The organism is Arthrobacter sp. 10N43 (assembly GCF_056394525.1).
The window spans coordinates 1-56,177 of record NZ_JBFTIA010000016.1 but is presented as its reverse complement, the minus strand read 5'-3'; the positions used below and the strand labels follow the sequence as shown (position 1 = coordinate 56,177).

Sequence of the window (56,177 nt, the reverse complement as noted above, 5' to 3'; positions counted from 1 at the left end):
GCGGCCCGCACCCGCACACAGTGACCGACGCCGTCGGGCCGCCCGACGGCTAGACTGAAGGTATGCTCCGTGTAGTGGTTCCGATCGTCATACTGGTCGTGTTTGTCTATGGACTGGTCGACCTCATCCGGACTGACGCGCGGCTGACCAGAGGCATTTCCAAGACCGCCTGGATCTTCGTGCAGATCCTTCTCCCTGTGGTCGGCGCAACCCTGTGGTTCCTCCTTGGACGCCCCCGCGCTACGGACACCGCCCCGGTGGCCTACAGCCATCCAGTAGCGCCCGACGACGACCCGGAATTCCTGCGCAACCTTGAAATCCGCCGCCGCAACCAGACCGAGGCCGCCAGGCTCAAGAAGCTCAAGGACGAACTCGACGCCAAGGAGCGCAAGCCCGACGCCGGCAACGCCGAAGCCGCAGGCACAGCAGGCACCGGCGACGCCCACGAACCCGGCGACGCCGGGACGCAAGGTACCGACGAGGTTAAATAGCGCGGGGTTCAGTGGCGCGGGGTTCAGTGGCGCGGGGCTAAATAGTCCCTGTTTCCGCCACGGGGACCGCTCACTTGGCAATCCTGTTTGCGGCCAGTAGCCACAGATGGCCGGAATCCCAGCCTCGAAGCGGCCTTCTGCGGCGAACGGCCACCACTCATCCGCTCGCGCTCGTGCTGCCCACGGGGCTTACTCTTCCCCCCACCGTGCCCGCTCTGTGGATAACCTCCGAGCCCCCTCGGCACGGGCGCAGAATCCTCTTATGCGCCAGCCCAGTAAGCTTCCCCCGCAGCTTGGAAACCAGCCCTTCACCGTGGCCGAGGGGCGCGCTGCAGGCCTGAGCCGGCGACGGACCCGGGCCACGGATCTGGTCAGCCCGTGTTATGGAGTGCGCGCCCCGGCCGCCAACCCCGAAAGTTTGCTGGAACGCGTTCATGCCCTGACTGCGGTGACGGGGGCAGTCGTGAGCCACCTGTCTGCGGCCGTGCTGTGGGGCTTCCCCCTTTCTCAGGCCTTTGAGAACGCTGCTGTCGTCCACCTGACAAGTCGGCCGGGCCAGCGGGCCGTGCGCCATAAGAATGTGGTGGGCCATCAGCAGTCACTTGAACCGGACGAGATCGCGCGCGGGAGCAGGGTGAGCTGCACCTCGCCGCTGCGGACGTGGTTCGATCTCACAGGCATGCTGAGCCTCGATGAACTGGTGATTGCCGGGGACTTCCTGCTGCGGCGGCGGAATCCCTTGACCACGATCCAAAAGCTGGACGCATTCCTCGAAAGGAAACAGGGCAGGGCGGGCTACCGGCGCGCTATGCGTGCCCGCGCCCTGATCCGGACCGGCACGGACTCCCCCAAAGAAACCGAACTCCGGCTACTTTTGGTTCGGCATGGCCTGCCCGAACCCGGAATAAACGTCCCCATGTTCGACGAGACCGGCCGTTGGATCCAGGACCCTGACCTCTCCTACGAGCAAGAAAAGATCGCGATTCAGTACGACGGCGGGCATCATGCCAGTCCGGCTCAGCGCCGCAGCGACATATTCCGGGATGAGAACGCCAGGGATGCCGGGTGGCGCGTCGTCGTATTGACCCAGTGGCATTTGACCCCGGTCTCCCGTGGGGTGGAGCCGCCTGCGGTTACCCGCGTGCGTGCGGCGCTGACCGAACGGGGCTGGACTCCCGGCTCGGGTGCGAGGCCAGGCCGACGTAAAAGTGCTCGCCCCTAACCGCCCCGTCCCACACTCATCTGTCCCACACTCATCTGACACGAATGGGCGCCAAGCGGGTTAGCTTGGCGGCCATCTGCGTCAAATCGTGCACTGGGCTGGTGGTTACAGCCCCGAGTAGGAGTGCAGGCCGTTGAAGAACTGGTTCACGATGGTGAAGTTGAAGACCACGCACAGGTAGCCGACGATCGACAGCCAGGCAGCCCGGGTTCCGGTCCAGCCGCGGGTGGCGCGGGCGTGCAGGTATCCGGCGTAGACCACCCAGATCACGAACGTCCAGACTTCCTTCGTGTCCCAGCCCCAGAACCGGCCCCAGGCCTTCTCCGCCCAGATGGCGCCGAACATGAGGGTGAACGTCCAGCCGACGAACGCGATGGCGTTGATGCGGTAGGAGAGGTTCTCCAGGCTGAGGGCGTTCGGTACGAGGCGCATGAACCCGAGCTTGTCGGCACCGCCGGCGGCGATGGTCTTCTGCCGGTGCGACTGCACGAGCTGCAGCGCGGACATGGCGAATGTCAGCGTGAAGAGCGCCGAGGACATCACGGCGATGGAAACGTGGATGATCAGCCAGTAGCTCTGCAGCGCCGGCACGAGGTGGCCCACGGGCGTCCAGAAGGAGATCGAAGCCGCAACCAGCATGATGATGGCCAGGCCGATCACGAAGGTGCCCAGGAAGCGCAGGTCGCGGCGGATCAGCACCAGCAGGAAGACAGCCACGGCCACGAACGCGCCGGTGGTGAGGAATTCGTACATGTTGCCCCACGGCACCCGGCCCGCACCCAGCGCGCGGGTGATCACGCCGGCCGCATGAATGGCGGCGCCGAGGACGGTCAGTGCGACGGCCACCCGCGCGGGGGCACGCCGCTCGCCGCCGTAGCGCATGCTGCCGTCGGCGGTCTGGCCCGCACCCGCCGACGCCCCGCGGCCGGAGACGGCCGACGTCGGACGCTCCGCACGGCCGGCAGGTCCGCTGATGTGTGCATCGGAGCGGTCAGTGGCGCCTCCGGCGGCTCCTGCTCCGACGCCGACGGGGATCCGGGCCGCATCGGTCCCGGCGGCCTGCCCGGAGAGCTCCGCGGCCTTGAGCTCGACCGCGCGCAGCATTTTGCTACTCTTGGCCAGGTCCCAGGCGAAGGCGATGAACGCCACCGTGTACGTGCCGGCCGCCAGCAGCATGAAGAGCTCGCTGTACTGGCCCATGGTTTCGTTGATCGGGAACGACATTACTGATCCTTCTTCGACTCGGACGAGCCGGCTGTTGACTGGATGAAGTCTTCTGCGGGTTGTTCAGTGACGGCGTGCGTGCCGCCGGCTGCCGTGCTGCCTGTTGCCGTGCTGCTTCTTGCCGTGCCGGCGTTGTCCGCCCGGTCATTATCCGCCGTCGCGCTGGGAGCTGGCTGGGAGCCGGGCGCGGTGTCCTCGCCCAGCTGCCATTCGCCGGACAGGAGTTTGCGGATGGCGGCGGCTTCGCCGGCGAGCCGGTGGTCTTCGCCGCGGGCCAGGAGACCGTACTCCACCATGGTGCGGCCGTCCTCGTGGGTGCCCGTGCGGACCCAGACGCGGCGGCGGTTCACATAGAGCGAGGTCACCAGCCCGGCGACGGCCAGGAGCGCGAAGATCAGGGCGTACAGCTGGCCGGGGTTGTGGTGGATGTCCACGCCGATGTAGCGCTTCACGCCGTCGAAGCTGATGGAGCCCTTCCCGTTCGGCAGCGTGTAGCTGCCTCCGGGCGCCAGGACGATGCCCTTGGTGTCCAGGTTGCGGGCGTTGAGCGGCGTCAGTTTCTTGACGTCGAGTTCGAAGACGTTCTGCGGGGAGCCGGCGTCCAGGCCGAGGTCGCCGAAGTAGGAGTTCAGGGTCAGCTGCGGGTTGATCAGCTCCGGATCGCCGCTGAAGGACACGCCCTGGTCGGTGACGAACGCAGTCGGCAGGAAGAACCCGGCGAAGGCGAGCTGTTCCGGCTTGGCGTCCGGGACCTTGATGACCACGGAGGAGTAGTAGTTCTCGCCCTGCAGCTTGGCGACCACGGGACCCTGCATGGCGATATTGCCGGCGCCGTCGCGGATGGTGACCACAGGGGCGTAACCGTTGCCCGTGAGGTACACGCTGGTGCCGCCGAGGCTGAGCGGGTCGTTGACCTTGAGCACTTCCTTCTTGGCGGGCGCGTCCGGGTTTTCCTTCGTGGTCACGGCCGCCTTGAAGTCGATGGGCTGGCCGAATTTGCCCTTCGATTCACGGTCAAAGGTGATGTCGAACTTGTCCAGCTGGACCGAATACGGCTGGAGCTGGCTGCTCTGGAAGTTGGTGCCCGGGGTGAACTGGTCGTAGCCGACGAGCGTGTTGACGAACGTGTCGCCCTCCACCAGGATCCGCTGCCCGCTGTAGCCGAAGAGGCCTCCGGCGGCCACCGAGACCAGCACACCGATCAGGGCTGTGTGGAAGACGAGGTTGCCCACTTCCTTCAGGAAGCCGCGTTCGGCGCCCAGGGAGGGGCGGTCGCCGTCGCGGTCCCGGACGTCCACGCGGTAGCCGCGTTTCTTCAGCAGCTCCGCGGCGTCGGAAATCGCTTCCGACGCCGGGATCCCGGCGTCGGCCGGCAGCACCAGGGTGCCGTATTCGGGGAGCCGGGACAGCCTTGCCGGGGTGCGCGGCGGCTGGGAGCGCATCGCCTTGAAGTGCGCGATGGCGCGCGGGATCACGCAGCCGATCAGCGAGATGAACAGCAGGATGTAAATCGCGGAAAACCAGGCCGAGGAGTAGACGTCGTAGAGCTGCAGCGAGTCCAGGATCTTCCCGTAGTCCGGGTGGTCCTTGATGTACTGCGTGACGATGGCCGGGTTGGCCGGGCGCTGCGGGAACAGCGATCCGGGCACGGCCGCGACGGCCAGCAGCAGGAGCAGGAACAGGGCCGTGCGCATGCTGGTCAGCTGCGTCCACGCCCACCGGAGCATGCCCAGCGGACCCAACGAGGGCAGGACTGCCTCGGACTTCGGGGACTTCTTCTTCTTTACGTTCACGCGCTCGCTCATCAGATTGGCAATTTCACATCGGTTTGGAACCAGTACTGCAACCCGGAGACCCAGGTGCCCCACACGCCGGTGGCCATCAGGATCCCGAGGAGGACCAGGATGCCGCCGCCGGTGCGCTGGATGGCGAGCCGGTGCTTTCGGAAGAAGGACATCACGCCGATGCCGCGGCGCACGGCCAGGGCGATCAGCAGGAACGGGATTCCCAGCCCAAGGCTGTACACGAACGCCAGGAACGCCCCCTTGGCCGCGGACGAGCCGCCGGAGAGGCTGAGCAGCTGGACGGCGGAATATGTGGGACCGATGCACGGCGCCCAGCCCAGGCCGAAGGTGACGCCCAGTAGGGGCGCGCCCCACAGCCCGGCCGGCGGTTTGGCATGGATCTTGGCATCGCGCTGGAGCCAGCCGAAGCCGCCCATGAACACCACGCCCATGACGATCACCAGGACGCCTAGCAGCTGGGTGATCCACCTGTTCTGCGTTCCGGTGATGAGGCTGCCCAGCTGCCCGAAGGCCCCGCCGAGCAGCACGAAGATCACGGAGAAGCCGAGGACGAACAGCCCGATGCCGGCCAGCATGCGCCCGCGCCGTTGCTTCTGCAGGTCGACGCCGGTCAGTCCCGTGACGTAGCCCAGGTATCCGGGCACCAGGGGAAGGACGCAGGGCGAGAGGAAGGAGACGAGTCCGGCCAGCAATGCGACGGGAATGGCGAGCAGGAGCGATCCGTTGAGGATGGCTTCGGCGAAGGGGCTGTTCACTGTCCGGACCGCGCTACTCGGCCACGGCGGAGGCGATGAGGGATTTCAGGGTGCCCGGCTGGATTTCGCCCAGGACCCGGGAAGCGACGCGGCCCTGCTTGTCCAGCACGAGGGTGGTGGGCACCGCGCCGGGCGGCACGAGTCCGGAGACGGCCAGCAGCACGGCGCCGTCCTTGTCGTTGAAGCTCGGGTAGGTCAGGTTGAAGGTCTTGTCGAACGCGTCGGCAGTGGCTTTCTCGTCGCGCAGGTTGACGCCGAAGAACTGCACGCCCTTGCTCTTGAACTCCTGGTTCAGCGCCTCCAGGGAGGGCGCCTCGACCCGGCAGGGGGCGCAGGCGGCGAACCAGAAGTTCAGCACGGTGACCTTGCCGGGGAAGTCCGCCGAGGTGACGGCCGTGCCGTCGAACAGCGTCCCCTTGAGCGCCACCGGACTCTTGCGGTCCGCGACGGCGAATTCGGTCACGGAACCGTCGCCGGCCACGTAGTTCTTGTTGTCCCCGGCCTTGGCCTGCTTGGCGAGGGCGTCGTCCTGGGCGCAGCCGGACAGCCCAAACGCGGCGGCCAGGGCGGCGCCGCCGGCGGTCAGGACATGGCGGCGGGACAGTGGAGTCCCTTCGTGGCGGTTCCTGGCCATGGTCAGGCTCCCGGGGTGCTGGCGGCACCGGGCAGCAGGGCGGCAGCGGGCTCGCTGTAGTCGACCCGCACGAGGCCGCCGGCGTCGTCGAACACCAGGGAGGTCAGGGACGTCAACGTGCACTCGCGTTTGCGCGGGTCGTGCCACAACGGCCTGCCCTCGGCGCTGAGCCGCGTGGCCCAAATGGGCAGCTGGTGGCTGACAAGGATGGCCTCGGCCCCGTCGCCGCCCAGCTCGATGGCCCGGAGGCGTGCATCCTGGACTGCCGCGATCACGCGCGCGGCCTGCACCTTGTACGGCTCGCCCCAGGATGGCCGCAGCGGGTTGTACAGCTTGGCCCAGTGCTTCGGGCGGAGCAGTTCGGCCTTGGAGACGTGCATGCCCTCAAAGTAGTTGGCGGCCTCAATGATGCGGGACTCGGTGGCGATCTCGAGGCCCAGGGCATCGGCGATCGGCTGTGCCGTCTCTTGCGCGCGGGTCAGCGGCGACGCGGCGAGGTGGACAATCCGGGCCCCTTGTGCGGAACGCACGCTGAAGTGTTCCGCCAGCGTGCGGGCCATCTCCCGGCCGAGTTCGGAGAGGTGGAATTCCGGCAGCCTGCCGTACAGGACACCATCGGGATTGTGGACCTCGCCGTGGCGGAGCAAATGAACAGTGGCTTGGGGCATGTCTACCAGTTTCTCAAAGATGACGGTCGATCTGAAATCTTCTACGAGAAGTAGAACTGAGGAGTTTGGAAAAATGTTCCCCGGAGTTGGAATAAAAGATGCAAATGCATGTTTATACTGGGTGAAGCAGTTAGTTGAGAGTTCAACCAATGATGCTTCGACTAACGATCAGACGGACCAACCGCAGTAGAACCCGACTCAAGGAGAATCATCATGGCACTTCCCGCAAACGTCACCACCGGCACCTGGACCCTCGATCCGTCACACAGCGAGATCGGTTTCACCGTCCGCCACGCCGGCATCAGCAAGGTCCGCGGCCAGTTCACCGACGCCGCAGCCACCCTGGATCTCGCCGAGAACGTCACCGACTCCAAGGTCAGCGCCTCGATCAAGACCGCCAGCTTCGACTCCGGCGACGCCAACCGCGATGGTCACGTCCGCGGCGAAGACTTCTTCGACGTCGAGACGTTCCCGGAGATCTCCTTTGTCTCCAACACCATCGTCCCCAAGGGCGACGCGTACGAGCTCCAGGGCGACCTCACCATCAAGGGCATCACCCGCCCCGTGGCCCTCGAGACCGAATTCAACGGAGTGGCCGTCGATCCCTTCGGCAACACCCGCGCCGGCCTCAGCGCCGAAACCACCATCAGCCGCAAGGACTTCGGCCTGACCTGGAACGCCGTCCTCGAAGCCGGCGGCGTGCTGGTCAGCGACAAGGTTGCCATCAACCTGGAACTGGCCTTCATCGCTCCCGCAGCCTAGTCAGCAGCCCAGTAAGGACCGCTTTGGCCCGGTAAGCGCCTTCCGCGGCACCTCACTCCAGCGCCCTGTTTCCTCCCCGCGAGGAAGCAGGGCGCTGCCGTTTCCGGCGCCGCAGCTTCCGGAGTTTCTGCCAGTGATGGGGCCGCGGAGGATCCCTTGATAACGGCACCGCGACAGGCCCGGGAGTCCCCGGATAGCTTCCTAGATATCAAGGAATCGGCGGTCTACAGTGAGAGCCATGAGCAACCCGAGTGATGTACCGCCGCAGCAGCCGGGCGCGCAACCTCCCGCGTCGGGCAACGTCCCGCCAGCCGGCCCAGGGCAACCGCCGGTCAACCAGCCGCCCACGCCGGGGTATCAGGCGCCACCGCCCGGATACCAGGCACCACCGCCCGGATACCAGGCACCACCGCCCGGATACCAGGCACCACCGCCGGGGTACCAGGGCCAGCCCGCGCCTACGGGCGGATTCCGCTTCGAGATACCGGCCGACCGGCCCAGGAACTTCAGCGAGGCCCTGCCTGTAGGAGGCCTCTCCGGCATGTTCAAGGTCGCCGCGATGCCCACTGAACTGAAGGTCTCGTACTGGATCTGGCTTATCGGCGGACTCCTGGGCCTTCTGGGTGGAATCATCGGATTGTTCGGGTCTTTTGTCCTGATCGCCTTCGCGCCGCCAATCGGGCTCCTGGTGCTGCTTCTTGTCATCGTTGCCCTTGCACTGGCAACTGCCCAGATCGTCCTGGCCATGAAGATGAAGGAAGGCAGGGAGTGGGCCCGCTTTGCCCTCACCATTCTTGTCGGCGTCTCCCTGGTGCTCACGATCATCAGTGCCGGCGTCGCCGACGGGCGGGGCGGCGGAAGCCTGCCGGGCTTCCTCATCAGCCTGGTGGCCACCGTGCTCATGTGGCTGCCGAACGCACAGGCCTGGTTTGTCGCAAACCGGGGCCGAATCTAGGCCCGCCGCTCCAGGGGAATCCCGGCCAATCCTGGCGGCGCCGGCCCTTCCCTGGGGCCGTCAGGCCAGGTTCGTGCCGTGGCCGTGATGGAGTTCGAATGAGGGTTGAGAATACCTCTCCGGAATGATCCACACGGCGGCCCGCCCGCGGTACGGTTGAGCTAAACCATGCTGGGGGCAGGGCACGAGCGCTGGTCCCGGTGGCCGATTCAGTGATCGACACGCAAAGGACCGCTTCATGAGCAACCCTCCAGTCCAGCCACCGCCCCCGAACGGCTCCGAGCCGGGCGGGGAGTCCACTCCCCAGTTTGGCCAGAACGCGCCGCAGGCCCCCCAGTACGGCCAGAACGCGCCGCAGGCACCGCAGTACGGGCAGCAGACGCCGCCGCCGGCCTACGGCCAGAACGCACCGCAGGCACCGCAGTACGGTCAGAACGCACCGCAGGCACCGCAGTACGGTCAGAACGCCCCGCAGTACGGGCAGCAGACGCCGCCGCCGGCCTCCGGCCAGAACGCCCCGCAGTATGGTCAGAACGCACCGCAGTACGGGCAGCAGCCCCCGGCCTACGGCCAGTCCCCCTATGCCCAGTACCCGTCCGAACAGCCGCAGGCTCCGGGCGTAGTTCCCCAGCTGGTCAACACGTCGTTCTGGCTGATCATCGCAGCCGGAGCCGTGTGGGTCATCTCCATGCTGGTGTCCCTCGGAACCCTGGACACCCCTGCCGTCCGGGACCTGTTCGAGCAGCAGATGGCATCGAGCGGCACGAGCGTCGATTTCGAGTCCATCAGGGGCATCCTGGTCGGCACCATCGTGGTGTTCGCCGTCATCAGCGCCGGACTCTACGCCCTCGTCGCATTCAATGTCCGCAAGGGCAAGAACTGGGCCCGAATCCTGGGCACCGTGTTCGCCGCTTTGTCAGTCTTCAACATCGTCCCGCTCAGCCTTGCCACCCTGGCGGCGCTGGTCGGGATCGCGGCGATCGTCCTGCTGTACCTGCCCGCATCGTCGCCCTATTTCCAGAAGCGGCAGTCCTTCGCCAACCCCTACGGGCAGCCCGGGGCCCCCTTCGGGAAGTAGCCGCAAAAGCGAACCGTGCAGCGGGCGCGGGAACCGGAAGGCCAAGCCGAACTAGTCGGCGCCCTCCGGATCCTGCGCCCTTTGTGCGTGATAGGCCAGAATCTGCAGTTCGGTGGCCATGTCCACCTTGCGGAGGTTGACCCCCGGCGGGACCTGCAGCATCACCGGCGCGAAGCTGAGGATGCTCCGCACGCCTGCGGCAATCACCCGGTCGCAGACGTCCTGGGCCACCGCTGCGGGCAGTGCCAGGACCACCATATTGGCGCCGGTCCGTTGCAGTACCGGCTCAAGGTCGGCGGCGTCGCTGACCCGCAACCAGCCGACTTCGCTTCCCACCACCATCTGGTCGGCGTCGAATATCGCCACGATGTCAAAGCCCCGCGACTCGAATCCGCCGTACCGTGCCAAGGCTTTGCCCAGGTTGCCGGCACCGACGATCGCGACTTTCCAGTCATGGGTCAGCCCGAGGGCGGCAGCGATGTTGCGGTTAAGGTACTGGACCTCGTAACCGACACCCCGGGTTCCATAGGAGCCGACGTAGGAGAGGTCCTTGCGCAGCGTCGAGGAACTGACCCCGGAGGCCTCGGCCAGCGACTCGGAGGAGACGCGGTCCACCCCGTCGGCCAGCAGTGTGGTCAGGGCGCGCAGATAGATGGTCAACCGGGCCACGGCCGCGGGTGGTATCTGTTTGGCGGCAGTTCCGGCTCCCCCGGGCACAGCCTCGGAAAATGAATCCAGCGAAGTCACTATCTGCTCCATTGCGTCGCGTTGTGCTTCCCACTCTAGAGCCCCCGCGCATCGCGCAACAAAGCAGGCGGGCGTCAGGACGGCTGGCTGAGGACCCGCTGCAGCGTCCGCGTCAGGCGGGCCTCGTCAATCTTCCAGAAATCCCGTTGGACACCGTTAACCAGCACCACCGGAATCTCCTCGGCAAAGCGTTCGCGCAGTCCGGCGTCGTCGTCCACCGACTGCTCCGACCAGCCGATTCCGAGCGCGGCCGTGACGCGGCCGACGGCGGCGCGCGCCTCCGCGCACAGGTGACAGTCAGCTTTGGTGATCAGCACTACATCGGGGACAGACGCGGATTTGGCCATGCATCCACCGTAGCCCGGTGGCCGCTTCCGCGTCGACGCGCGGCGCAGCGCACCGGGAGGCGGGCCTTCCTGCCGCCGCGTCGCGCGCCCCGCGGGCGGCCCGGGGCCCGTCATTGACTAGACTCGTGGCATGCCCGAGGAGAAATACGTCACTGTGGCCAGCGAGCCTGCTGCATCGACGCAGCACGGCGAAGCCGCATTTTTCGACGTCGACAACACCCTCATGAAGGGCGCAAGCCTTTTCCACGTCGCCCGCAAGCTTTACCAGCGCGGCGCATTCACGCTGCCGCAGGCCGCCGGTTTCGCCTGGAAACAGTTCATGTTCGTGCTGCGCGGCGAAAACATGGATGACGTCCATGCCGTCCGCGATTCCGCCCTGACGCTCGCCGCCGGCATCACTGCCAGCGACATAGAGGCCCTGGGCGAAGAGGTCTACGACGAAATGATTGAGTCGAGGATATGGCCGGGGGCCAAGGCCCTGGCCGAGCAGCATCTCCGAGTCGGGCGCAAAGTATGGCTCGTCACGGCCACGCCGATCGAGGTGGCCACCGTCATCGCGGCCCGGCTGGGCCTCACCGGGGCGCTGGGCACGGTGGGCGAGATCCTGGACGGCTCCTACACGGGGCGGCTGGTGGGAGAGATCCTCCACGGCCCGGCCAAGGCGGTGGCGGTCCAGAAAATCGCCGAGGACCAGGGCCTGGACCTCGGCCGCTGCTGGGCCTACAGCGACTCCTACAACGACATCCCGCTGCTGAGCATGGTGGGGCACCCCGTGGCCATCAATCCGGACTCCAAGCTGCGCCGCTACGCCCGCGAGCACAACTGGCCTGTCTACGACTTCCGCTCCGGCCGGCGCGCCGCCACTCTCGGGTTCAAGGCCGCGACGGTTGGCGGGGTCATCTACGGCCTGTGGCGGGGGTTCTCCCGCTTCCGCGGCCCCAGCCGCTAGGCCCGGCGTCTTTTCCGCTGCGGTTCCGGACACGCGCGGCGCGGATCCTGGCCGCCGTCGTCCGATCCCGCAGCCCAAGTCCGTTCCCGCCGCCGCATTCGGACACCGCCGGCAGGAAGGCAAGAAAAATGCCCGCCGCCTGGAAGGCAACGGGCATTTCATGCAGTGCGAAGTATTGCTACTTCTTATTGCGACGCTGGTGGCGCGTCTTGCGAAGCAGCTTGCGGTGCTTCTTCTTGGCCATACGCTTGCGACGCTTCTTAATAACTGAACCCACGAAAGTTCCTTACCGGCTAGATGCAGTACCTGCCTGTTGGGAAGGGTCCGCGGGCTAAGCTGCAGACTGAAACAACTGACAGGTTCTTACAATGACGTAAAACGTTCCTTAACAGGGTACCGCCTCCGCGAGGCACCCCACGACCGCGGGCCCGGTGAGGGCCCAAAGCAGCCGATTGATGTTGTGAATGTTGCCGCGGACTGTTCAGCCAGTCCCGGCGTGACCGTCGTTCCGGTCGACGACGGCACCCTTGAGGTACTGTTCGACGGCGTTTTCCGGAACGCGGTAGGAGCGGCCGAACCGCACGGCCGGCATCTCCCCTGAATGTACAAGTCGGTACACGGTCATTTTTGATACCCGCATCAGTTCCGCGACTTCGGCCACGGTCAAAAAACGGGCCTTGGAGAAGTTGGCCTCCGTAGACATTTCCCTATTCCTTTGCTCCAGCGAACGGCAGCCCCACCTGTTGACATGGCGGTGTGCCGATGCTGAGCCATCAAACAACCATGTGTTAGCAACACTAGTTGCTCATGGTGCCAATGTGAAAGGCTTCCGCAGGAATCCCCACACGATTTCCGCAGGAATCTCGAAATTCCCTACCGCGCCGGCACCACCCTTTCGCGGCTCAGGAACGCGTCCGGCGCGTGCGGGCCGAGGCGGCCAACTGGCTGAGGACCGACGCCGTCACGTCCCAGTCCATGCAGGCATCGGTGACGCTCTGGCCGTAGACCAGCTCGTCCCGATCCGCGGCGGGCACGGAGACGTCCAGGTTCTGCGCCCCGCCCACCAGGAAGCTCTCCAGCATGACGCCGGCGATGGCCCCGGCAGCGGCTCCCGCACTTTCCAGCTGGGAGCCAATTTCGAGGGCCACCTCGGCCTGGCGGTGGTGGTTCTTGCCGCTGTTGGCATGGCTGGCGTCGACGATCAGGCGGGGGTTCAACTGCTTCGCGGCCAGCTTGGCGGACGCCGCTTCAACGTCGGCGGCGGAGTAGTTGGGCCCCTTGCGTCCGCCGCGGAGGATGATGTGCGTGTCCGGGTTGCCGGCAGTGGCCACGAGCGCTGCCCGCCCGTCGTCGTCAATGCCGAGGAACGCCTGGGCGGCGGCAGCGGCGCTGCACGCATCCAGCGCGACTTGGAGGTCGCCGTCGGTGCCGTTCTTGAAACCGATCGGCATCGACAGCCCGGAGGCCAGCTGGCGGTGGATCTGGCTCTCCGTGGTGCGGGCACCGATCGCGCCCCAGGCGACGAGGTCGGCGACGTACTGGGGGCTGATGGGCTCCAGGAACTCGGTGGCTGTGGGCAGGCCGAGGGCGGTGACCTGCCGCAGGAAGGCCCGGGCAGCGCGCAGGCCCGCTGCGATGTCGTGGCTGCCGTCCAGCCGGGGATCGTTGATCAGGCCCTTCCAGCCCACCGTGGTGCGCGGCTTCTCGAAGTACGTGCGCATGACGATCAGCAGGTCCTCGCGGTGCTTCTCGGCCTGGCTGACCAGCCGGCGCGCGTATTCCAGCCCGGCCTTGGGGTCATGAATGGAGCAGGGGCCAACAATGACCAGCAGCCGGTCGTCCACGCCGTCCATGATGGCCCGGACCTCGTCCCGGCCCCGCCCGACAACATCTGCCATGCGGGCTTCCAGCGGCAGTTCCGCCATGAGGTCCTGGGGGGTGGGCAGCGGGGTGAACTCGCTGACGCGCAGGTTCGAGGTGGAGTTCTGGGTGTCGGCTGCTGCTTCGATGCTCATTTTCGGGTCCTGTTCCGGATGCGGAGCGGGCCCTGATCAGAACCCGCCGGAGAAATGGCGAAGGGCAGAGAATGATCTCTGCCCTGTTGGCTCTGAAGGAAAGTTGGATGCGTGTCAGTTAGACGCGGGCCCCTCCAGAGCCAACGAAAAATACGCATACCAACGGTTAGTCATAGCCCCGACCATAGCCCGGGAGCCGCAGCCGGGGCAAACGCCCGGCGTAACATTTCACCGGCACAGGCCCGCGGCAGCCCCCGGCCACGGAGCCGCAAGCCGCCGAGAGAGCAGTTCACGGCAGTGTTTGGCGCCGACACTGCCGCGACGTGTCATCTCGGCGCAGTACCCTGCGACGGAGCCAGCAGCACGTCGACAAGCTGGGTCAGGCCGTCAGCCATGTCGACATCCTTGTCATATAGCCACTGCAGCTGCAGGCCGTCAAAGGCTGCGATCACCAGCCTGGCCAAAACGTCCGGCGCAACGTCCGTCCGGACAGTCCCGGCGTCCTGGCGGCGCACGATGTCCTGGCTCAGTTCCTCCACCAGCTGCGCATACCTGTCCTGGAAGTAGCTGTGGGAATCATGCCCGGGATCATTGGCGGTCGCCGACGCCACTGCGTACAGCGTGGTGAGGCCCGGCTCGTGCCGGTTCCGCTCGGCAACGACGGCCAGCGAAGGCAGCCCTACGTCCCCGGCCCCGCCGACTTCCCGGCTGCGGCGGTCGCGTTCGGCGAGAACCGCCGTCAAGAGTTCCTGTTTGCCGGTGAAGTAGTGGAAGAGCGTTGCCTCCTTGACCCCGACCAGTTCGGCAACGCGCTTCAGGGCAGTGCCCTCAAAGCCCTCCGTGGCGAACACGTCCGTGGCTGTCCGGACGATCTGCTCGCGGCGTTCGGCCCCTTTTGCGTAGGGTCCGCGGGTCTTCGACATTGACATTGGTCCAGCTTATTTCACTTTTTTCAGTAAAAACCTAGTCACACTCGGTTTTTGTGGCTACGATCATTCGCAGGGCCCAACGGAGGGCCACTTTTCGTCAGGAGGCAATGTGGCCGTCAGGACCATCAACCAGGATTTAGCGGCTCAGTCCGCCCGCCAGGCTCCCAGCAGCCTGGACACTTCAAGCAGCAAGGCCCCGCGCGCCTACGTGATCGGGATGCCGATCGCGAGCGCCGGCCTCTGGATGGCGGTGCTGGCGCCGGCCATCGTTGTCCTGGCCATCAAGGTTTCCGAAATCACGACGCCGGACACCCGCGCCGGGGCCCTGAGCCTCGTCGCCGGAGTCGGCGCTGTGGTCGCCCTTCTCGCCAATCCGTTCTTTGGCCGGCTGAGTGACCGCACGACGTCCCGCTTCGGGATGCGCAAGCCCTGGATCATCGGAGGCTCACTGACGGGACTCGTTGCGCTGTTCTTCCTGGGTTCGGCCACCGGCGTTCCGGGGGTTCTGGTCGCGTGGATCTTTGCCCAGCTGGGGTTCAACGCGGCCCTCGCGGCTCTCGTCGCCACCCTTCCGGACCAGGCCGCCCCGTCGGAACGCGGCCGCCTGTCCGGGCTCATCGGCATGACCCTGTCGGTCGGGCTTGTAGCCGCGGCGTTCTTCGCGCAGCTCTTCGACAACGCCCTGCAGATGGCCGTTGTACCCGGCGTCGTCGGGACCGCCCTGGCCATCGGCTTCGCCTTCACCTTCAAGGACCGTGTCCTTACCGAGAAGCCCGCGCCGCTGAACCTCAAGGAGGTCCTGGGCTCGTTCTACTTCAATCCCCGCACCTACCCTGGCCTGGGCTGGGCCTGGCTGACCAAGTTCATGGTCTACGTCGGCTACTGCGCGGCCCTGCTCTACCTGCCGTACTTCTTCACCGACCAGCTCCACGTAGCCCCGTCCCAGGTCACCACCCTGGTCTTCCAGGCGACGCTGATCAGTTCCGCAGGCACGGTGCTGACCAGTGTGGCCGGCGGTTGGCTTAGCGACAGGATCGGCAAACGAAAAGGCATGGTGATCGCCTCCGCGCTGATCATCATGGTGGGCCTGATCGTCATCGCCACCTCCAGCACCACCGACCAGGTCCTGGTGGGCCAGGCCATCGCGGGACTCGGCTTGGGCTGCTTCGGCGCCGTGGACGTGGCCCTCATCGCCGACCTCCTGCCGGGCACGCAGTCCGAAAACGCCAAGACCTTCGGCGTATTCAACATCGCCCAGGCGCTCCCGCAGTCCCTGGTGCCCGCTGTCGCCTTCCCCGTGATCGCCCTGGGCGGATACCCCGCCCTGTTCCTCGGCGGCGCTGCCGTCGGCATCGTCGGCGCCATCCTCGTCACCCGCATCAAAGGAGTCAAGTAAATGAATCCCGCCCTGTCCCCCGCCGTCCTGGCCCTCTCCCCGGATTCCCCGGACGCGGAGGCCCGGATCCGCGAGCTCGCTGCCGGGCTGAGCCTGGCTCAGCAGATCCAGCTGCTGACCGGCGCCGACGTGTGGTCCACGCACGCCATTCCCGAAATCGGCCTCACCCGCGTTGTCATGTCGGACGGCCCCGCCGGCGTCCGCGGCGAGGACTTCGATGAGCGCCACGACTCCGTCTCGCTGCCGTCCTCCTCCGCCCTGTCCGCGACGTGGAGCGTTGAGACCGCCCGCCGCTACGGCCAGGTCCTCGGGCAGGAGGCCCGGCGCAAGGGCGTGCACGCCGTCCTCGGCCCCACCATCAACCTCCACCGTTCGCCGCTGGGCGGACGGCACTTCGAATGCATGAGCGAGGATCCCCGCCTGACCGCGACGCTGGCTGCCGGGTACGTCTCCGGCGTGCAGTCCATGGGCGTCGGTGCCACCCCCAAGCACTACCTCGCCAATGAGGCCGAGACGGACCGTTTTACCTCAGATTCCGTTGTGGCCGAGCGCCCGCTGCGCGAGCTCTACCTCGCCGCCTTTGAAGATGCCATCACTGAAGCCCGCGCCTGGCTCGTGATGAGCTCGTACAACTCCATCAACGGCACCACGGCCAGCGAAAACAAACTCCTCGAGACCCCGCTCTCCACGGAATGGGGGTTCGACGGCGTTGTGGTCTCTGACTGGACCGGTGTCCGGTCCGTGGAAGCCGCCAACGCACACCAGGACCTGGAAATGCCCGGTCCCGTGGGCCACTGGGGCCCCAAGCTGCTCGAAGCGGTCCGCGACGGCCGGGTCAGCCGGGACGCCATCCTGGAAAAGGCCACCCGCATCCTGCGTCTTGCGGCCCGGGTGGGATCCCTCGAAGGTTTCACTCCCGCTGTGACAGGCCTGCCCGCTCAGCTGGATGGTGCCGCCATCGCCCGTGAAGTGGCGGTGCGCGGCGCGGTGCTGGTCCGCAACGAGGGCGGGATCCTGCCACTGGACGCCGCGAAGCTGGGCAGCGTGGCCGTGATCGGCCACAACGCCCAAGAGGCGCGGACCCAGGGCGGCGGCAGCGCCACGGTGATGCCCAAATACACCGTCTCGCCGTTGGAGGGACTCCGGAAGGCCCTGCCCGACGACGTCGACGTCACCTACGTCCGGGGCGCCAAGGTGGCCGAAGGCATCCAGGCGTTCCCGCGCACGTCGCTGCACAACCCGGTATCCGGCGTGCCCGGACTCCGCGTCACGTTCCTCGCAACGGACGGAACGGAGATCTCGGGCGAAGACCGGCTTGCCTCACACCTGATCTGGTTCGGCGTGGGCATTCCCGAAGGCACCGCAGCCATCCGGATGGAGGCCGACTGGACCCCGGAAACGGCCGGCGTCCACCACCTCGGCGTCGGGACGGTGGGCCAGATCCGGCTCGCCCTCGACGGGGACGAGGTCTTCAACGGCGAGCTTGAGGACGACACCGACGTCCTCGGCGCCGCCTTGTTCGACCCGCCCAAGACCGTCCACATCCTTGAGGCCGCGGCCGGCCAGAAGGTCCGGATCGAGGCAGAATACCAACTGCCGAAGCAGCAGGTCATCCCGTTCACGGCCATCCTGCTCGGCGAGGAAACAGTGGTCACCGATCCCCAGGCGGAAATCGACGCCGCCGTGGCAGCCGCACGGAACGCTGACGTCGCGGTCGTCGTCGTCGGCACCAACGCGGCGATCGAATCCGAGGGTTTCGACCGCAAGGACCTCGATCTGCCCGGCCGGCAGAACCAGCTGGTGGAGGCTGTTGCGGCGGCCAATCCGCGCACCGTTGTTGTGGTCAACTCCGGTTCCCCGGTGCTCATGCCGTGGCTGGAGAAGGTGGACGCGGTCCTGCTGGGCTGGTTCGGCGGCCAGGAATTCGGCACCGCGGTGGCTGACATCCTGCTGGGCGCCGAGGAGCCGGGCGGCCGGCTGCCCACGACGTGGCCCGCGGCCCTGACGGACGTCCCGGTCCTGGACACCACGCCGGTCGACGGCAAGGTGGTGTACTCCGAAGGCATCCACATCGGCTACCGCGCCTGGCTGCGGCAGCAGGCCGGCGGCGGAGCTGCACCGGCCCTGCCGTTCGGCTTCGGCCTCGGGTACACGACGTTCGAACTGGGCAGCCCGCACGCTCCGGCCTCCGTTCCCGCCAACCAGGATGTCCTCGTGCACGTCCCGGTCCGGAACACGGGGACGCGCACCGGCCGCGACGTCGTCCAGGTCTATCTGGACCGCGCCGACTCCGCCGTGGAACGGCCGGTGCGCTGGCTTGCCGGCTACGCCGGAACGCACCTCGCGCCCGGCGGCACGGAGAGCGTTGAAATCCGCATTCCGGCACGGGCGTTCGGCCACTACGACGGCGGCTGGCAGTTCGAGACCGGCACCTTCCGGTTGCTGGTGGGCCGCCACTCGGCGGACGATTTCCAGGCCCTGGACATCGAACTGCGCTAGCTTCCTGGCCGGCACCGTCGACTGAACGGGCTGTTGGCGGCAGTGTCCCTCCGCGGGCGCTGCCGCCAACTGCGTTCCGGGCGCGCACACGGGCAGGGAAAGCCGCCGAAACAATAAGGACGAAGGGGCTCGGAAAACATCCCCGCTAGAGTGTTCTGGAGCACACGCTGAAGATCCTGCAGAACCGGAGGCAGCAATGAGGCAGACCGTCCCGCCCGGCAACCCCGAGGCTCCCACCACTCCCAAAGCCACCGCGCCGGACGCTGGGGCCTCCTTATCCGGGCAAGGCACAGCCGCGACGGCCGCCGGCGGGGTCCCTGCCGCGCTGAAGCGCCGCGTGCCCAGGTACGCGGACCTTGCTCCGCTGATGCAGTTCAAGAAGCCGGGGTTCAGCCGGGCCGCCAGGCTGCGCCGGGCAAGCACCATCTGGGACCTCCGCGACATGGCTAAACGCCGCACTCCGCAGGCCCCGTTCGACTACACCGACGGCGCCGCCGAGGCCGAAATCAGCCTCCGACGCGCCCGCCAGGCCTTCCTGGACATCGAGTTCCGGCCCGGAATCCTGCGGGATGTCTCCAGCATTGACCTCAGCACCGACATCCTGGGCGGACCCTCCCGCCTGCCGGTGGGGATCGCGCCCACCGGCTTCACCCGGATGATGCAGTCCGAAGGCGAATACGCCGGTTCCCGGGCCGCCGAAGCCGCCGGCATCCCCTACACCCTCTCCACCATGGGCACCGCGTCCCTCGAGGACGTCGCCACCGCGGCACCGGCGGGCCGCAACTGGTTCCAGCTCTACCTATGGACGGACCGGGACCGTTCGCTGGAACTGATCCAGCGTGCCGCCGCCGCGGGCAACGACACCCTCATGGTCACCGTGGACACCGCCGTCGCCGGCGCCCGGCTCCGCGACGTCCGCAACGGCATGACCATCCCGCCCGCGCTGACCCTCAAAACCGTCCTGGACGCCTCCTACCGGCCCGCCTGGTGGTTCAACTTCCTCACCCACGAACCGCTGACCTTCGCCTCCCTGTCCCGGTACACCGGCACGGTCGCGGACCTCATCAACTCCATGTTCGACCCCACCCTGACCTACGCCGACCTCGACTGGCTCCGCGAGACCTGGAAGGGCAAGCTCGTGGTCAAGGGCATCCAGACAGTCGAGGACGCCCGCAAGGTCGTGGACCACGGCGCGGACGGGATCGTGCTCTCCAACCACGGCGGCCGCCAACTGGACCGCGCCCCCATCCCCTTCCACCTGCTCCCCGAGGTCTCCGCCGCCCTGAAGGCAGACCACAGCGACGCCGCGATCATCCTGGACACCGGCATCATGAGCGGCGCGGACATCATCGCCGCCCTGGCCCTCGGCGCCGACTTCACCCTGATCGGCCGCGCCTACCTCTACGGCCTCATGGCCGGCGGGCGCGCCGGAGTGGACCGCGCCCTGCAAATCCTGGAAAAAGACATGCAACGCACCATGGCCCTGCTCGGCGTCACCCGGATCGCGGACCTCACCCCGGACCACGTACGGATCCTCACAAAGTAGCCGGCCGGCACCCAACTGACTCGCAGCAAAGGCCGTTCTGAGCACCCAGAACGGCCCCTGCTGCTAGCTAGTTGGGTTACTTCTTGCGGCCGAACTTGGGCAGGTTGGCCAGGAGGTCAGCGGCCTTGGTGGCGGCGCGGCCCACGGTCCGCCCGATCTGCTGGGGCATCTTGTCCTCGCCTGCGGTACCGACCGGGATGACGACGGCGGGGCTCAGCGAGCTGCCGGCGGGGCGCCCCGCCAGTGCGGCGGCAGGCTGTGCGGCGGCGGTCTGTGCGGCCGCCTGTGCGGCGACGGCCTGCGCGGAGACGGGTTGCGGGCTGGCCGCCGCAGCCAGTCCAACGGCCAGTCCATCCGGGGCGGCGACGGGGCGGGATTCAGGCAGGCGCGCTGCGGCCGGGTCGGCTGTCGCCGCGGGGCCGACGTCGAACGCCTGCAGCCAGGTGGCGATCCCGGCAAGGGGTTTGGGGTTGAGCGTGTAGAAGCGCTTCTGGCCCTGGGCGCGCATGCTCACCAGGTCCGCTTCCCGCAGGACTTTGAGATGTTTGGAAATGGTGGGCTGGCTTGCTTCAAGCTCCTGGACCAGTTCCCCCACCGCTTTGTCCCCCTTGCGGAGGGCTATCAGAATGTCACGCCTGGTTGCCTCAGCAATGACGGCAAATACGTCGTCTGTCACCATGTCCTCCACACTAGCGACATATACGCCAGATGGCATCCACCAATTGATGCCCCCAAACAGGGTTGCAACCCCGGCCCGGAATTAGTCGAACCAGGGGTCCAGTCCGTGCAGGGGAAAGACTTCCTTGCGGGTGGCCATGATGGTGCGGTCCACCGCGTCGTTGGGGTCGAAACCCACTTCCCAGGACCGCCACCAGAGGTCGACGTCGTCGCCCATCGCTTCCGGGGGCTCCACACCGAACCGGTCCCCGTACTTGTCTTTGACGTAGCTTCGCCAGTCCTCCGGCACCGGGGTCCGCAGCGGTATAGGGCGGCCGGCGGCGATGGCGATGAGGTGGCTCCAGGACCGCGGCACCACGCTGACCACGTTGTACCCGCCGCCCCCCGTGGAAATCCACCGGTTCTCGCAATAGCGCGCGGCGAGGTTGCCGATTGCCGTGGCGGCCTCGCGCTGGCCGTCCACGCTGATGTTCAGGTGGGTGAGCGGGTCAAGCCGGTGCGAGTCGCAGCCGTGCTGGCTGACGATCACTTCCGGTTCGAACGCGCCAATGAGCTGGGGCACGACGGCGTGGAAGGCCCGCAGCCACCCGGCGTCGGCGGTGCCGGCCGGCAGTGCAACGTTCACCGCGCTGCCCTGGGCGTTCGGGCCGCCGATCTCGTTGGCAAAGCCGGTGCCCGGGAAGAGGGTCAGCCCGGACTCGTGCAGCGAAATAGTCAGCACGCGTGGGTCATCCCAGAAGATGCTTTGGGTGCCGTCGCCGTGGTGCGCGTCGATGTCGACGTAGGCCACACGCCGGACACCGCCGTCGAGCAGCCGCTGCACCGCAAGGGCAGCGTCGTTATAAATGCAGAAACCGCTCGCGCGGTCCCGGGAGGCGTGGTGCATCCCGCCGCCGAAGTTCACGGCCCGCACCGCACTGCCGTCCAGCACGGCAGCTGCCGCCAGCAGGGACCCGCCGGCCAGCCGGGCGCTGGCTTCATGCATGCCGGCAAAGGCGGGGTCATCCTCGGTGCCCAGGCCCCTGGCGTGGTCAGGAGTGTCAGGGTTTTCGCTGACCTGCCGGACGGCGGCCACAAACTCCGGACTGTGGACCGTGCACAGTTCCGCGTCGGCCGCGACGTGCGGAGCCGCGACCGTGACGTGGTCAAGATCCAGAAGTCCCAGGCTGCCGGCCAGCTTCGCGGTGAGCTCCATGCGCTCCGGCGCCATCGGGTGCGAGTGGCCGAAGTTGTAGGCGGTCATGGCAGGAGCCCACACCACCGTCGTCGGCAGCGCGGTCTGAGCGAGTCCGGGCAGGAATGTCATCAATCACAGGCTACCTGAGCGGTTCCCGGCTTCCCGCGCGTGCAAGGGTGCTTCCCCGGCCATTACCCGGCGTTTAGTGGTTTACTACTTGGGGAAGAAGTTTCAACCGAGGAAAAACATGACGCAAAGCCAGTCGAGGTCTACGAGCCCGGCCAGCTGGCAGCCAGGCATGCCGGAGCGGGAAGGCCTGTGGATCTTCACACGCCTGCGCGACTTCATTGACAGCATCGCAAACAGCTCGCCGGCCCGCCTGGCGCTTACGGCCTTCGGCGTCGTAATCCTGGTCTTCACCGTTTTGCTCTCGCTGCCCTTAGCTTCCGCGACGGGACAGGTCACACCACTGCATCAGGCGTTCTTCACCGCGGCGTCCGCTGTCTGCGTCACGGGCCTGACGGTGGTCTCCACGGCTGTGCACTGGTCCTTCTTCGGCCAGCTCGTGATCCTGGTCGGCATTTTCGTGGGCGGCTTGGGCACCTTGACCCTCGCGTCGCTGCTGGCGCTCATGGTCAGCAAGAGACTCGGTGTCCGCGGCAAGCTGATCGCCCAGGAAGCCATGAATGCCGGCCGGCTCGGCGAAGTGGGTACGCTGCTGCGGATCGTGATCGTGACATCCGTGGTGATCGAGGCCGCCCTGGCGCTGACTCTTATCCCCCGTTTCCTCATCCTCGGGGAGAGCTTCTGGCAGTCCGTCTGGCACGGCGTCTTCTACGCCATTTCGTCCTTCAACAACGCTGGATTCACGCCGCATTCGGATGGAATCGTCCCGTACGAAACAGATCTCTGGATCCTCGTCCCGCTCATGCTCGGGGTATTCCTGGGCAGCCTGGGCTTCCCCGTGGTCATGGTGCTGCACCAGAACGGGCTGCGGTGGAAGAAATGGAACCTTCACACCAAGTTGACCATCCAGGTGTCCTTGATCCTCCTGGCCGCCGGGACGGTCCTGTGGGGCTTCCTGGAGTGGGACAACCTGCGCACCATCGGGGACATGGACCTCGGCGACAAGATCACGCATGCGCTGTTTGCCTCAGTCATGCTGCGCTCCGGCGGCTTCAACCTGGTGGACCAGAACCACATGGAGTCCACCACCATGTTGCTCTCCGACGCCCTCATGTTTGCCGGCGGCGGCTCCGCATCCACGGCCGGCGGCATCAAGGTCACCACCATCGCCGTGATGTTCCTGGCGATCACCGCCGAGGCCCGCGGCGACGCTGACGTGAAGATCTATGGCCGCACCATCCCCGAGGGCACCATGCGCGTGGCCATTTCGGTGATCGTCGCCGGCGCTACCCTCGTCTCGGTCTCGGCCCTCCTGCTCCTGCACATCAGCCACGCATCCCTGGACCGGGTCCTGTTTGAAACGATTTCCGCCTTCGCCACGGTAGGCCTAAGCACCAACCTCAGCGCGGAGTTGCCGCCGTCGGGGGTTTACGTCCTCGCTTTGCTCATGTTTGCCGGGCGCGTCGGGACGGTCACCCTTGCCGCCGGCCTGGCCCTGCGCCAGCGCAGCCAGCTGTACCACTACCCGGAAGAGAGACCGATCATTGGCTAGTTCCTCAGGCGCCGTCAACCGCCCCGCCCACAACGCCCCCGTGCTGGTGATCGGGCTGGGCCGTTTTGGCGCATCCACCGCAGAGCAACTGGTCAAGCAGGGCCGGGAGGTCCTGGCCATTGAACGGGACCGCACCCTGGTCCAGAAGTGGGCGAGCGTCCTGACCCACGTCGTGGAAGCCGACGCCACCAACATCGATGCCCTCCGCCAGCTTGGCGCCCAGGAATTCAGCTCCGCGGTGGTGGGCGTGGGCACCTCGATCGAATCCTCGGTGCTGATCACGGTGAACCTCGTGGACCTCGGGATCGAACACCTCTGGGTCAAGGCGATCACGCCCTCGCACGGCAAGATCCTGACCCGGATCGGCGCCAACCACGTCATCTACCCGGAGGCCGACGCCGGCGTCCGGGCCGCGCACCTGGTCTCGGGCCGCATGCTGGACTTCATCGAGTTCGACGACGACTTCGCGATCGTGAAGATGTACCCGCCCCGCGAGACGGTGGGCTTCACCCTCGATGAGTCCAAGGTCCGCTCCAAGTACGGCGTGACGATTGTGGGCGTGAAGTCCCCGGGCGAGGACTTCACGTACGCGCGGCCCGAAACCAAGGTGTCCTCACGGGACATGCTCATTGTTTCCGGCCACGTGGACCTGCTCGAGCGGTTCGCGGCGCGCCCCTAGGGCACAACAGGAAGCGCCGTCGCCGGCGGGCAGGGCCGATCAGCGTCGTCCCGCTGCCGGCCGGGCTGGCTCAGGCGAGCTGCCGGGTGATTTCCGCTGCGCGCGCAGCGGCGGCGCGGGCGCCGTCGGCGATGATGGCCGGAAGTCCCCGCTCGTCGAAGGTGGCGATGGCCCGTTCCGTGGTCCCGTTCGGGCTCGTGACCGCCTTGCGCAGCGCGGCAGGATCCGCACCGGGCTCGGCCAGCATGAAGCCCGCCCCGGCGACCGTCTCGCGGGCCAGCAGGAGCGACAGCTCCGGGTCCAGGCCCAGTTTCGTCCCTGCATCAGCCATGGCCTCCGCGAGGTAGAAGGCGTAGGCCGGTCCCGATCCGCTGATCGCCGAGAGGGCGTCCACCTGGTCTTCGGGAATCTGCACTACCGTGCCGACGGCCGCGAGGATGTCCTTGGCGTGCTGGAGCTGCCCGGCGGAGCAATGGGTTCCGGGCGAGACGGAGACGACGCCGCGGCCCAGCTTCGCAGGAGTGTTCGGCATTGTGCGGATGACAGGCTGGCCGGCAGGGAGCGCCGCTTCCAGCTGCTCCAGGGAGACTGCGGCGGCGACGCTGATGACGATTGTTTCCGGCGACAGGGAGCCGCTGATTTCCCGGGCCAGGTCCGCGATGCCCACGGGCTTGACGCCGAGGATCACGACGCCGGAGCCGGTGGCCGCCTGCTTGTTGTTGTCGGGCTCTTCTTCGCCCGCGATGGCCGTGATCCCGTGGTGCCTCTGGGCCAGTTCGGCGGCACGCTCGGCCCTACGGACGGTAGCGACGATGTCGGCCGGGTCGACGCCGCCGTCGATCAGCCCGCCCAGAATTGCCTCGTTCATTGACCCACAGCCCAGGAATGCGATTCGGTTGCTCATGCCCCCATCATTGCAGTCTGACCTGATTCCCAGCCAGCTCACACCTTCAGCGCAGTCAGTGCACAACTTTGGACCCTAACGTAGTAGATACCTCATTGAGGGTGCGAGTGATGCAGCAGGCATGCGGATGCCTGCGCGGTACCGGCGGTCTGCAGCGGATTTTTTCCATTTTTCCCGCGGCGGACGGCCGGTGCCTTTGCCGTTTAAATGGCCAGTCCCGGCCGGCCAATCCCGGCCGGCCAGTCCCATCCGTCGAGTCGAACCGCGGCGCCGGCCGCCGCGGCGCCGGCCGCCGCCGTCAGGGACATCCGGATTGCCAGCCAATGCACAGGTAATACTCGCCGGACATCCATGATCGGCTACTACCTTGGAAAGTGCCTCAACAGGTGCGAGTGATGATAGCCGGCTCCCCAGGAGCCGGCGGTGCGCCGGGCGATGTGCAGCAGTGTTCCCCCAAGTCCTGCTCCCATCGCCCGGCGCTACTCGTTTAACCCTGTGTTGCTGAGTTCACGCTCTCTGCCCCGCCGGTCTCTGCCCGGCCAGACTCTGCCCTCCGGAGTTTCTCTTCCAGGAACCGGCGTTCCGCGGCGCTTCCAGCCAGCGCCAGGGCCCGACTGTAGGCGCCGGCGGCTTCGGCAAAGCGCTCCAGGCGCACCAGGAAATCGGCGCTGACGGCGTGGAAGAGGTAGTAGTTCTCCAGTCCCAGGTCCTCCACCGCGGCCAAAGCGGCGGCCGGCCCGTGCAGCTCTGCAAGGGCGACCGCACGGTTGAGCGCCACGACCGGTCCGGGAGCGACGGCCAGGAGCTGGTCATACAGCTGCAGGATCTGCGCCCAGTCGGTGTCCCCCGTGGTTGCGGCGTCGCTGTGGACGGCGTTAATGGCCGCCTGGAGCTGATACGGCCCCGGACGGTTCCTGCGCAGGCACCGGCGCACCAGTTCCTGGCCTTCGGCGGCCAGGGTGCTGTCCCAGCGCGTCCGGTCCTGGGTCGCCAGGAGCACCAGTGCGCCGTCGGGGGCGAACCGGGCCGCGCGCCGGGACTCAATGAGCAGCATCAGTGCCAGCAGACCCGTCGCTTCCGGCTCGTCCGGCATCAGGGACGCCAGCAGCCTGCCAAGCCGGACAGCTTCCGTACAGAGCTCCGTCCGGGCCGGACTGTCCGTGGGCCCCGCGGTGTATCCCGCGTTGAAGATGAGGTACACCACCGCCAGCACCGATTGCAGCCGTTCGGGCAGTTCGGCGCCCTGCGGGACACGGTACGGGATCCTCGCATCCCGGATTTTCGCCTTGGCCCGGACCAGCCGCTGCGCCATGGTTGCCTCCGGCACCAGGAAGGCCCGGGCGATCTCCGGCGTGGTCAATCCACCCAGGAGCCGGAGCGTGAGGGCCACTTGGGCCGACCTGGCCAGCGCCGGATGGCAGCAGGTGAACATCAGCCGCAAAATGTCATCGTCCACGTCCTCCACCCCTGACTGGTCCGCCAGGAATTGCTCCTCCGCGGCCGGCGCGGGTCCGTTCCCGGTCCGCGCCGCCGCGAGCAGGGCCGCCTGGGCCTGTTTATCCTCACGTGAGGCCTCCCGCCGCAGCCGGTCGATCGCCCGATGCCTTGCTGTGGTGATGATCCAGCCGGCCGGGCTGGGCGGGACGCCTGCGGCGGGCCAGCGCTGGACCGCCGCAGCAAAAGCATCCTGGACGGCGTCCTCGGCAATATCGATGTTGCCGAACGTGCGCGTCAGGACGGCTACGGCGCGGCCGTATTCGTGCCGGAACACCCGGGCAATGTCTGCCTCGGTCGCGGCGCTACGTACCTCCCGGTCGCCCACAGCAGCGTCCTTGGCCCGGCAGCTAGTGCTGGAAGGGACGGACTTCAACGGGAAGCGTGGTGGCGCCGGCCAGCTTCCGCCCCCAGCCAAGTGCCGCATCGAGGTCCTCGGCCTCGATGACGGTGAATCCGCCGAGGTGCTCTTTGCCCTCGGTGAAGGGTCCGTCGGTGATAAGGATCTCGTCGCCGCTGGGCCTAAGAACCGTCGCCGACTCCGCCGGGTGGAGTCCCGCGGCGAACACCCAGGCTCCCGCGTCCTGCATTTCCCGGTTCAGGACCGCCAGGTCACGCATGATCGGTTCGAGGATTTCCGGGCTTGGGGCGGGGCCGTCCGGCTGGTAAATGCTGAGCAGGTACTGCGTCATTTCGGTGCCTCCTTGTCGGATCAGCCGGCGGTGTGCCGGCCTCTCAGCATTTACACGATCGAGGACGCTACGGATCGACAACGGTCTCGACAACGCCCTCGACACCGCCGCTGCCCGTGCGGTCTCAGGAAGTCTTGTCCGGCGACAGGAGCCGCGCCGGCGGTTGCTCTGCCACATGCGGGGCGGGATCGAGCGGCCCCTCGAACACCAGCTGGTCCAGGCGGCGGAGGATGAGTCCCTCACGCAGGGCCCACGGGCAGGTCACCATGCTGTCGAACTTGAACATTTCAAGGGCCGCTTCGGCGACGAGGGCACCGGCCAGGACCTGCGGCGCGCGGGCCTCCGATACGCCGGGCAGGTGGAGCCTGTCCCCGATTTCCATGGCCGAGATCCGCTGCGCCCAGAGCCCCAGGTCCAGGGCCAGCAGCTCCCGCTTGACGTACGGCCCGGCGGCGCTGGGGGCGGCACCGGCAATCCTGGCCAGGGACCGGAAAGTTTTGGACGTACCCGCCACAAGGTTGGGCGGGCCCAGCTTCTCGAATTTGCGCACCGCAGGTTTGAGCGTGGAGCGGATGTAGCGGCGCAGCTCCTTGATGCTCTTGGCCGAGGGCAGATTCTCGGGCAGCCAGTCCCGCGTCAGCCGGCTGGCGCCGAGCGGAACGGACAGTGCCAGCTCGGGCAGCTCGTCCTGTCCGAGGGCCATCTCGAAGGAGCCGCCGCCGATATCCAGGTTCAGGATGGACCCGGCGCCCCAGCCGTACCAGCGCCGGACGGCGAAGAACGTCATGGACGCCTCTTCGCTGCCTGTGAGCTCCCGGAGGGTGACGGTGGTTTCATGCTTTACCCGGGCCAGGACATCCGCGCCGTTGGTGGCCTCACGGATGGCCGAGGTACAGAACGCGAGGAGGTCGTCGGCCTTGTGCTTGGCCGCGAATTCCCACGCCTCGAGGACGAACTCGACGAGTTCGTGCTGCCCCTCGTCGTCGATGTTGCCGTCGTCGTCGAGGTACTGCACGAGCGACAGCCGCCGCTTGTGCGAGGCATAGGGGACCGGACGGGCGCCGGGGTGGGCGTCGACCAGCAACAGATGGACAGTGTTGGATCCGATGTCGAGGACGCCTAGACGCATGTTGCCATTATTCCCCCCACGGAAGCAGCTGGCCTACAGCAACGGCGGTATTCGCGAAGAATACCGCCGTTGCGAGGGTTACGTCGGGCCTCGGGCTTAGGCCGGGCCGGTGCCCTGTGCCGGCCGATCCTCGGCAGCGTCAGCGTCAGCGTCTGCGTCAGCGGGCTCGTCCGTCGGCTTGAAGTCGCGGCGGATGTTGGCCACGCCCTCCGGATCGATTTCAAAGCCGTACGCGGCTCCCGGGTTGATCACCATGCCGAGCTCTTCGCCGAGGTTGCCGATGATCGCGGCGCCCTGCGTGCCCAGCACGTTCGGGGCGGCGGCGAGGTACTGCTCGGTGACGCGGCTCGGGTGCGAGAACACGGCCAGGACCGGCTTGCCGGAGGAGTTAGCGAGGACCAGCGGTTCCACCTGGGAGTCCGGGCCCTCCAGGGCGTCGGAGCTGACCACGTAGACCTCGTTGTTCAGGAAGGCGAGGATCACGTCCACCGGGTTGGCGTCCGGCTGCTCCCCCCGGGCAAGCTGCTCTTCGAGTTCGTTCAGCGGCTGGTTGTCCAGGTGTGCGGGCTGTTCAGTCATATTCCTACTCGATCACGTCCGCGGCCGGTCCGCAAACGCGAAATCGCCGGAAACCTGCGAATTCGCCGGTATTTTCCGGCGGGCCCGCACGTTTCCGGCGACTCCAGTGTGGCTGTCCTACTTCTTCGCCGGGGCCTTCCGCGCCGGTGCCTTGCGGGCCGTCGTCGTGCGCTTGACCGGGCCCTTGGCCCGCTTTTCCGCCAGGAGTTCGACGGCGCGTTCCCGGGTCAGCTCCTCGATCGAGGTGCTGCGCGGCACGGTGATGTTGGTGACGCCGTCGGTGATGTACGGGCCGAAGCGGCCTTCCTTCACCACGATGTTCTTCTCCGAGACGGGGTCCGGACCGAATTCGGCCAGCGGCGGCACGGCGGCACGGGCGCCACGCTGTTTGGGCTGCGAGTAGATCTCCAGCGCCTGCTCCAGCGTGATGGTGAAGATCTCCTCTTCGGAGCCGATCGAGCGGGAGTCCGTTCCCTTCTTCAGGTAGGGTCCGAACCGGCCGTTCTGCACCGTGATGGGATTGCCCTCGGCGTCCTGGCCGAGCACCCGGGGCAGGCTCATGAGCTGCAGGGCCTGGTCCAGGGTGATGGTGTCCACGCTCATGGATGCGAACAGGGAACCCGTGCGCGGCTTGGCCTTGACGGGCTTCTTGGCCGGCTTCGGCTTGCCGTTCTTGTAGTACTCAACAGGCTGGTTGGCCAGCTGTTCATCGGTCATCTCCGGGATGACCTCGGTGACGTAGGCGCCGTATCGGCCGTTCTTGGCCACCACTGTGTGCCCGGTGTGCGGGTCCGTGCCCAGGACGCGTTCCTCCGGGGCGGCCGTCTCCATGAGTTCAACGGCCTTGGCGGCGGTGAGTTCGTCCGGGGCCAGGTCCTCGGGGACGTTGGCTCGGGCCGCCTCAACGACTTCGCCGGTCTCCGGATCCACCGTCGCGACGGAGCTTTCCAGGTACGGGCCGAACTTGCCGACCCGGAGCGTGATCCCGTCCGTGATGGGGATGGAGTTGATCTCGCGCGCGTCGATCTCACCGAGGTTGTTCACGATGCTGAGCAGCCCGGGCTCGGAGTCCGCGCCGAAGTAGAAGTGCTTGAGCCAGGCGGGTCCGGCCGCCTGGCCGTTGGCGATCTTGTCCAGGTCGGCTTCCATGTCCGCCGTGAACTCGTAGTCCACGTAGTCGTGGAAGTGCTGCTCGAGGAGCCGGATGACGGAGAACGCGATCCAGCTTGGAACCAGCGCGGAACCCTGCTTCCGGACGTAGCCGCGGTCCTGGATAGTGGAGATGGTGGAGGCATAGGTCGACGGACGGCCGATGCCCTTCTTTTCCAGCTCCGCGGTCAGCGAGGCTTCCGTGAAGCGCGGCGGCGGCGAGGTCTCGTGGCCGACGGCGACGATGTCAGAAGCCTGCAGCGCGTCGCCCTTGGCCACGTTCGGCAGCCGGCGGGCTTCCTCTGAGTCGTCATCGCCGCGGCTTTCGTCCTTGCCCTCTTCGTAGGCGGCCAGGAAGCCGGGGAAGGTGATGACGGTGCCGGACGCGGAGAATTCGGTGTCGCGGCCGGCGGCCGTGCCGCCCACTGTCACGGCGCCCAGGCGGATGGTGGCGGTGGAGCCCTTGGCGTCAGCCATCTGAGAGGCGACCGTGCGCTTCCAGATCAGCTCGTAAAGCCGGAACTCGTCGCCGGAGAGCTGCTTGGCCACCTGGGCGGGCGTGCGGAAGGAGTCGCCGGCGGGGCGGATGGCCTCGTGGGCTTCCTGGGCGTTGGCGGCCTTGCTGCTGTAGACCCGCGGCGACTGGGGAACGTATTCGGTGCCGTACAGCTCGGAGGCCTGGCGCCGGGCGGCCGTGACGGCCTCGTCGCTCAGTGCGGACGAGTCCGTACGCATATAAGTGATGTAGCCGTTTTCGTAGAGCCGCTGGGCAACCTGCATGGTGCTCTTGGAGGAGAAGCGCAGTTTGCGGCCGGCCTCCTGCTGCAGCGTGGAGGTGGTGAACGGCGCCGCCGGGCGGCGGGTGTACGGCTTGGTGTCGACGGAGCGGACGCTGAAGTCGGCGCTCTGCAGGCCGGCTGCCAGGGCTGTGGCGAGTTCCTCGTTGACGTGGACGACGTTCCGGGAGGTCAGTTCACCGTTGTCGTTGAAGTCGCGGCCGCTGGCCACCTTGGCGCCGTCGACGGCGGCGAGCTTGGCTTTGAAGGATCCCGAGTCTGCCCCGAACTGGCCTGTCAGGTCCCAGTAGCAGGCGGCCTTGAAGGCCATCCGCTCACGTTCGCGGTCCACCACCATGCGGGTCACCACGGACTGCACCCGGCCGGCGGAGAGGCCGCGGGCCACCTTGCGCCAGAGCACCGGAGAGATTTCATAGCCGTAGAGGCGGTCCAGCACGCGGCGGGTTTCCTGGGCGTCCACCAGGTCCTGGTCGACGTCGCGCAGGTTGTCCATGGCGCGGTGGATGGCTTCCTTGGTGATTTCACCGAAGGTCATCCGGTAGACGGGAACCTTGGGCTTGAGCACTTCCAGCAGGTGCCACGCGATGGCCTCGCCCTCGCGGTCCCCATCGGTTGCGAGATAGAGAGCGTCGGCGTCCTTGAGCTGGGCCTTGAGTTCGGCGACCTTTTTCTTCTTGTCCGAGGAGACCACGTAATAGGGCTTGAAGTCGTTTTCAATGTCGACGGCGAACTTGCCCAGCGGGGTCTTCTTCAGTTCCGCGGGGAGCTCCGAGGGCTGGGGAAGGTCGCGGATGTGACCGATGGAGGCCTCAACAATGAAGCCCTCGCCCAGGTACTTGGCGATGGTCTTGCTCTTGGCGGGAGACTCCACGATCACGAGTTTCTTGCCGGTTTTGGCCTTGCTTGGCACGATGCTCCTACAGAAAAAGGTGGCTCGGGCAGATGCGCCCATACCCGCCTAGTTCACCATATTTTGCAGAATCCCGCGCATCCGGCCGGAAATGACGGTCCCGTGAAGGTGGCTTCCGGCCGAAATGCGACTGGGTGTCTGGCAGTCCTGATGGGCGCTCCGGCGGCGGACTTGAGCCGCTCCGCCACCGGTCTCAGGCCGTGCGGCCGGTGGGCTTCACAGAGGACTTCACGGAGGGCTTGGCGGTGGGCGCGGGTTTCGTTGCGGCCGGTCCGCGGTCGTCCGGAATCATTGACCACATCGTGGCCATGCGTTCGGCGCCCTCGGGCACGTGGTCCGGGTCCTCGAGTTCGTAGTCCTTGAGCAGATCGAAGAGCCTCTCGTTCAGCTCACCGCGCTGGGCCGGGGTCAGGTACAGCAGGTTGCTGGCCAGCACCACCGAAGATGGTCCGTCCACAGCTTCGCCGCGCTGTCGCCGCTCGTCCCGGGCCCTCGCGTAGGCGTTGACGCGCCGGCGGTAGGCATCCAGCTCAAGGTCCAGCACGGCGAATTCCGGGCTCGCCACTCCCCCGCCCGAATTGATGGTGAAGTCCGTGCCGGCGGCCTTCCAGCGCCGCTCCCGGGCGTCACCGGCGGTGGCTGCCGGAACCACGATGCCCCACTTCTGCAGGGCTCGCAGGTGGTAGCTCATGGCACTGGGAGTCAGGCCGGTCTGCGCGGCGAGTTCCGTCGCCGTCCGGCTCACTTGGGTGGAATACAGCTCGGAAATGACCTCCAGCCGCGCGGCGTGGGCCAGGGCGCGGATCGCCTTCGGGTCGGTGATTTCCACTTGCTTCTCCGGACGATGCCGGCGCTTGGTGGCCGGCGGGGCCGTGGTCTCCGCCGTCGGGGTTTCTGCATTCACTCCTCCAGTGTATCCAGCCGTGCCAAACTATGAAAGAAATGCTTGACATTAATTCCGGGACAGGACTAGCTTGCTATTTATGAAACAGACACTTCATAAATCAGTAGCCCCCGCGGCAGCGGCTCAGCCGCTCTGGCGCAACCGAGACTTCCTGATCGCCGGCACGGCACGGTTCGTTGCGACGGCGGGCCTGGGCGCCGTCGTCGTCAGCGTCATGCTGCACCTGCAGAACGCGGCCGCCGCCGGCGAAACGCCGGTCGCCGGGCCCTGGCTCGTGGCCGCGTACCTGCTGTGCTCGGCGCTGCCGCTGGTCCTGCTGGCTCCATGGGCCGGCCGGCTCGCCGACACCATGGACTCCCGGACCCTGGCGACGGCCAGCTCGGCGGTCAGCGCCGCCGCCGTCGCCGGCATGGGGCTGGGCATGCAGTACCTGGAGAATTATCTGCCCGTGCTGTTTGCGATGACTTTCCTGCTCGACGCGGCCCAGGCCGTGGCCGGCCCCACCTGGCAGGCCCTGCTGCCGCGGATCGTTGGCGAGGACCGCACCCCGCGGGCGATGGGGACCATGCAGGCAACGATCATGATTGCGGGCATGGCCGGTCCCGCCGCGGGCGGCCTGCTCAGCGGCTGGGGCGGGACCGGACTGGTGTTCGCCGTGGCCAGCGCCTGCTATGTGGCCATGGGGTTGGGCGCCCTGCTGATCCGGACCCGCCGCGGCACGGCAGCCGAACGGGCCGGCAAGGCGAAGCCCGCGCTGCTGGACGGACTGCGCGTGATCCGCCGGGACAGCCTGGTCTGGGCCCTGGTCCTGGGGGCGATGTTCTTCATCATCGTCGGCGAGGCCACCAATGTGCTGGAGGTTTTCCTGGCCCGCGAGGAACTTGGCGCCACCGAGACGCAGTACGGGCTCCTGTCCGCAGCGTTCGGCCTCGGCATGGCGGCAGGGGCGGCGATGGCCGGCAGGATCCGGACACCCCGGGTCCGGCTGCGCGTGCTGCTGGCCTCCATGACCGGAGCCTCGGCGTTCCTGGTCCTCACGGGTCTGGTCCCCAACGTGGAACTGCTCTTTGTGGCCTACACGGCGACGGGCGCGGCCTGCGGCGTCCTGAACGCCTGCTTCGGCGCGATCGCGATCCTGCGGATTCCGGAAAGCGGCCGCGGCCAGGCGATGGCGATCGTTGGCGGGATGACGCGCGCCGTCTCCATTGGCGCGCTGGCGCTGGGCGGGCTCCTGGGTGCCCTTGTGCCGGTACGCGCCAGCTTCGTGCTCACCGGGGCCGTCGGCGTCCTGGTAGCCCTCGCCCTCACCGCGTACGTCCTTCCGCGGTTCGGCCGGGAGGACGCCGGGGCGTCCGCCGCCGAGTCAGGCCGGCAGCAGGAAGCCGTCCCGGACCAGGTTCCCGACCTCCTCGAGGAGTCCGGCGCGGAACTCCGCGCTGTCGAACCCCTCGTATCCGCCCAGCAGCGCCTCGAGGGCGCCGATGATCTGCCCGACGGAGAGGTCGCCGTCGCACGCTGAGACCAGGCCAGCCAGCTCGGTACTGAGCAGGTTGGTCCGGCGCAGCCCGGCGCCCTGCCGCAGCAGGATGACGCCGGGGTGTTCCGCACCGGGGCGCTGGTGCCGCTCTTCGGTGACGTCCTCCGCGACGAGCAGGTGGGCGGCGTCGAGATCGTGGGCGGCCAGCCAGTCGGCACGCTCGACGGCGGCGCCCAGGTGCGGGCCCACGGGCTGTTCGATCGGGTACGTGATCTCCTCGAAGCGGGAAATCACCTTCCCGGCGCCGTCGGCGGGCCGCCGCAGCCAGATCATGCCGAAGCCGATGCCCGCCACATTGCGGGCGGCGAAGTCATCGAGGTAGGCCGCGTACGAGTCCTGGTAGAGCCGGCGGTCACGGTTTTCCGAGGCGTCCTGCAGCCAGGTCTCGGCATACTGCTCGGGGCCCACCTGCTCGCGCTGGATGAACCAGGCGTCGGCGTCGGGGCTGGCCCAGGTTTGCGGCCGTTCGGCCCAGCCGGAGCCCTCCGTGATCTCCCAGTTGCCCAACAGCTGGGCCGTTCCGCCCGGGGCAAGGACGGAGGGCAGCGCGCGGACCAGCGAGGACACAATCTCGTCCCCCGGCAGGCCGCCGTCGCGGTACGTGAACTGGTCCCTGGCGGACTCGCCGAGGCTGCGGGGCGTGATGACGAACGGCGGGTTAGACACCACCAGCTCGAACTCCTCGCCCGCTACCGGTTCCAGCAGGGACCCGAGCCTGAGGCTGACGCGGGCATTCAGGTTCGCCGGGTCCAGGTGCAGCTCGGCGGCGTTGAGCAGGAGGTTGAATCGGGTGAATGCCAGTGCGCGTTCGGAAATGTCCGTGGCGGTCACGTGCTCCGCGTGGTGCAGCAGGTGGAAGGTCTGGATGCCGCAGCCCGTGCCAAGGTCAAGGGCCCTGGCAACATGGCGGCGGGCGGTGACCTGGACCAGGGTGGTGGAGGCCTGCCCGATCCCGAGGACGTGGTCGTGGCGAAGGACGCCTGCGCGCTGGTGGGCCGCGAGGTCGCTGGCCACCCAGAGGTCCGCCCCGCCCTCGCCGGCGCCGTCCTCGCCCAGGATTGGGTCCCAGCCGTAGGGCCTCAAGTCCACCTTCGCCTGGAACAGGTCCTGGTCGCCGCCTTGGTCCAGGCCCGCCGGTTCCACGTCCGCCGGTTCCACGAGCCCGAGTTCCAGCAACCCCTCCGTGCGGATGCCGGGGAGGGCGGCGTCGAGGGTCTGAGCGCGCTGCGGCTCTGCCAGGAGCCAGAGGCGCACGACGGCGGCGAGCGCCGCCGTCGTCGGCTCCCCGGAGGCGCGCCCGGTGACGATCAGCGCAGGGATGAGCTGGTCCCGGCTAAGCGCCGAGTGCGCAGCCTCGCCGAGCAGTTCCGCAACCCCGTCCACCGAGTAGCCCACGGCACGCAGGTCCGTGGCCAGAGCCTCCAGGAGGCCCGGTAGGTCGCTCCGCGGAGCATCGGGGGTGCCTGCTGTGGGCATTGGGGGCGGGGTTGCGGGAGCCTGCGTTGAACGAGCCTGCGTTGAACGAAACACGGCGGGGCCTTGCGCTGAGGAAGTCACCGGACAAGTTTAGTCCCGGGTTCAGGCCGGAACTTGGTCCGGGGTTCAGGCCGGAACTTGGTCTGGGGTTCAGCCCCGGGCCGTACTGGTCCGGGCTGGACCGGACCGTGTGCGGGTCCGGCTAGAGTTCGGTTTCCGCGTAGATCCTCAGGGCGTCCCGGACGAAGGCCGCGCCGTCGGCACCGCCGTAGTTCGCGGCGAACCGGGGATCAGCCACGTACATCTCACCGAGCCCTGTCACGTACGCCTTGATGTCCGCAAGGGCGGCGTTCCCGCCTGCGGCGGGGGACGCCGGGGTGCCGGGGATGCCCTTGAGCCATTGGACGTGGCGCCGGGCCAGGTCTTGTGCCTGCGCGCTGTCGGCAGGAACGCCCGACGCTGCCGCGGCCGTCCAGTCCGCGCCGAGCTCCCGCGACCGCTCGGTCCAGGCGGCCTTCTGCCCGGCGTCCATGCCGCGCCACCAGGCGTCTGACGTGGCGTAGGCGTCCTTGCCCCACCGCTGCTCGACTTCTTCCCGGTACTGGGTGTGGTCGAAACCGTCGAACATTTCCTCTGCCATGATCTTTCCTCCTGTTTGCAATGCCTCAATGGTGTTCCGGACCGACGCAACCTGCCGCCCCAGCCTGTCCTGCTCCTGCAGCAGCCATGCCAGATGCCGGTCCAGTGCCCGTTCCGCGTCCGCCTCGTTGGCGAGCACGTCCGCGATCGCCGGCAGCCCAAGCCCCATCTCGCGCAGGAGCAGGATGCGCTGCAGGCGGACCAGCGACTCCTGGCCGTAATACCGGTAGCCGTTGTTCCCGGTGCGGCTCGGCCTGAGCAGGCCAATGTCGTCGTAGTGACGCAAAGTCCGGCCGGTGGTCCCGGCTAATTTCGCGATCTGCTGAACGGACCAGTCCATGCCTCCACCTTTCTTATGCCTCGGGCCGTGTCTTCTGCCTCGGGCCGCGTGTTCCTGTTGTTCTGCTGTCCTGCTGTCCTGCTGTTCAGCTGTTCAGCTGTCCTGCTGTCCTGCTGTTCAGCTATGGTTTCTGCTGCGCCTGTTCTCCCGGTGCTGACCGGCCGCTGCCGGCCCGTCCCTTCGACTCTAAACTTTGACGCTGCGTCAAAGTCAAGGGTCCGCGGGAGATGGCGCAAGGGAAGGCCGCGCGGCCGGACGGGGGCGTGCAAGACGGTAAGTTGGAGGCATGATTTTCCCTTCTTTCCGCGCCCCGGCCACCCTCCTGGTCCGGCGGACGCTCACGGCTGCGACCGCCGTCGGCGTCGTGCTTGCCGCAGCGGCCTGCGCCCCAGCCGGTTCTGTTGAGAACGCCGATATCCCCGCGTGGAAGGCCACTGCGCTGCCCTCGGCCCCCGGGACGGTGCTGGAGGATGCCGGCAAGATCCTGAACCGGGACCCGATCGTCCGGTCCGCCGCCGTGCCCGCCGGCACGTACACGCTGACCATGACGTGCGAGGGCGGCGGAAAAGCCTTTTTCGCCGTCAGTCTGGACGGCAGCCAGTTGGCCGAGGCAGGTGCCGCCTGCAACGGCAGCCGTGAAACTGCCCGCATCAAAGTACCGGCCGCGGGCGCGGTACGGCTCAGCACATCCAGTGTGGATGCCCCTCTGATTTACGCCTACCACCTGGTGCCGTCGGAGTAAGACCCGCCCGCAGCGCCTGCTTCACCGGCGTCCGGACCGGCGCCCTCCGACTGGCCCGTCAGACCCGGACCTTTGGCTCTAGCGTTTGATCCCGGGCAACCTTAATCTCAGAGTATGCCAACTGTGCCGGCCAGGAGGGTGCCGCGACGGCGCACCCCGGCTGCCGCCGTGGTGCTCTCAGTTGCGGTGTTTCTTGGGGCGGTCCTGTCCGGCTGCGAATATCAATACAGCGCCGACAACTGGGAAGAAACGACCGCTGTTGCCGCTCCGCCGACCACTGACGCCGCCCTGCCCCGGGACCCCCACCTCAACGAGCCCGTGTCCGGCAAGGAGCTGGACGACTGGGTTCACGACGCACTGCCCGACGCCGAGGGGCAGGTCTTCCATAGGGGTTTCGGGACACTGGAGGCTGACCAGGAGCGGACCGAGACCACAACGGTGCTGCCCACGGGTACTTACGCCCTGACGCTGGCGTGCCGCAGCGCCCTCCGGGTGTCCTTTTCCATCGAGAACGGTGACAGCGAACTCGTGGACCTGAGTCTCCGGTGCGGGACGTCCAGGGTCAACGTGGTTTATCTGCCCGCAGCTGCGGCGCTTTCAATCAAAGTGGACGCGAACGGACCGGCGAACTATGCCTACCGGGTGAACCGAATCTGAGGCTCACGGCCGGCCAAATCTCGAGACGGTGCTTCAGCGACGAGGTGCCGCAGCGAAACCTCGCCTCAGCGAACCGGTGCCTTAGACCGTGCAGCCGTCCGGGCAGCGCAGGGTCTCGGGGCTTGCCGCGCATTCGGCGCAATAGAGCGTCAAGGTCCGGCAGCTCGGATTGGAGCAGTTTTCGAACTTGCTCGTGGGTGCCGAGCAGCGCACGCACTCGCCGATCGTCTTGGCGTCCCCGCTGAATTCGAGGTGCATGCGTTTGTCGAACACGTACAGCGAGCCCTCCCACAGGCCCTTGTCCTTGAAGGTCTCGCCATAGCGGACAATTCCGCCGTCGAGCTGGTAGACCTCCTTGAAGCCGCGGTTCACCATCAGGCTGGACAGCACCTCGCAGCGGATGCCTCCGGTGCAGTAGGTGACGACCGGTTTGTCCTTGAGGGCGTCGTATTTGCCGGAGTCGAGTTCCTTGATGAAGTCGTGGGTGGTGGCGACGTCCGGGACCACCGCGTCCTTGAACTTACCGATCTGTGCCTCGAAGCCGTTGCGGCCGTCGAAGAACACGACCTCGTCCCCCTGCTGCTTCTTGGCTTCAACGAGTTCGTGGAGTTCCTCGGGTTTGAGGTGGGTCCCGCCGCCCACCACTCCGCCGGCGTCGACTTTGAGCTCGCCGGGGGCGCCGAAGGATACTATTTCGTCCCGCACCTTCACGCTGAGCCGCGGGAAGTCTGCCGCGCCGCCGTCGGACCACTTCACGTCGATGTCGTGGAATCCCTTGTACTCGCGGGTGGCCTTGACGTATTGCTTCACGGCGTTGATTTCGCCGCCAACGGTGGCGTTGATGCCGTCCTTGGAAAGGAGGATGCGGCCGGTTAGCCCGAGTTTTTCGCACAGGGCGCGCTGCCAAAGCCGGACGGCGTCCGGGTCAGCGAGGGGGGTGAATCCGTAAAAGAGCACAATCCTGTTCAAAGCCACGTATTTAAGGGTACTGGCTGGGATGGACGGCCGGGCAACAGTCACAATTGGATATGCAAGAGGCCTTCCCCGATCCGGCCCCTGTTGCTTGTGGCACTGCTGGAATACGCTCATCACATGAGTCTTGACGCCATGGTTGAAGACACCACTCACCTGCTGGAAATCTGGGTTGCCGGATGGGCAGGTTGCCGCGGATATGAGACGCGCAGGGAGGGACGGTTTCCTGCGGCCTATCGCGCGGACACCACCCACGAATGGGAATACTTCGCCTTCGACCCGTCCGATTCAGAGTTCGCGGAGCTGGCGGCGAAGACGGCCGAAGCACCGGCACGGGTCCTCACGATCCTCACCAATGACGTGGCCAAGTACACGTTCCTGGCACCGCGGCACGGCCTCCATGTCACTTCGGCTTCGCAGACCATGATGATCGTGGACATGGAGACCCAGGATTCGGAGGACCCGTGGCTTTCGGACGACGACCTCAAACTGGAGACGTCCAGGACGGACGGCGTCCACCACGCCGTGGTCCGTGGAGGCGATGAGGTCGCCGCGAGCGGACGCGTATTTGTGGTCGGACACACCGCCATCTTCGACAACATCGTGACGTCGCCGATGTACCAGCGGCGGGGGCTGGGCAGCTTCATCATGAAGGCCCTGGCGGCCCAGGCCTTCGAACACGACGTCGACTCCGGGCTGCTGCTCGCCTCCCTGGACGGGCAGAAACTCTATTCGCACCTCGGCTGGCGCATGGTGTGCCACGTCCTGATGCTGTCGACGTCGGAGGAAGGCTCGGACCTGTCCGTCGGTTGACGCTTGGCGCCTCTGCCCGTCGATGGAGGCTCAGCACTTTGTCCGTCGGTTGAGGCGCAGCGAGCGCCCGCGGCGCCTCCAGGGCGCCGGCTGATGAAAGGCCGCAGCGCACGAGGGCCCAGGCTGGGGGAAATATGCAGTTCCGCGTGCGTTCCCCGATGGGCTTCGACCGCGCCCACGCCGCAGTGTCCGCTGTGCGGGCGATTTGAGGCCGGATGAAAGAATATGTGAGTGAACCCGCATGAGTCCTTGATTCCGTTGCTGGGCCGAGGCCCGGACCCGGAACAGCTGCGTCATGTGCGGACGATCCCGGCCCGCCAGGCCGTCAACGCGCCGTGGCCGGAGTGGACCCACCCGGATCTCGTGGCCGCCTACGGTTCCCTGGGCATCCACGAGCCTTACCTGCACCAGGTCCAGGCCGCCGAGCTGGCCCATGCCGGGGAGCACGTGGTGATTGCGACCGGCACGGCGTCCGGCAAGTCCCTGGCGTATCAGCTGCCTGCCCTGGACGCGATCCACCGCTCCGAGCTCAGGGTCCTGTCCGATCCCGGCAAGATCCACGACGACGGCGCAGTGACCCTCTATCTGTCCCCCACCAAGGCGCTGGCGGCCGACCAGCTGGCCGCGATCCGGGCCCTGAAGCTCCCCACCGTCCGGGCCGAAACCTACGACGGCGACACCGACCCCGCATCCCGGCGCTGGATCCGGGACCATGCGAACTTCATCCTGGCCAACCCCGACATGCTGCACTTCGGCATCCTCCCGAACCATGCCTGGTGGGCCAGGTTCTTCCGGCGCCTCCGCTATGTGATCGTCGATGAGGCCCACAGCTACCGCGGAGTCTTTGGCTCCCACGTGGCAAACCTCATGCGCCGGCTGCGTCGGATCTGCGCCTACTACAGTCCCGGCGGCTCACACCCCGGCCCGGTGTTCATCGCGGCGTCGGCCACGGCGTCTGACCCCGAGCGGTCCTTCGGCAGGCTGATCGGCGCACCAGTCCGCGCCGTTTCCGACGACACTTCGCCCCACGGGTCCACCACCGTGGCGTTTTGGGAGCCGGCCCTGACAGATGTCCGGGGCGAAAACGGCGCCAAGGAGCGCCGGACCGCCGTCGCCGAAACCGCGGACCTGCTGGCCAACCTGGTGTCCTCCCGGACCCGGACCATTGCGTTCATCAAGTCCAGGCGCGGGGCGGAGACGATTTCCTCCATCGCCAAGCGCCTGCTCGACGAGGTGGACCCCAGCCTGCCGCAGCGCGTGGCCGCCTACCGCTCGGGCTACCTGCCGGAAGAGCGGCGGGCCCTGGAAAAGTCGCTCCGCTCGGGTGAACTCTTGGGCGTCTCCAGCACCTCCGCGCTGGAGCTGGGCATCGACATCTCCGGTCTCGACGCCGTGCTGGTCGCAGGCTGGCCGGGCACCCGCGCGTCGTTGTTCCAGCAGATCGGCCGGGCCGGCCGCGCCGGCCAGGACGCGATCGCGGCCTTCGTGGCCAGCGACGACCCGCTGGACACCTACCTGGTGAACCACCCCGAGGCGATTTTCGACGTCTCGGTGGAAGCCACGGTCTTCGATCCCTCCAATCCGTATGTCCTGGGCCCGCACCTGTGCGCCGCGGCCGCGGAACTTCCCCTGGGGTTCGCCGAACTGGAGCTCTTCGGGGCTACCTCGGAGAAGCTGCTGGATCGGCTGGTTGTGCAGGGCTACCTGCGCAAACGGCCGGCGGGGTGGTTTTGGACCCATCCGCAGAGTGCCGCCGCGATGGTGAACCTCCGGGCCGACGGCGGGGGCCCGGTGAGCATTGTGGATGCCGATACCGGGTCCTTGCTCGGCACCATGGATTCGCCCCAAACCCACTACCAGGCCCACACCGGCGCCATCTATGTCCACCAAGGGGACAGCTACGTGGTGGAGGACCTGAACGAAGACGATCACTGTGTGATGGTGCGCCGGGCGAACCCCGACTACTACACCACCGCCCGGGACGTGACCCAGATCGAGGTGCTGGAAACGGAACGCACCACCCAGTGGGGCGACGTGGCCGTACATTTCGGCGATGTGAAAGTGACAACCCAGGTGGTCTCCTTCCAGCGCAAGGCGTTGATTTCCAACGAGATCCTCGGTGAAGAACCCCTGGAACTGGGCGCCAGGGACCTGTTTACCAAGGCCGTCTGGTTTGTAGTGGACAACCGCTCACTGACCGGTGCGGGCCTGATCGAGGCGCAGTTCCCCGGAGCCCTCCATGCCGCCGAACACGCGGCCATCGGGCTCCTGCCGCTCGTGGCATCCAGCGACCGTTGGGACATCGGCGGAGTGTCCACGGCCATTCACGCCGACACCGGCGTGCCTACGATCTTTGTCTACGACGGCCATCCCGGCGGGGCCGGATTTGCCGAACGCGGCTACGACAAGGCCAGGGTGTGGCTGACCGCCACGCGCGATGCCATCAAGGCCTGCGAATGCGAGTCCGGCTGCCCTTCCTGCGTCCAGTCACCCAAGTGCGGCAACAAGAACAACCCGCTCGACAAGGGCGCTGCCGTCACGCTGCTCGACGTGCTGCTCAACGACGCCACCGACCTGATGTCCACCGGCAGCGCCGTCCCAGCCGCGGCCGGGAGAACGGGCGAAAACCCCGCCCAACCGCTCCGCGCCTGACCCCGCCGCCGCGCCGATCCCGCATCTCAGCGAGGGAGCGGTCCCTCGTCTCAGCGAGGGGGTGGTCCCGCTCTGGCCAGCCCAGTAGCCCACCCCAGGAACGGTCCCGCACTGAACTCGGTGCGGACCTGGACTGTGGCGTCTGGGCCTTCAGCGCAGGCAAGCATCGAGGCTTTGTTCTTCAGCGCGACTTCCCGGGCCACGGCGCACGGTTCGCCGGACGTGATTCCCCGCGCGGCATCCGCGGCAGCCAGTGCCGCGAGGTCGGCCGCCGCCGCAGCCCTCGACGCTGCGACGGCCGACTGGGCCAGAAGCAGCAGAAAGGCCATGGCCATGATGACCACCAGTCCGAGTCCCAAGGCCAGGACGGTCCCGGACCCCCGCTCTGAAGGCGGGAAGCGGCGCGGGTCCCGGGCCGGAGACGGATTTCGGGTCCAAGGCCTGCTGGCCAGGGAACGTGCGGGCGGCATCAGGCCCCCAGCCGCGCGTCGCGGGAGGCGCCATACACCGAGGGTTGAATTGCCGCGCCAGGGGCCTCGGGACGCGCCCAGGCAGTGGCGCTGAGGACCCACGGAACAAGGGCCCCGACAGCGCCGGGAACCCGGCCAGTGACGGTGACCCTGCCCCACTCGCCGTCGAGCGCCACCTCGGACCCTGCCGTTTCGCCGGCAAGCCGGCGGACGATGTCTCCGACCTCGCCGGCCGCGGCTCCCCTCGCCAGTGCACGGGCACCGCCGCGGGCCGCTTCTTCGACGCGGAGCTGGGTCACGCCGGCCGCCGACCCCGCGAGCAGCAGGGCAAGCAGGAGGACGACGGAGGGCAACGCCACGGCGAACTCGGCAGTCACAGCCCCGCGGCTCTCGGCCGATAGGGGCCACCTCCTCTGGCCGCCGCTCGCCTCACCGCGCCGGACGGCCGTCATGGCAACGCGAGCGCCGTCCGGATGAGGTTCAGGAGGAATCCCCGGACCTCATCGCTGCGCATGATGAACACCAGGACCCCGGCGAACCCCACGGCCGCCAGGGTTGCAATGGCATATTCAGCGGTGGCCATTCCCGATTGCGCTGAAGGCGGTCCTGTCCGTCGGTGCTGTTGCACGGGGACCACCGAGCTAGCGCCGGGATAGATCTCGTACACCTCGGCATCACCGTCCTCCCCTGTATCGACGCGGTGTGCGGCGGGCGTGTCCTGATCGATTGACATCTGTTTTCCTTCCATTGTTTTCCTTCCCCGGGACACCGGCATGACCGCCGGTTGATTCGACTCTCCCGGCTGGGACCTTGCGTGGTAACCCGTGAGGTTCGCCAAGTGGAAAAACATGCCCGCAAATGGCACCGCGGCGGGCTGTGGAGGAGAACTGACCGGGAACTGGCCGTTCGGCCGGACCGCCCACGGAAGTGCAGCGCCGTGCCTGGGCCGGCCCGGCGCTGCCCGCGGCCCGCGCACAGAACTGAGCCCGAGGGGCGGCGGTCCGTACTGCGACCCCAGGCCCTCGGGCTCAGTTAGTTAGACAGAACCTCATACAGGCGTCTCTAGGGCAGGAAATACCCCGCAAGGTCGGCGATGAGCTGGGCTGACCCCTTGGACTGGTTGGCCAACGTTACCTTTCCGTCAGGGCCGATCGGGACCGAGACCAGGTTCGGCACTGTCTGTCCGATGGCGAAGTTCAAGTTGGACGCGTTGGGCAAGCCGGAGCCGGACGGGTAGGCGGTTACGAACCCGAAGGACTTGGGCGAGGTGACCGTCAGGTTGAAGACTGCTGCCAGTGCGCCGGTGGGGACGCCGTTGGCACCTGCAACCTGGAAGGACACCCCGCCGTTGGCTGCGACCGCGAAAGTACTCCGGGTGTCGAGGATACGGGTGGGGCCGACGGCCTTGAACGCACCGGTGGCCGTGGGAGTCCCTGGCAAGTAATAGCCTGCGACGTCGGCGATCAGATGGGCCGAGCCCGCGGACGCGTTGAACAATGCGACCTTTCCGTTAGCGCCCACAGGAACCGTGACCAAATTCGGCACCGTCTGCCCTTCGGAGAAATTCAGGTTGGACGCGTTGGGCCGGTTGGCGCCTGAAGCGTAAGCGGTCACGAAGCCTAGGCGCTGCGCCTGGGTCACAGTCAGGTTGAACACCACCGCGGCCACTGATGCGGGGATGCCGTTGACGCCAGCGACCTGGAAGGTCACAGGAGTATTTGGGCCCACCGCCGATGCGCTCCTAGTGTCCAGGAGCCGGGAGGGCGAGATGCTCTTGAAGGCTCCCGGCGTCGTGGCTGCGCCGGTCACGTAGTAGCCCGTGACGTCGGCGATCAGTTGTGACGTACCCGACGACCGGTTGAATAGGGTGACCTTTCCGTCAGCGCCTACAGGTACGGTGACCAAATTCGGCACTGTCTGGCCCTTGGCGAAATTCAGGTTGGAGGCATTGGGCCGCTGCGTGCCGGAGGCGTAGGCGGTGATGAATCCGAAGGACTTTGGTTGCGTCACCGTGAGGTTGAATACGACGGCGGATACCTTGGCAGGGATGCCGCCGGCCCCCGCGACTTGGAAGGACACAGCTGAATCCTTAGCGACGCCCACACGAGAGGTGTCCCTGGTATCCAGGAGCCGGGTCGGAGAGATGGGGCTAAAAGTTCCGGGAAGCTGACCTGCCGACTTTCCGGCCTTGATGACGACGTCGTCAATGTAGCTGTCGCCGGCCTGCCGCCGGTGCTCTGCGCCGAGTTGCATCTTGGTGACTGCGGTAAATCCCGTGGCGACCTGCTTGTTGGAGTACAGGAGTTTGCCGTCGAACCACACCTCAATCGTGGTGGCGGATCCGTTTGCCACGACGTGGGTGACGAGGTGGTGCCACGTGCCGAGCGGGACGTTGACTTTCATCGGCGTGTAGCCGAGGGTTCCGTCGGGCGCCGCGACGCGCAGCCACAGCGGCCCACCGCCGCCATTGGAGCGGTACACGTCCACGAAGCGGGTGTTCCCGTTGAAGAAGCGGAAGTATGGGACGTTGTTGCCTGCGACGCCCTCCTGGATGACGTTGAACCAGCCGTCGGCATAAACCTCATTGCTGCCGGCAGGAAGGGGGGCGGAAAAATTGGCCACCGAACCGGCCGCCGTGGTCACGTGCACGTGTGCCGAGCAGCGGCCCGAGTGTTGCTGGGCGGAGGAAACATCGGCCGTCCCGGTCCCGGCCGTGAAGGCGGCGCTGAACCCGGCGGTCGTGAGGGCTCCCGACTCGAAGTTGGTCGCAATCACCGTGGTGCCCGGGTACTGGTTCGTCGGTTGCGGCGCCCCCGGCTGACAGGTCGGCACGGCCGCGGACGCCGGACTGGAACCCACCGCCAAGCCGGCCAAAACGAATAGGTTGAGCGCTGCAAGGACGCCCACTTTATGCAGTCGAATCATAGATCTGCCCCCCTGGCATGGCCCCCACTCGGTACGAGACCCCAGAAATATCCGAGGTTCGAGGCGCCACAGAAGCGCTGTGAGAAGCCGATGCACGAGACCGCTCATACTCCGACGGTGCCTGTCCCAACGGTATCCCCCAACAACTTGAATAAACCTTGGCCCGCGAGTCGCCGCAGGCCCCCTTTTCAGGACGGGAGCAGCCCCAGCAGCACGGGCACGACGCCGAGGCACACAAACGCCGGCAGGGAGCACAAGCCCAGCGGCACAACGAGCTTCACGCCGAGGGCCGCCGCGCGCTGCTCCGCGGCCCGGTTTCGTTCGCGGCGCAGCCGGGCCGCCTGGGCGTAGAGGAGCGCCGAGGACGGCGCGCCAGTGAGCGCGGCGAAGAAGAGTGCGTCCCGGAGGGCAAGGAGCTGGGGCGCCTGGGTGCCGGAACTCCGCCACGCCGCGTTCCAGTCCGCTCCGATGGCCAGAGCTGACACCACCGGCCGGAGCTGCCGCCCGAGTTCCGGTGGCGCTAGGGCGGCGACGAGTTCGAGGGACCGGCCAAGGCCGGCTCCCGCATCCAGCATCGCGCCAATCAGTTCCAGCATCATGGCGGTGTCGCGCAGGCCGGCGAAGCCGGGACGTCCGCGCCGGCCGGCGTCGCGGCCCGCCGGATCGCCAACTGATCCGTTGGCCGGGCCCAGAAACTGGCGCCGGAGCCTCCGGCTGACAGGGCCCGGGCCGGCGAGGAGCATGGCTGCTGCACCGGCAAGGCCCGTTGCCACCACGAAGCCGCCCAGTTCGGGGCTCACAGCGGCCGCGGAGTCACGGTTGGGCTTCCGCCGCGGCCCGGACCAGCCAGGAGGACCACAACCGGCCGACGGCGGTCAGGACCACACCTGCGGCCAACGCTGCGAGCCCCCACGGATTGCCCAGGAGGGTCGCCACGGGGTCCACGCCGAGCAGCAGGCCGAGGCCCAGGCCCGAGAGCGGCAGCCAGGTCAGGAGACGGACGGTTGCCCGCGGCCCCGCCAAGGCCGTCTGCCGGGCGGACTCGGCGTCGTCCTCCGTCTCAAGGTGAGCGGCAAAGCGCGCCAGCACCTCGGCAAGCGGGCACCCGGTGGCCTCCGCGGTGTCAAAGCAAGCGGCGAGCTCGCCCCACACACGCACGTCGCGGGGAGCCGGGGCGCTCACCGCCCCAATGGCGACGACGACGGTGGTGCGCCCGCCGAAGGACCCCGTTGCGACCTCGCGCCGGATGGCAGCGGCCACGGAGGCCCCGCGCAGGGCGGCCGCTCGTGCGGCCGCCACAACCCTGAGGGACTCCGGGCCGAGCGCCGGCCCAGAGCCTTCCCGGCCCCGGTCCTGGCCCCAGCCATGGCCAGCCCCAACCGGGATGTGGCCCGCGGTCCCGTCCCGCGCAGCGTCCCCGCCGTACAGGACCCATAGTTCATCCCACAGCCGGGCCGGAATGCGCCCTCCCCTCAGCAGCGCGGCCAGTTGTTGGACCACCACGGTCAAGGGGACTGATTCCGTCCCCGCGGATCCTCCGGCGCGCAAACGGCCGACGGCCCCGCGGGCTCTCCCGCCGGCTCCCCGCCCCAACATCGCCCGCCCAAACATCCCCTTCGCAAACATTCCTCGGCCGGGTATCCGCCGGCCGGGTCGCGGATGAACTCGGGCCCCGGAACTCCGCGGGCCTGTGCTTTGCAGTGACCGGCGGACCCGACCGCGGGCGGCGTGGGGCGAGGGCAAGGCCAGCCACATGGCGAGGACCAAGACAATGATCAGCAGGGCGGTCATCGCGGCGTCCGCGGCTGCGGGGGTTCATGTCCGGAACCCGGAATCAACGCGGCCGGCCACGCCGCCTCCAGCCCGGACGGATCCGCACCGGACACGCCGGGATCCAGGCCGAGCCGGCGCGCCAGCTGCGGCCAGGCCCGGCCGGAGCGGACCTGGCCCCCGTGGAGTTCCAGGGCGGCGGTGACGGCTAGGCCCGAGTCCTGGGCCTGCATGATTCCAATGCTCGCGACCTGGCGCCCGGCCTCTGTCCGCTCGACATGCACGACGGCGTCGATCGCGCTCGCCACCTGCAGCCGCACCGCGTCCTGGCCCATGCCGGCGAGCGCGCCCAGGGCCGCCAGCCGTGCCGGGACGGCCGCCGCCTCATTCGCGTGAAGGGTCCCCCCGCCTCCCGTGTGGCCGGTGTTCATGGCCGAGAGCAGCTCACGGACCTCCGCGCCGCGGCATTCGCCTACCACCAGCCGGTCCGGCCGCATCCTCAGGGCCTGGCGGACCAGTTCGCCCAAGTCCACGGCGCCGCCGCCCTCGAGGTTTCCGTGCCGGGACTCCAGCGAGACGACATGCGGGTGGACCGGGTTCAGCTCGGCGGCGTCCTCAATCAGGACAAGCCTCTCCCCCGGGTGGCACAGTCCCAGCAGCGTCGCCAGCAACGTGGTTTTCCCCGAGCCGGTGGCGCCGCTGATGAGGAAGCTCTGCCGGGATGCCACCATGCGTTCGAGCACGGTCTGGACCAGATCCGCGGACGTCCCGGTCCCGAACATGCCGTCCCGCCGCAGTTCGGGCATGGAGAACACGGTAGCGCGGCGGATCCGCACGCTCAGGAGGGTTCCGGCCGTCGAAATGGGCGGCAGTACCGCGTGCACCCGGTAGCCGCCGTCGAGCCGGACGTCGACGCAGGGCGAACCGTCATCCAGCCGCCGGCCGCCGGCCGCCACGAGCCTCGCGGCAAGGGCCCGGATCTGCGGCTCCCCGGAAAAGGCGACCGGAGCCTTTTCCAGACCCCTGCCGCGGTCCAGCCAGACTGAGTCCGGCCCATTGACAAAGATGTCCGTCACGGCGGGATCCCGGGTGAGCGGTTGCAGCGGGCCCAGGCCGTTCAGTTCCGCACTGATGCTCTCCACCGCAGCCAGCGCGCCGGCCGTGCCCAGCAGCCGCCCACTGGCCTGAACCGCAGCCGCGACCCGCGACGGGGTTACGGGCGAGGCATCGGCCATGACGGACTCACGCACCGATTCCAGCAGTCTCTGGTCGAGAAATCCCTGCGAGCGGCGGCGGCCCGAGGCCCTCCTGGAGGGCCGGTCCGGATCGGCGGGTTCCACCGCGGCATGGCCACTCATCTGGAATCTCCCCCGTTCAGGTCAAGAAGGCCAGCGGCGAAACGGCGGACGGCGCGCTGCCGGCCGGCTTCGAGCAGGCGGCCCACTTCGGTTGCCGCGGCCAACCCCTTGATATCCGGCATGATCCCGTCGAGGGCCAGGCCCACGGAGTCGGCGATCAGCGGCGCCTCCAGGGCTGCGCCCGGACCGGCCCGGACCACGAGCGCGGTTTCCACCGCGGGAAGCTCCCGCAGCAGCCAGGCCGTGGCGACGGCGGCCCGGATCCGCGCGGGCGCAACCACGAGGATCCGGTCACATTCCCTTGCGAAGGACCGCAATGCCTCCCGGTCCCGGCCGATATCCAGCACCACCAGCTCGCAGCCGCGCCGGGCGGCGTCGAGAACCGCGGTGACGGCGGTGGCGTCCACAACTGCCGCACGGTCCCGGACGCCAGGCCACGACAGGAAGGAAAATCCGCCGGCGACCGGCAGCGCATCCTCCAGTTGGGCTGCGTCGATGCTGCCGCTCGCCCCGGCCAGATCCGGCCAGCGGAGCCCATGGGTGTCCTCGGCGGCCAACGCCAGCTCCAGGCCCCCGCCCCAGGGGTCGCCGTCAATCAGGAGCACCCGGGCACCGGCCCCGGCGGCGGCCTGCGCAATCCAGATGGCGGCCGTGGTGGCCCCTGCACCGCCGCAGCCACCGGTGAGCCCCAGGACGAATCCGCCGGCTTCCGGCGCGCGGGACCGGCTCAGGTATTCAGCCAGCCATGCGGCCGCGTCCGGCAGCACCGCGACGCGTCCGGCCCCGACGGCGGCGGCCAGGTGCCACAGCCCGTCACCGTCGCCGTTGAGGCCGACGAGCACCGCGGGCGCCCTCCACCGGGGCGGCAAGTCGCGGATGTCGTTGCCAACGAGCACGGTGGCCGCAGCATCCCAGAACGGTGCCGCATCGGCAACATTCTGCACCGTCCGCAGCTGGCCCCCGGCCGCGGCAACGATGCGTTCCACTTCGCTGCGCAGCACATCGACCCCGGTGACGAGCAGAATTTCCGCGGATTCCCCGGGGATCCAGGGCACCGGATTCTGCGGAGGCGGCGAGCCTGGCCCAGGTTGCTGGTGCCTGTTCATGCTGCCACTGTGCCCCGCCCGGAACCGCAGGGTAACCGCCGTCGTGGGCTATGTGGACAAGCCTCGCGGCTGTCCTGAACCCGCCGCCCCGGCACGCGCACGGACCATGCTTCGGAGCAGGGCAGAATTGACCCTATGTACCTGCTGCTCGCCGCCCATGCCGACGGCGCGGCGCTGCAGCAACTCACGGCAGATGGCAGCCCTGAACCGTCCAATCCGGAACCGCGCGTTGTCAGGCCCGAGGACCTGCCCGGAGTGGTTCGCGGGCTCGAGGAGCGGCACCCGCGCTGGATCTGGCACCGCACGCAGGACTGGTATCCCGCGCTGCTGCGCGCCGGGGTGGAACTCGAACGCTGCTACGACCTGACGTTGTGCGGTTCGATCCTGGCCCACTCGGAATTCACCGCCCACACCGGCTATGCGCAGGCCGCAGAGAAGCTGACGCAGGACGACGAGCTGCCTCTGCCGTCGCGGGGGCTGCAGCCCCCTCCCCCGCCGCCCGAACAGGGGGCCCTGTTCGATGCCCCGGCCCCCGGGCATCGCCCCGGCCAATCCCTTGAGGCCCTGCGCGCCGAGTACGCCGCGCAGCAGGAGGCGCTTCGCAACGCGGGGACAGCCTCCGGCTCGGCCGTTGTCACTGATGCCGGCCGCCGCCAGCGGCTACAGCTGCTGCTCGCGGCGGAATCCGCCGGGGCCATGATCGCGGCCGAAATGCAGCACACCGGGGTCCCGTGGCGCGAGGAACTGCACGAGCAGATTCTCGCGGATTATCTCGGACCCCGGCCGGCGCCGGGCCAGCGTCCGGCCAAACTCGAAGCGCTCACCGCCGAACTCCGGCGGCTGCTGCAGTCACCGGCGCTGAACCCGGACTCCCCGCAGGATCTCATGCGCGCCCTGCACCGCAACGGCATCGAAGTGAAGACCACCCGCCAATGGGAGCTCAAGGAATCCAGCCACCCGGCGATCGAGCCACTGCTGGCCTACAAAAAACTGGCTCGCCTGCATGCGGCCAACGGCTGGGCATGGCTGGACATGTGGGTGAAGGACGGCAGGTTCCAGCCCGAATACGTGGTGGGCGGCGTGGTGTCCGGACGGTGGGCGTCCCGGGGCGGCGGCGCACTGCAAATCCCGCGCCAGATCCGCGGCGCGGTCCACGCCGATCCCGGCTACAAATTGATTGTTGCCGACGCCTCGCAGCTGGAACCGAGGGTGCTCGTGGCCCTCGCGCAGGATGCCAAAATGGCCGAGGCCGCCCGGGACAAGGACCTCTATGCCGGCATTGCGGCGCAGGGCTTCGGCGGTGACCGGGCAAAAGCCAAGGTGGCCCTCCTCGGGGCCATTTACGGGGCGACCACGGGCGAGTCCGGGCGGCTGATGCCCCAATTGGCCCGCACCTACCCCCGTGCCGTCGGCTTCGTCGAGCAGGCCGCCCGCGACGGCGAGGCCGGCAGGACCGTCACTTCCCGTCTGGGCCGGAGCAGCCCGCCGCCGTCGGACCGCTGGCTGCAGAGCCAGCAGTCCACCACCGCGGAAGAGCAGCGCCGGGCTGACGCGATCGCCCGCTCACGCGGCCGCTTCACCCGCAACTTCGTGGTCCAGGGCTCGGCTGCTGACTGGGCGGCGTGCTGGCTCGCGGAACTGCGACGCCGGCTGCGCACCATGCGGGCCGAGGGCGCCGCCACCGGCGAACTGGTGTTCTTCCTGCACGACGAAGTGATGGTGCACTGCCCTGAAAGTGCCGTGGCGGATTGCATGAAGGCGATCGAGGATTCCGCAAATGCCGCCAAGGAGCTGTTGTTCGGCCGCATTCCGGTGGAATTTCCGGTCAGCGTGGCCGTAGTCGACTCATACGACAACGCCAAATGAGTGGCAGAGGTCACCACCTGTAACGTACCGGTCGGTAGCGTTGTGTGGGCTCCGTCACCGGGCTACCCTCGAAAGGCCGGCAAATTTCCCGAAGAACTGCCGGCATTGCAAAGACGCAAGGAATTGGGGAGGCATTGGTTTGGCTGGCATTTTTGAGATCGCGCAGGCTGGCGACAAGGCTTATTTCTTCAGGCTGACGGCGGCAGACGGCACGGTAGTGGCCGTGTCCCCGCTCTTCAGCTCCATCAAGAGCGCTGCGGCGGGCATTAATGCCGTGCGCGAGAACGCCGCGACGGGCCTGATTGTGGATCGGTCCGGTATGCACAGGAAAGTAGCCACCAGCAGGTCGGCTGTCCGGGCTGTTGCTCCCCTGGCGGGCAGCGCGGTAGCTACGGGCTAGGGACCGGCACTACCGACCGGCTTTCGGATCGGACCGGCGGATCGGTGCCGGCGGAACGAGTTTCACACATCGATCCCGTAGAGCCGCGTGCGGTCCCAGGGAACGGCCCAGCCCAGCTGTTCAAAAAGCTGGTTCAGGATCATCCCGGTAAACCCCCACACCACCACGCCGTTGACAGTGAAGGCCGGGCTCTGGAACGACTGGCCGGCTCGGCTGACCGTTGCCAGCACCCGGTTGTCCGGGTCCAGCAGGTCCCTGACCGGGACACGGAACACCTGCGCGGATTCACCATAGTCCACCACCCGGACAGGCGACTGGGCGGCCCACCAGGCCAGGACCGGGGTGACCAGGAAATTGCCCCGGGGCAGCGCCAGTTCGGGCATCACTCCCAGGACGTCCACGCCCGCAGGGTTCAGGCCGGTCTCCTCTTCCGCCTCGCGCAGGGCGGCATTGACGGCGGACTCGCCTGGGTCGATGCCGCCGCCGGGGAAGGCCACTTGCCCGGGATGGTCCTCAAGGGTTTGCGCCCGCTGCAGCAGCAGGACGTCCAGATCGGCTGGAGCGAGCAATTTCTCGGACACCGCCGGGACATTATCGAGCGCGCCAAAAAGCATGAGCACGGCGGCCTTGCGGACCCGCTCGCCGGGTTCGACGACGAGTTCCCGCCAGCGCGGATCCGGTGCCGGAGCCGTGCCCGCCTTCACCGCCTCAACGAGTTCGACGAGGTCCTGGCGCGCGGTCACCGCTGCTTCCTCTGCGATTCCATCCGGATTTCCGCCGCGCGGTGCGTCTCGGCCTGCAGCCGGGCCAGCAGCTCCTCCTGCCCCGGGGCGAGTTCGTACTTCAGCAGTTTCTTCGCCTTCGCCGGGTCGGTTTCGCCCATCCCGTAGCTGGGACACCAGTTGGCCACCGCGCAGGCGCCGCACGCAGGCTTACGGGAGTGGCAGACCCTCCGGCCGTGAAAGACGACGCGGTGCGAGAGCATGGTCCAGTCCTTAGGCTCGAACAGCACGGCGACGTCGGACTCGATCCGGACCGGATCATCCGACTCCGTCCACCCAAGGCGCCGGGCCAGGCGGCCGAAGTGGGTGTCCACCGTGATGCCGGGAATGCCGAAAGCGTTGCCCAGCACGACGTTTGCCGTTTTCCGCCCGACGCCGGGCAGCGTCACCAAGTCCTCGAGCCGGCCCGGCACCTCGCCGTCGTACTCGTCCACTATCCGGTTGCACAGCGCCAGGACGTTTCTGGCCTTGGCGCGAAAGAATCCGGTCGGTTTAAGGATGGCCTCCAGCTCGGCCGGATCCGCCTCCGCCATCAGCCGCGCATCGGGATAGCGCGCGAACAGCAGGGGTGTGATCTGGTTGACCAGCACATCAGTGGTCTGCGCGGACAACACCGTGGCTATGACCAGCTCGAACGGGTTGCGGAAATCCAGCTCAGCGTGGGCGTAGGGGTACTGCTCGGCCAGCGCCCGGTTGATCCGGCGCGCCCGTCGCTTGAGCGCCAGGACAGTTTCCCCTGACGCCCTCGGGGCACCGGACGTGGCGCCCGATTCCGCGGTGCCGGATTCTGTGGTCACGGGATGCGGCTAACCGCGTTCGATGTTGCTGAGATCCCGCAGGACGCCGAGCCGCCCGTCGGTGTGCTGGACCAGGAATTCGCTGCCCCGGTCCTCTAGGGCAAGGACCCAGCCGCCGGGTTCAATGACGAACGCCGGAGCTCCGGTGCGCTCGTCGGTGGCGGTGCGGGGCTGCGCGACGGCGAACCAGAACGCCTCGTGCACGGGGTGGACGTGGTCCTCCTCATGCCGGCTGGCAGGATCGACGGTGGCGCCGATGGGCTCCTGCGGCCGGGCCTGTTCCTGCGGCCGGACTTGGGGGTTGACAGTGGTGGGGGCGCTGCCGCCCGAGGGTGCGCCCGACGTTGCCGGAACGCCGGCGGCCTGGGTCTGTTCCGCGGCCGGCGGGGTTTTCTGGGCGGCAGCCGCGGCGCCAGCTGCACCGGCGGCGGCAGCACCGGCAACGGCGGGTGCCGCGGACGCGGATGCCGGGATGCCGGCGGCCCGGGTCTTTTCGGCGGACGGGGTTGCCTCGGACTGGGTCTCTTCGGCGGGCGTCGCGGCCGCTGCCGGCCCAGTGGCCGACGTCGTCGGCGATGCCGATGACGCGGACGACACGGGGGTGGCCGCGCCGGCTGCCGGCACGACGCCGGAGATCTGGGTTTCCGGCGCGCTGGACGCGGCACTCGCCGCAGATGTTTGGGCTGACGGCACAGCCGGCGTAGTTGCGGCCGACGCTGCGCCGCCGCCGAACGGGCGCTTTGCCCAGCCCGCCGCGGCTGCGGCTGCCCCGGCAGCCTTCGACTCGCCTGTTCCCGCCGAGGCCTTGGCCGTTTTGGGCACCTTCGGCGGCTTGGGCGCACGGGGCTTTCGCACCGGGACAGCCGCTTCACGCGCCGCCACGTGGGCCGGCGCTTCCTCACGGTCCAGGAAGTCCCCGGCGAAGAACGGGATCCAACGGGCCAGGACGGTGGCCGCAAAAAGCCCCACGGCACCGAGGAGGGCTATCAGCATGCTCGGCAGGAACGCCCCGGCAGCCGCGAGGAAGAAGAAGGCCAGCGTGAAGGACGCCACCACCGAAGCGAACTGGTCGATCGACAGGGACCCGATCCGGATTTTCGTCGTCGGGCTCAGCCGGCGGGCCACGAACAAAGCGGTGACAATCAGCGGCAGCACAATGCCCAGGCCCAGGAAGAACAGGCTTCCGAGGTTCCACAGGTTGTAGGCGAAAGCGAACATCGGAATCAGCGAGGCGACGAAGAGCAGCAGCGTCGAGCCGAAGACGGTGAGGTCACGGATGGTGAAGGCACCAAGGACTGCTTCGTTCCTCTTCGCGGACTTTTTGTCCACCGTGAAGCGCGGCGTATCCCCGAACCCGGCGGGCCCCGGCTGCGCCGTTCCGCCCTGGCCCTGGGCGGGCGCCCGGAGCTGTCCGTTGTCTTGCTCGTTCATTCCGTATCTCCTTAGCATGGCGGCGCTCTGGACAGCGCCGTCTAACGGCAGGCAAGGACAGTACCGCCAGCGGGTACTGTCGCCTCCATCGGATGTCACAACTTCATCTCAGCCTAGCCAAGTGGGTGGCCGATCACTAGCTGACAAGCCGAGGGCGGACACAGCAGAATTCTCCCGTTTTCCGAATCCCGGACGCTGCATGCCGAAGCACCGCCCAGCGCCGCCAACAAGCCACCCGGCGCTTAACAAACACCGCTCACGGCACCCTTTGTGACTGGGCGCACGTTTGGTCGGACCCACGTATTAGTGTCTATTCCAGACAGCTCCTGCGGCACTGCCGACGTCTGCCACTGCCCGACGCCGCGCATGCGGCCCGGTGCGGAGGCGACGCGAACGGCCGCTCAGACCGGATCGATGAATGATGAGGTTCACCATGTCCCAGCAGACACACGGCTCCATGGCCACGCCGGCTCCCAACGGCGATGCGTTTGAGAATCTGTCGAAGGAGGACCGGCGGTTCGCGCCTTCGGCGGAGTTCGCGGCGAATGCGGTGGTGACCGCGGGTGAGTATGCCGAGGCCGACGCGGACCGGCCCGCGTTCTGGGCGAGGCAGGCCCGGGAACTGCTGGACTGGTCCCGGGACTTTGACCAG

General features: G+C 67.7%; 51 protein-coding genes and 2 pseudogenes. 19 read left to right on the top strand and 34 right to left on the bottom strand.

Features of this window, described 5'->3' with window-relative positions; translation table 11 throughout:
- The first annotated feature begins 62 nt into the window (after positions 1-62).
- Complete coding sequence (locus AC1DDO_RS20480; RefSeq protein ID WP_441409702.1) at positions 63-491, top strand: PLD nuclease N-terminal domain-containing protein; 429 nt, start codon at positions 63-65, stop codon at positions 489-491.
- A 418-nt stretch (positions 492-909) separates the two neighbouring features.
- Positions 910-1,713: a hypothetical protein gene (locus AC1DDO_RS20475; RefSeq protein WP_476868973.1), complete on the top strand. Its 804-nt coding sequence runs from the start codon at positions 910-912 to the stop codon at positions 1,711-1,713.
- A gap of 105 nt (positions 1,714-1,818) precedes the next feature.
- Here AC1DDO_RS20475 and ccsB read toward each other — a convergent pair whose 3' ends face one another.
- Genes ccsB through AC1DDO_RS20450 form a run of 5 tightly spaced genes read right to left on the bottom strand, consistent with a single transcriptional unit; the run spans position 1,819 to position 6,799 of the window.
- Positions 1,819-2,937: a c-type cytochrome biogenesis protein CcsB gene (gene ccsB / locus AC1DDO_RS20470; RefSeq protein ID WP_476972627.1), complete on the bottom strand. Its 1,119-nt coding sequence runs from the start codon at positions 2,935-2,937 to the stop codon at positions 1,819-1,821.
- Positions 2,937-4,742, bottom strand: coding sequence for a cytochrome c biogenesis protein ResB (resB, locus tag AC1DDO_RS20465; RefSeq protein WP_476972626.1), 1,806 nt, complete (start codon positions 4,740-4,742; stop codon positions 2,937-2,939). The genes ccsB and resB overlap by 1 nt, the downstream gene beginning before the upstream one ends.
- Positions 4,742-5,497 carry a cytochrome c biogenesis CcdA family protein gene (locus AC1DDO_RS20460; protein ID WP_441409698.1) on the bottom strand — a complete coding sequence of 252 codons (756 nt, stop codon included), beginning with the start codon at positions 5,495-5,497 and terminating at the stop codon, positions 4,742-4,744. Before AC1DDO_RS20460 ends, resB begins: the two co-directional genes overlap by 1 nt.
- Before the next feature lie 13 nt (positions 5,498-5,510).
- Positions 5,511-6,131, bottom strand: coding sequence for a TlpA family protein disulfide reductase (locus tag AC1DDO_RS20455; protein WP_476868976.1), 621 nt, complete (start codon positions 6,129-6,131; stop codon positions 5,511-5,513).
- 2 nt (positions 6,132-6,133) lie between these two features.
- Positions 6,134-6,799 carry a histidine phosphatase family protein gene (locus AC1DDO_RS20450; protein ID WP_476972625.1) on the bottom strand — a complete coding sequence of 222 codons (666 nt, stop codon included), beginning with the start codon at positions 6,797-6,799 and terminating at the stop codon, positions 6,134-6,136.
- A 213-nt stretch (positions 6,800-7,012) separates the two neighbouring features.
- Here AC1DDO_RS20450 and AC1DDO_RS20445 point away from each other — a divergent pair, with 213 nt between their 5' ends.
- The 3 genes from AC1DDO_RS20445 to AC1DDO_RS20435 all read left to right on the top strand — a co-directional run bounded on the left by AC1DDO_RS20445 (position 7,013) and on the right by AC1DDO_RS20435 (position 9,594).
- Entirely contained in the window at positions 7,013-7,561 is a 549-nt protein-coding gene (locus AC1DDO_RS20445; protein WP_476868978.1) for a YceI family protein, read from the top strand.
- A 238-nt stretch (positions 7,562-7,799) separates the two neighbouring features.
- Positions 7,800-8,516, top strand: coding sequence for a hypothetical protein (locus AC1DDO_RS20440; protein WP_476868979.1), 717 nt, complete (start codon positions 7,800-7,802; stop codon positions 8,514-8,516).
- Between the two features lie 238 nt (positions 8,517-8,754).
- Entirely contained in the window at positions 8,755-9,594 is an 840-nt protein-coding gene (locus AC1DDO_RS20435) for a hypothetical protein (RefSeq protein ID WP_476868980.1), read from the top strand.
- Between the two features lie 51 nt (positions 9,595-9,645).
- Here AC1DDO_RS20435 and AC1DDO_RS20430 read toward each other — a convergent pair whose 3' ends face one another.
- Positions 9,646-10,341, bottom strand: a complete 696-nt coding sequence (locus tag AC1DDO_RS20430; protein ID WP_476868981.1) for a redox-sensing transcriptional repressor Rex — start codon at positions 10,339-10,341, stop codon at positions 9,646-9,648.
- Between the two features lie 74 nt (positions 10,342-10,415).
- A complete protein-coding gene (locus AC1DDO_RS20425; protein WP_476868982.1) occupies positions 10,416-10,688 on the bottom strand; it encodes a glutaredoxin family protein in 273 nt (90 codons plus the stop codon).
- Between the two features lie 130 nt (positions 10,689-10,818).
- Between AC1DDO_RS20425 and AC1DDO_RS20420 the strand changes: the two genes are divergently transcribed.
- On the top strand, positions 10,819-11,637 hold the full coding sequence (locus tag AC1DDO_RS20420) for an HAD family hydrolase (RefSeq protein ID WP_476868983.1): 819 nt from the start codon (positions 10,819-10,821) through the stop codon (positions 11,635-11,637).
- Between the two features lie 178 nt (positions 11,638-11,815).
- Here the strand turns inward: AC1DDO_RS20420 and AC1DDO_RS20415 are convergent, their stop codons facing one another.
- From AC1DDO_RS20415 to AC1DDO_RS20400, 4 genes are all read right to left on the bottom strand, one after another.
- Entirely contained in the window at positions 11,816-11,914 is a 99-nt protein-coding gene (locus tag AC1DDO_RS20415; protein ID WP_003792170.1) for a 30S ribosomal protein bS22, read from the bottom strand.
- 204 nt (positions 11,915-12,118) lie between these two features.
- Positions 12,119-12,340: a helix-turn-helix domain-containing protein gene (locus tag AC1DDO_RS20410; protein ID WP_018775046.1), complete on the bottom strand. Its 222-nt coding sequence runs from the start codon at positions 12,338-12,340 to the stop codon at positions 12,119-12,121.
- Positions 12,341-12,539: 199 nt separating this feature from the next.
- Positions 12,540-13,652: a 3-deoxy-7-phosphoheptulonate synthase gene (locus AC1DDO_RS20405; RefSeq protein ID WP_476972624.1), complete on the bottom strand. Its 1,113-nt coding sequence runs from the start codon at positions 13,650-13,652 to the stop codon at positions 12,540-12,542.
- 326 nt (positions 13,653-13,978) lie between these two features.
- Positions 13,979-14,581 carry a TetR/AcrR family transcriptional regulator gene (locus AC1DDO_RS20400; RefSeq protein WP_441409689.1) on the bottom strand — a complete coding sequence of 201 codons (603 nt, stop codon included), beginning with the start codon at positions 14,579-14,581 and terminating at the stop codon, positions 13,979-13,981.
- Between the two features lie 109 nt (positions 14,582-14,690).
- Here AC1DDO_RS20400 and AC1DDO_RS20395 point away from each other — a divergent pair, with 109 nt between their 5' ends.
- The 3 genes from AC1DDO_RS20395 to AC1DDO_RS20385 all read left to right on the top strand — a co-directional run bounded on the left by AC1DDO_RS20395 (position 14,691) and on the right by AC1DDO_RS20385 (position 20,022).
- Positions 14,691-15,977, top strand: a complete 1,287-nt coding sequence (locus tag AC1DDO_RS20395; protein WP_476868986.1) for an MFS transporter — start codon at positions 14,691-14,693, stop codon at positions 15,975-15,977.
- On the top strand, positions 15,978-18,476 hold the full coding sequence (locus AC1DDO_RS20390; protein WP_476868987.1) for a beta-glucosidase: 2,499 nt from the start codon (positions 15,978-15,980) through the stop codon (positions 18,474-18,476). It abuts the gene before it with no gap.
- 196 nt (positions 18,477-18,672) lie between these two features.
- Positions 18,673-20,022, top strand: a complete 1,350-nt coding sequence (locus AC1DDO_RS20385; RefSeq protein WP_476972623.1) for an alpha-hydroxy acid oxidase — start codon at positions 18,673-18,675, stop codon at positions 20,020-20,022.
- Between the two features lie 76 nt (positions 20,023-20,098).
- Here the strand turns inward: AC1DDO_RS20385 and AC1DDO_RS20380 are convergent, their stop codons facing one another.
- Both AC1DDO_RS20380 and AC1DDO_RS20375 read right to left on the bottom strand, forming a co-directional pair.
- Positions 20,099-20,701, bottom strand: coding sequence for an ArsR/SmtB family transcription factor (locus tag AC1DDO_RS20380; protein ID WP_476868989.1), 603 nt, complete (start codon positions 20,699-20,701; stop codon positions 20,099-20,101).
- 81 nt (positions 20,702-20,782) lie between these two features.
- On the bottom strand, positions 20,783-22,006 hold the full coding sequence (locus AC1DDO_RS20375) for an acetoin utilization protein AcuC (protein WP_476868990.1): 1,224 nt from the start codon (positions 22,004-22,006) through the stop codon (positions 20,783-20,785).
- 118 nt (positions 22,007-22,124) lie between these two features.
- Between AC1DDO_RS20375 and AC1DDO_RS20370 the strand changes: the two genes are divergently transcribed.
- Together AC1DDO_RS20370 and AC1DDO_RS20365 are read left to right on the top strand one after the other, a co-directional pair.
- Entirely contained in the window at positions 22,125-23,555 is a 1,431-nt protein-coding gene (locus tag AC1DDO_RS20370) for a TrkH family potassium uptake protein (RefSeq protein WP_476868991.1), read from the top strand.
- A 40-nt stretch (positions 23,556-23,595) separates the two neighbouring features.
- A complete protein-coding gene (locus tag AC1DDO_RS20365) occupies positions 23,596-24,234 on the top strand; it encodes a potassium channel family protein (protein ID WP_026266712.1) in 639 nt (212 codons plus the stop codon).
- Between the two features lie 70 nt (positions 24,235-24,304).
- Here the strand turns inward: AC1DDO_RS20365 and proC are convergent, their stop codons facing one another.
- The 7 genes from proC to AC1DDO_RS20330 all read right to left on the bottom strand — a co-directional run bounded on the left by proC (position 24,305) and on the right by AC1DDO_RS20330 (position 32,792).
- Positions 24,305-25,138, bottom strand: a complete 834-nt coding sequence (gene proC / locus AC1DDO_RS20360; protein ID WP_476868992.1) for a pyrroline-5-carboxylate reductase — start codon at positions 25,136-25,138, stop codon at positions 24,305-24,307.
- Positions 25,139-25,625: 487 nt separating this feature from the next.
- The gene (locus tag AC1DDO_RS20355) at positions 25,626-26,960 is read right to left on the bottom strand and encodes an RNA polymerase sigma factor (RefSeq protein ID WP_476869823.1); all 1,335 of its coding nucleotides are present in this window, start codon (positions 26,958-26,960) and stop codon (positions 25,626-25,628) included.
- 22 nt (positions 26,961-26,982) lie between these two features.
- Positions 26,983-27,324, bottom strand: a complete 342-nt coding sequence (locus tag AC1DDO_RS20350; RefSeq protein WP_476869824.1) for a YciI family protein — start codon at positions 27,322-27,324, stop codon at positions 26,983-26,985.
- 124 nt (positions 27,325-27,448) lie between these two features.
- Positions 27,449-28,453, bottom strand: coding sequence for a Ppx/GppA phosphatase family protein (locus AC1DDO_RS20345; protein ID WP_476869825.1), 1,005 nt, complete (start codon positions 28,451-28,453; stop codon positions 27,449-27,451).
- 96 nt (positions 28,454-28,549) lie between these two features.
- Positions 28,550-29,032 (bottom strand): SseB family protein, encoded by a 483-nt coding sequence (locus AC1DDO_RS20340; RefSeq protein WP_476869826.1) that lies wholly within the window; start codon positions 29,030-29,032, stop codon positions 28,550-28,552.
- A 117-nt stretch (positions 29,033-29,149) separates the two neighbouring features.
- Positions 29,150-31,888, bottom strand: coding sequence for a type I DNA topoisomerase (topA, locus tag AC1DDO_RS20335; RefSeq protein WP_476972622.1), 2,739 nt, complete (start codon positions 31,886-31,888; stop codon positions 29,150-29,152).
- Between the two features lie 193 nt (positions 31,889-32,081).
- On the bottom strand, positions 32,082-32,792 hold the full coding sequence (locus tag AC1DDO_RS20330; RefSeq protein WP_476972621.1) for an ArsR/SmtB family transcription factor: 711 nt from the start codon (positions 32,790-32,792) through the stop codon (positions 32,082-32,084).
- Positions 32,793-32,871: 79 nt separating this feature from the next.
- Between AC1DDO_RS20330 and AC1DDO_RS20325 the strand changes: the two are divergent.
- Positions 32,872-34,134: pseudogene (locus AC1DDO_RS20325) on the top strand (MFS transporter); the annotation flags it as partial.
- Between the two features lie 21 nt (positions 34,135-34,155).
- On the opposite strand, the gene AC1DDO_RS20320 reads toward AC1DDO_RS20325, so the two are convergent.
- Positions 34,156-35,805 (bottom strand): DUF7059 domain-containing protein, encoded by a 1,650-nt coding sequence (locus AC1DDO_RS20320; protein WP_476972620.1) that lies wholly within the window; start codon positions 35,803-35,805, stop codon positions 34,156-34,158.
- 202 nt (positions 35,806-36,007) lie between these two features.
- The gene (locus tag AC1DDO_RS20315; protein ID WP_476972619.1) at positions 36,008-36,784 is read right to left on the bottom strand and encodes a MerR family transcriptional regulator; all 777 of its coding nucleotides are present in this window, start codon (positions 36,782-36,784) and stop codon (positions 36,008-36,010) included.
- A 286-nt stretch (positions 36,785-37,070) separates the two neighbouring features.
- Here AC1DDO_RS20315 and AC1DDO_RS20310 point away from each other — a divergent pair, with 286 nt between their 5' ends.
- Entirely contained in the window at positions 37,071-37,526 is a 456-nt protein-coding gene (locus AC1DDO_RS20310; protein WP_476869831.1) for a hypothetical protein, read from the top strand.
- Positions 37,527-37,640: 114 nt separating this feature from the next.
- Positions 37,641-38,183 carry a hypothetical protein gene (locus tag AC1DDO_RS20305; protein ID WP_441409672.1) on the top strand — a complete coding sequence of 181 codons (543 nt, stop codon included), beginning with the start codon at positions 37,641-37,643 and terminating at the stop codon, positions 38,181-38,183.
- Between the two features lie 81 nt (positions 38,184-38,264).
- Here the strand turns inward: AC1DDO_RS20305 and trhO are convergent, their stop codons facing one another.
- Positions 38,265-39,158 carry an oxygen-dependent tRNA uridine(34) hydroxylase TrhO gene (gene trhO, locus AC1DDO_RS20300; protein WP_476972618.1) on the bottom strand — a complete coding sequence of 298 codons (894 nt, stop codon included), beginning with the start codon at positions 39,156-39,158 and terminating at the stop codon, positions 38,265-38,267.
- A 117-nt stretch (positions 39,159-39,275) separates the two neighbouring features.
- On the opposite strand from trhO, the gene AC1DDO_RS20295 reads away from it, so the two are divergent.
- Positions 39,276-39,968: a GNAT family N-acetyltransferase gene (locus tag AC1DDO_RS20295; protein ID WP_441409670.1), complete on the top strand. Its 693-nt coding sequence runs from the start codon at positions 39,276-39,278 to the stop codon at positions 39,966-39,968.
- Positions 39,969-40,199: 231 nt separating this feature from the next.
- Positions 40,200-42,620: a DEAD/DEAH box helicase gene (locus tag AC1DDO_RS20290; RefSeq protein ID WP_476972617.1), complete on the top strand. Its 2,421-nt coding sequence runs from the start codon at positions 40,200-40,202 to the stop codon at positions 42,618-42,620.
- 50 nt (positions 42,621-42,670) lie between these two features.
- Here AC1DDO_RS20290 and AC1DDO_RS20285 read toward each other — a convergent pair whose 3' ends face one another.
- The 8 genes from AC1DDO_RS20285 to ssd form a co-directional block, all read right to left on the bottom strand.
- Entirely contained in the window at positions 42,671-42,979 is a 309-nt protein-coding gene (locus AC1DDO_RS20285; protein WP_476972616.1) for an Rv3654c family TadE-like protein, read from the bottom strand.
- A gap of 110 nt (positions 42,980-43,089) precedes the next feature.
- A complete protein-coding gene (locus AC1DDO_RS20280; RefSeq protein WP_476972615.1) occupies positions 43,090-43,467 on the bottom strand; it encodes a TadE family type IV pilus minor pilin in 378 nt (125 codons plus the stop codon).
- A gap of 71 nt (positions 43,468-43,538) precedes the next feature.
- Positions 43,539-43,940, bottom strand: a complete 402-nt coding sequence (locus AC1DDO_RS20275; RefSeq protein ID WP_476869689.1) for a DUF4244 domain-containing protein — start codon at positions 43,938-43,940, stop codon at positions 43,539-43,541.
- 212 nt (positions 43,941-44,152) lie between these two features.
- Positions 44,153-45,865, bottom strand: coding sequence for a hypothetical protein (locus AC1DDO_RS20270; RefSeq protein WP_476972614.1), 1,713 nt, complete (start codon positions 45,863-45,865; stop codon positions 44,153-44,155).
- Positions 45,866-46,203: 338 nt separating this feature from the next.
- On the bottom strand, positions 46,204-46,815 hold the full coding sequence (locus tag AC1DDO_RS20265) for a type II secretion system F family protein (RefSeq protein WP_476972613.1): 612 nt from the start codon (positions 46,813-46,815) through the stop codon (positions 46,204-46,206).
- Positions 46,816-46,828: 13 nt separating this feature from the next.
- The gene (locus tag AC1DDO_RS20260) at positions 46,829-47,611 is read right to left on the bottom strand and encodes a hypothetical protein (RefSeq protein WP_476972612.1); all 783 of its coding nucleotides are present in this window, start codon (positions 47,609-47,611) and stop codon (positions 46,829-46,831) included.
- 191 nt (positions 47,612-47,802) lie between these two features.
- Positions 47,803-49,143: a TadA family conjugal transfer-associated ATPase gene (locus tag AC1DDO_RS20255; RefSeq protein WP_476972611.1), complete on the bottom strand. Its 1,341-nt coding sequence runs from the start codon at positions 49,141-49,143 to the stop codon at positions 47,803-47,805.
- The gene (gene ssd, locus AC1DDO_RS20250; RefSeq protein ID WP_476972610.1) at positions 49,140-50,249 is read right to left on the bottom strand and encodes a septum site-determining protein Ssd; all 1,110 of its coding nucleotides are present in this window, start codon (positions 50,247-50,249) and stop codon (positions 49,140-49,142) included. Before ssd ends, AC1DDO_RS20255 begins: the two co-directional genes overlap by 4 nt.
- A gap of 135 nt (positions 50,250-50,384) precedes the next feature.
- Here ssd and AC1DDO_RS20245 point away from each other — a divergent pair, with 135 nt between their 5' ends.
- The gene (locus tag AC1DDO_RS20245) at positions 50,385-52,115 is read left to right on the top strand and encodes a bifunctional 3'-5' exonuclease/DNA polymerase (RefSeq protein ID WP_476972609.1); all 1,731 of its coding nucleotides are present in this window, start codon (positions 50,385-50,387) and stop codon (positions 52,113-52,115) included.
- Between the two features lie 139 nt (positions 52,116-52,254).
- The gene (locus AC1DDO_RS20240; protein WP_476869683.1) at positions 52,255-52,515 is read left to right on the top strand and encodes a YegP family protein; all 261 of its coding nucleotides are present in this window, start codon (positions 52,255-52,257) and stop codon (positions 52,513-52,515) included.
- Positions 52,516-52,577: 62 nt separating this feature from the next.
- Here AC1DDO_RS20240 and AC1DDO_RS20235 read toward each other — a convergent pair whose 3' ends face one another.
- The 3 genes from AC1DDO_RS20235 to AC1DDO_RS20225 form a co-directional block, all read right to left on the bottom strand.
- Positions 52,578-53,258, bottom strand: coding sequence for an NUDIX hydrolase (locus AC1DDO_RS20235; RefSeq protein WP_476972608.1), 681 nt, complete (start codon positions 53,256-53,258; stop codon positions 52,578-52,580).
- Positions 53,255-54,022, bottom strand: coding sequence for an endonuclease III (gene nth / locus AC1DDO_RS20230; protein WP_476972640.1), 768 nt, complete (start codon positions 54,020-54,022; stop codon positions 53,255-53,257). The genes AC1DDO_RS20235 and nth overlap by 4 nt, the downstream gene beginning before the upstream one ends.
- An 81-nt stretch (positions 54,023-54,103) precedes the next feature.
- Positions 54,104-55,525 carry a hypothetical protein gene (locus AC1DDO_RS20225; protein WP_476972607.1) on the bottom strand — a complete coding sequence of 474 codons (1,422 nt, stop codon included), beginning with the start codon at positions 55,523-55,525 and terminating at the stop codon, positions 54,104-54,106.
- A gap of 433 nt (positions 55,526-55,958) precedes the next feature.
- Here AC1DDO_RS20225 and AC1DDO_RS20220 point away from each other — a divergent pair.
- Positions 55,959-56,177: pseudogene (locus AC1DDO_RS20220) on the top strand (acetyl-coenzyme A synthetase); the annotation flags it as partial.

What these genes read in the sequence shown, in the direction of transcription:
- AC1DDO_RS20410 (WP_018775046.1), bottom strand. Translation starts at nt 12,340, where the DNA reads ATGTCTACGGAGGCCAACTTCTCCAAGGCCCGTTTTTTGACCGTGGCC.
- AC1DDO_RS20400 (WP_441409689.1), bottom strand. Translation starts at nt 14,581, where the DNA reads ATGTCAATGTCGAAGACCCGCGGACCCTACGCAAAAGGGGCCGAACGC.
- AC1DDO_RS20380 (WP_476868989.1), bottom strand. Translation starts at nt 20,701, where the DNA reads ATGGTGACAGACGACGTATTTGCCGTCATTGCTGAGGCAACCAGGCGT.
- AC1DDO_RS20390 (WP_476868987.1), top strand. Translation starts at nt 15,978, where the DNA reads ATGAATCCCGCCCTGTCCCCCGCCGTCCTGGCCCTCTCCCCGGATTCC.
- AC1DDO_RS20295 (WP_441409670.1), top strand. Translation starts at nt 39,276, where the DNA reads ATGAGTCTTGACGCCATGGTTGAAGACACCACTCACCTGCTGGAAATC.
- AC1DDO_RS20425 (WP_476868982.1), bottom strand. Translation starts at nt 10,688, where the DNA reads ATGGCCAAATCCGCGTCTGTCCCCGATGTAGTGCTGATCACCAAAGCT.
- AC1DDO_RS20345 (WP_476869825.1), bottom strand. Translation starts at nt 28,453, where the DNA reads ATGCGTCTAGGCGTCCTCGACATCGGATCCAACACTGTCCATCTGTTG.
- AC1DDO_RS20370 (WP_476868991.1), top strand. Translation starts at nt 22,125, where the DNA reads ATGACGCAAAGCCAGTCGAGGTCTACGAGCCCGGCCAGCTGGCAGCCA.
- AC1DDO_RS20480 (WP_441409702.1), top strand. Translation starts at nt 63, where the DNA reads ATGCTCCGTGTAGTGGTTCCGATCGTCATACTGGTCGTGTTTGTCTAT.
- AC1DDO_RS20385 (WP_476972623.1), top strand. Translation starts at nt 18,673, where the DNA reads ATGAGGCAGACCGTCCCGCCCGGCAACCCCGAGGCTCCCACCACTCCC.
- resB (WP_476972626.1), bottom strand. Translation starts at nt 4,742, where the DNA reads ATGAGCGAGCGCGTGAACGTAAAGAAGAAGAAGTCCCCGAAGTCCGAG.
- proC (WP_476868992.1), bottom strand. Translation starts at nt 25,138, where the DNA reads ATGAGCAACCGAATCGCATTCCTGGGCTGTGGGTCAATGAACGAGGCA.
- ccsB (WP_476972627.1), bottom strand. Translation starts at nt 2,937, where the DNA reads ATGTCGTTCCCGATCAACGAAACCATGGGCCAGTACAGCGAGCTCTTC.
- AC1DDO_RS20275 (WP_476869689.1), bottom strand. Translation starts at nt 43,940, where the DNA reads ATGTTTTTCCACTTGGCGAACCTCACGGGTTACCACGCAAGGTCCCAG.
- AC1DDO_RS20405 (WP_476972624.1), bottom strand. Translation starts at nt 13,652, where the DNA reads ATGAGCATCGAAGCAGCAGCCGACACCCAGAACTCCACCTCGAACCTG.
- ssd (WP_476972610.1), bottom strand. Translation starts at nt 50,249, where the DNA reads ATGAACAGGCACCAGCAACCTGGGCCAGGCTCGCCGCCTCCGCAGAAT.
- AC1DDO_RS20225 (WP_476972607.1), bottom strand. Translation starts at nt 55,525, where the DNA reads ATGAACGAGCAAGACAACGGACAGCTCCGGGCGCCCGCCCAGGGCCAG.
- AC1DDO_RS20245 (WP_476972609.1), top strand. Translation starts at nt 50,385, where the DNA reads ATGTACCTGCTGCTCGCCGCCCATGCCGACGGCGCGGCGCTGCAGCAA.
- AC1DDO_RS20315 (WP_476972619.1), bottom strand. Translation starts at nt 36,784, where the DNA reads ATGGACTGGTCCGTTCAGCAGATCGCGAAATTAGCCGGGACCACCGGC.
- AC1DDO_RS20340 (WP_476869826.1), bottom strand. Translation starts at nt 29,032, where the DNA reads ATGACTGAACAGCCCGCACACCTGGACAACCAGCCGCTGAACGAACTC.
- AC1DDO_RS20440 (WP_476868979.1), top strand. Translation starts at nt 7,800, where the DNA reads ATGAGCAACCCGAGTGATGTACCGCCGCAGCAGCCGGGCGCGCAACCT.
- AC1DDO_RS20455 (WP_476868976.1), bottom strand. Translation starts at nt 6,131, where the DNA reads ATGGCCAGGAACCGCCACGAAGGGACTCCACTGTCCCGCCGCCATGTC.
- AC1DDO_RS20445 (WP_476868978.1), top strand. Translation starts at nt 7,013, where the DNA reads ATGGCACTTCCCGCAAACGTCACCACCGGCACCTGGACCCTCGATCCG.
- AC1DDO_RS20320 (WP_476972620.1), bottom strand. Translation starts at nt 35,805, where the DNA reads ATGCCCACAGCAGGCACCCCCGATGCTCCGCGGAGCGACCTACCGGGC.
- AC1DDO_RS20310 (WP_476869831.1), top strand. Translation starts at nt 37,071, where the DNA reads ATGATTTTCCCTTCTTTCCGCGCCCCGGCCACCCTCCTGGTCCGGCGG.
- AC1DDO_RS20450 (WP_476972625.1), bottom strand. Translation starts at nt 6,799, where the DNA reads ATGCCCCAAGCCACTGTTCATTTGCTCCGCCACGGCGAGGTCCACAAT.
- AC1DDO_RS20420 (WP_476868983.1), top strand. Translation starts at nt 10,819, where the DNA reads ATGCCCGAGGAGAAATACGTCACTGTGGCCAGCGAGCCTGCTGCATCG.
- AC1DDO_RS20435 (WP_476868980.1), top strand. Translation starts at nt 8,755, where the DNA reads ATGAGCAACCCTCCAGTCCAGCCACCGCCCCCGAACGGCTCCGAGCCG.
- AC1DDO_RS20255 (WP_476972611.1), bottom strand. Translation starts at nt 49,143, where the DNA reads ATGAGTGGCCATGCCGCGGTGGAACCCGCCGATCCGGACCGGCCCTCC.
- AC1DDO_RS20375 (WP_476868990.1), bottom strand. Translation starts at nt 22,006, where the DNA reads ATGACATTCCTGCCCGGACTCGCTCAGACCGCGCTGCCGACGACGGTG.
- AC1DDO_RS20305 (WP_441409672.1), top strand. Translation starts at nt 37,641, where the DNA reads ATGCCAACTGTGCCGGCCAGGAGGGTGCCGCGACGGCGCACCCCGGCT.
- AC1DDO_RS20260 (WP_476972612.1), bottom strand. Translation starts at nt 47,611, where the DNA reads ATGTTGGGGCGGGGAGCCGGCGGGAGAGCCCGCGGGGCCGTCGGCCGT.
- AC1DDO_RS20350 (WP_476869824.1), bottom strand. Translation starts at nt 27,324, where the DNA reads ATGACGCAGTACCTGCTCAGCATTTACCAGCCGGACGGCCCCGCCCCA.